This is a genomic window from Streptomyces sp. NPDC059679 (assembly GCF_042734105.1).
GTDB lineage: Bacteria > Actinomycetota > Actinomycetes > Streptomycetales > Streptomycetaceae > Streptomyces.
In genome coordinates this window covers 1-57512 of record NZ_JBHWES010000068.1, presented here as the reverse complement: position 1 = coordinate 57512, position 57512 = coordinate 1, and the positions used below count along the sequence as shown (strand labels likewise).

General features: G+C 69.0%; 48 protein-coding genes and 6 pseudogenes (1 of these 54 running past the window's edge). 24 read left to right on the top strand and 30 right to left on the bottom strand.

Translation table 11 applies throughout. The features are described from left to right. The 10 genes and pseudogenes from ACFV2X_RS44665 to ACFV2X_RS44620 all read right to left on the bottom strand — a co-directional run. Window positions 1–876: the 5' portion of an MSMEG_0565 family glycosyltransferase gene (locus ACFV2X_RS44665; RefSeq protein ID WP_385627503.1), read on the bottom strand. 231 nt of this gene lie to the left of the window's left edge; the window shows 876 of its 1107 coding nt (coding positions 1–876); its start codon is at window positions 874–876; its stop codon lies off the left edge, out of view. Beyond that, complete coding sequence (locus ACFV2X_RS44660) at window positions 873–1709, bottom strand: carbon-nitrogen hydrolase family protein (RefSeq protein WP_385627501.1); 837 nt, start codon at window positions 1707–1709, stop codon at window positions 873–875. Before ACFV2X_RS44660 ends, ACFV2X_RS44665 begins: the two co-directional genes overlap by 4 nt. Next, complete coding sequence (locus ACFV2X_RS44655) at window positions 1706–2557, bottom strand: carbon-nitrogen hydrolase family protein (protein WP_385627498.1); 852 nt, start codon at window positions 2555–2557, stop codon at window positions 1706–1708. The genes ACFV2X_RS44660 and ACFV2X_RS44655 overlap by 4 nt, the downstream gene beginning before the upstream one ends. Further along, entirely contained in the window at window positions 2554–3993 is a 1440-nt protein-coding gene (locus ACFV2X_RS44650) for an MSMEG_0567/sll0787 family protein (protein WP_385627495.1), read from the bottom strand. Before ACFV2X_RS44650 ends, ACFV2X_RS44655 begins: the two co-directional genes overlap by 4 nt. Continuing rightward, window positions 3990–5081, bottom strand: a complete 1092-nt coding sequence (locus ACFV2X_RS44645) for an MSMEG_0568 family radical SAM protein (protein ID WP_385627492.1) — start codon at window positions 5079–5081, stop codon at window positions 3990–3992. The genes ACFV2X_RS44650 and ACFV2X_RS44645 overlap by 4 nt, the downstream gene beginning before the upstream one ends. A 10-nt stretch (window positions 5082–5091) precedes the next feature. Next, a complete protein-coding gene (locus tag ACFV2X_RS44640) occupies window positions 5092–5622 on the bottom strand; it encodes an MSMEG_0572/Sll0783 family nitrogen starvation response protein (RefSeq protein WP_030049047.1) in 531 nt (176 codons plus the stop codon). A 39-nt stretch (window positions 5623–5661) separates the two neighbouring features. After that, window positions 5662–6477, bottom strand: a complete 816-nt coding sequence (locus tag ACFV2X_RS44635) for an amidohydrolase family protein (protein WP_385627489.1) — start codon at window positions 6475–6477, stop codon at window positions 5662–5664. 11 nt (window positions 6478–6488) lie between these two features. Continuing rightward, entirely contained in the window at window positions 6489–7787 is a 1299-nt protein-coding gene (locus tag ACFV2X_RS44630; protein WP_385627486.1) for an MSMEG_0569 family flavin-dependent oxidoreductase, read from the bottom strand. Between the two features lie 53 nt (window positions 7788–7840). Further along, window positions 7841–8146, bottom strand: coding sequence for an MSMEG_0570 family nitrogen starvation response protein (locus ACFV2X_RS44625; RefSeq protein WP_385627484.1), 306 nt, complete (start codon window positions 8144–8146; stop codon window positions 7841–7843). A 471-nt stretch (window positions 8147–8617) separates the two neighbouring features. Further along, window positions 8618–8821, bottom strand: a pseudogene (locus ACFV2X_RS44620) (transposase); the annotation flags it as partial. A 14-nt stretch (window positions 8822–8835) separates the two neighbouring features. Between ACFV2X_RS44620 and ACFV2X_RS44615 the strand changes: the two are divergent. The 3 genes from ACFV2X_RS44615 to ACFV2X_RS44605 all read left to right on the top strand — a co-directional run bounded on the left by ACFV2X_RS44615 (window position 8836) and on the right by ACFV2X_RS44605 (window position 11149). Then, window positions 8836–9138, top strand: coding sequence for a transposase (locus ACFV2X_RS44615; protein ID WP_385627520.1), 303 nt, complete (start codon window positions 8836–8838; stop codon window positions 9136–9138). 489 nt (window positions 9139–9627) lie between these two features. Continuing rightward, window positions 9628–10005, top strand: coding sequence for a hypothetical protein (locus ACFV2X_RS44610; protein WP_385627481.1), 378 nt, complete (start codon window positions 9628–9630; stop codon window positions 10003–10005). Window positions 10006–10135: 130 nt separating this feature from the next. After that, on the top strand, window positions 10136–11149 hold the full coding sequence (locus tag ACFV2X_RS44605; protein ID WP_385627480.1) for a transposase: 1014 nt from the start codon (window positions 10136–10138) through the stop codon (window positions 11147–11149). Window positions 11150–11284: 135 nt separating this feature from the next. Here the strand turns inward: ACFV2X_RS44605 and ACFV2X_RS44600 are convergent, their stop codons facing one another. From ACFV2X_RS44600 to ACFV2X_RS44590, 3 genes are all read right to left on the bottom strand, one after another. Beyond that, complete coding sequence (locus ACFV2X_RS44600) at window positions 11285–14107, bottom strand: glycoside hydrolase family 2 TIM barrel-domain containing protein (RefSeq protein WP_385627478.1); 2823 nt, start codon at window positions 14105–14107, stop codon at window positions 11285–11287. 1025 nt (window positions 14108–15132) lie between these two features. Then, entirely contained in the window at window positions 15133–15708 is a 576-nt protein-coding gene (locus ACFV2X_RS44595) for a transposase (protein ID WP_385627519.1), read from the bottom strand. Further along, window positions 15708–16112 (bottom strand): helix-turn-helix domain-containing protein, encoded by a 405-nt coding sequence (locus ACFV2X_RS44590; protein ID WP_385627475.1) that lies wholly within the window; start codon window positions 16110–16112, stop codon window positions 15708–15710. Before ACFV2X_RS44590 ends, ACFV2X_RS44595 begins: the two co-directional genes overlap by 1 nt. Before the next feature lie 978 nt (window positions 16113–17090). Here ACFV2X_RS44590 and ACFV2X_RS44585 point away from each other — a divergent pair. Then, window positions 17091–17993 (top strand): alpha/beta hydrolase family esterase, encoded by a 903-nt coding sequence (locus tag ACFV2X_RS44585; RefSeq protein WP_385627473.1) that lies wholly within the window; start codon window positions 17091–17093, stop codon window positions 17991–17993. A 453-nt stretch (window positions 17994–18446) separates the two neighbouring features. Here the strand turns inward: ACFV2X_RS44585 and ACFV2X_RS44580 are convergent. From ACFV2X_RS44580 to ACFV2X_RS44560, 5 genes and pseudogenes are all read right to left on the bottom strand, one after another. Further along, a pseudogene (locus ACFV2X_RS44580) lies at window positions 18447–18737 on the bottom strand (IS701 family transposase); the annotation flags it as partial. A gap of 150 nt (window positions 18738–18887) precedes the next feature. Next, a pseudogene (locus ACFV2X_RS44575) lies at window positions 18888–19160 on the bottom strand (FHA domain-containing protein); the annotation flags it as partial. Between the two features lie 840 nt (window positions 19161–20000). Next, window positions 20001–20672, bottom strand: a complete 672-nt coding sequence (locus tag ACFV2X_RS44570; protein WP_385627471.1) for a 3-oxoacid CoA-transferase subunit B — start codon at window positions 20670–20672, stop codon at window positions 20001–20003. Continuing rightward, window positions 20669–21364: a 3-oxoacid CoA-transferase subunit A gene (locus tag ACFV2X_RS44565; RefSeq protein ID WP_385627470.1), complete on the bottom strand. Its 696-nt coding sequence runs from the start codon at window positions 21362–21364 to the stop codon at window positions 20669–20671. Before ACFV2X_RS44565 ends, ACFV2X_RS44570 begins: the two co-directional genes overlap by 4 nt. Continuing rightward, a complete protein-coding gene (locus tag ACFV2X_RS44560) occupies window positions 21361–22566 on the bottom strand; it encodes a thiolase family protein (protein WP_385627467.1) in 1206 nt (401 codons plus the stop codon). The genes ACFV2X_RS44565 and ACFV2X_RS44560 overlap by 4 nt, the downstream gene beginning before the upstream one ends. Before the next feature lie 71 nt (window positions 22567–22637). On the opposite strand from ACFV2X_RS44560, the gene ACFV2X_RS44555 reads away from it, so the two are divergent. Together ACFV2X_RS44555 and ACFV2X_RS44550 are read left to right on the top strand one after the other, a co-directional pair. Continuing rightward, window positions 22638–23519, top strand: coding sequence for a LysR substrate-binding domain-containing protein (locus ACFV2X_RS44555; protein ID WP_385627465.1), 882 nt, complete (start codon window positions 22638–22640; stop codon window positions 23517–23519). Between the two features lie 176 nt (window positions 23520–23695). Then, a complete protein-coding gene (locus ACFV2X_RS44550) occupies window positions 23696–24118 on the top strand; it encodes an IclR family transcriptional regulator C-terminal domain-containing protein (RefSeq protein ID WP_385627462.1) in 423 nt (140 codons plus the stop codon). 651 nt (window positions 24119–24769) lie between these two features. On the opposite strand, the pseudogene ACFV2X_RS44545 reads toward ACFV2X_RS44550, so the two are convergent. Next, window positions 24770–25685, bottom strand: a pseudogene (locus ACFV2X_RS44545) (alpha/beta fold hydrolase). A 603-nt stretch (window positions 25686–26288) separates the two neighbouring features. Between ACFV2X_RS44545 and ACFV2X_RS44540 the strand changes: the two are divergent. The 8 genes from ACFV2X_RS44540 to ACFV2X_RS44505 all read left to right on the top strand — a co-directional run bounded on the left by ACFV2X_RS44540 (window position 26289) and on the right by ACFV2X_RS44505 (window position 34447). After that, complete coding sequence (locus ACFV2X_RS44540; RefSeq protein WP_385627459.1) at window positions 26289–27662, top strand: cation:dicarboxylate symporter family transporter; 1374 nt, start codon at window positions 26289–26291, stop codon at window positions 27660–27662. 37 nt (window positions 27663–27699) lie between these two features. Beyond that, on the top strand, window positions 27700–28593 hold the full coding sequence (locus ACFV2X_RS44535) for an alpha/beta fold hydrolase (RefSeq protein WP_385627458.1): 894 nt from the start codon (window positions 27700–27702) through the stop codon (window positions 28591–28593). Between the two features lie 46 nt (window positions 28594–28639). Further along, the gene (locus tag ACFV2X_RS44530; RefSeq protein ID WP_385627455.1) at window positions 28640–29212 is read left to right on the top strand and encodes a carboxymuconolactone decarboxylase family protein; all 573 of its coding nucleotides are present in this window, start codon (window positions 28640–28642) and stop codon (window positions 29210–29212) included. Next, complete coding sequence (locus ACFV2X_RS44525) at window positions 29209–30012, top strand: SDR family NAD(P)-dependent oxidoreductase (RefSeq protein ID WP_385627452.1); 804 nt, start codon at window positions 29209–29211, stop codon at window positions 30010–30012. Before ACFV2X_RS44530 ends, ACFV2X_RS44525 begins: the two co-directional genes overlap by 4 nt. 69 nt (window positions 30013–30081) lie before the next feature. After that, window positions 30082–30960: an amidohydrolase family protein gene (locus ACFV2X_RS44520; RefSeq protein ID WP_385627450.1), complete on the top strand. Its 879-nt coding sequence runs from the start codon at window positions 30082–30084 to the stop codon at window positions 30958–30960. An 80-nt stretch (window positions 30961–31040) separates the two neighbouring features. Then, entirely contained in the window at window positions 31041–31325 is a 285-nt protein-coding gene (locus ACFV2X_RS44515; protein WP_385627447.1) for a hypothetical protein, read from the top strand. Window positions 31326–31587: 262 nt separating this feature from the next. Then, a complete protein-coding gene (locus tag ACFV2X_RS44510; RefSeq protein ID WP_385627444.1) occupies window positions 31588–32568 on the top strand; it encodes a GAF domain-containing protein in 981 nt (326 codons plus the stop codon). Window positions 32569–32587: 19 nt separating this feature from the next. Continuing rightward, window positions 32588–34447, top strand: a complete 1860-nt coding sequence (locus ACFV2X_RS44505; protein ID WP_385627442.1) for a SpoIIE family protein phosphatase — start codon at window positions 32588–32590, stop codon at window positions 34445–34447. Here ACFV2X_RS44505 and ACFV2X_RS44500 read toward each other — a convergent pair. Next, the gene (locus ACFV2X_RS44500) at window positions 34393–34806 is read right to left on the bottom strand and encodes a MarR family winged helix-turn-helix transcriptional regulator (protein WP_385627439.1); all 414 of its coding nucleotides are present in this window, start codon (window positions 34804–34806) and stop codon (window positions 34393–34395) included. The genes ACFV2X_RS44505 and ACFV2X_RS44500 overlap by 55 nt on opposite strands. A gap of 230 nt (window positions 34807–35036) precedes the next feature. Beyond that, on the bottom strand, window positions 35037–37142 hold the full coding sequence (locus ACFV2X_RS44495; RefSeq protein WP_385627436.1) for an acetate--CoA ligase family protein: 2106 nt from the start codon (window positions 37140–37142) through the stop codon (window positions 35037–35039). Window positions 37143–37354: 212 nt separating this feature from the next. Between ACFV2X_RS44495 and ACFV2X_RS44490 the strand changes: the two genes are divergently transcribed. Then, a complete protein-coding gene (locus ACFV2X_RS44490) occupies window positions 37355–38251 on the top strand; it encodes an acyl-CoA thioesterase (protein ID WP_385627433.1) in 897 nt (298 codons plus the stop codon). A 72-nt stretch (window positions 38252–38323) separates the two neighbouring features. Here the strand turns inward: ACFV2X_RS44490 and ACFV2X_RS44485 are convergent, their stop codons facing one another. The 6 genes from ACFV2X_RS44485 to ACFV2X_RS44460 form a co-directional block, all read right to left on the bottom strand. Continuing rightward, the gene (locus ACFV2X_RS44485) at window positions 38324–40393 is read right to left on the bottom strand and encodes a 3-hydroxyacyl-CoA dehydrogenase NAD-binding domain-containing protein (RefSeq protein ID WP_385627430.1); all 2070 of its coding nucleotides are present in this window, start codon (window positions 40391–40393) and stop codon (window positions 38324–38326) included. A gap of 14 nt (window positions 40394–40407) precedes the next feature. Further along, window positions 40408–41550, bottom strand: a complete 1143-nt coding sequence (locus ACFV2X_RS44480) for an acyl-CoA dehydrogenase family protein (RefSeq protein WP_385627427.1) — start codon at window positions 41548–41550, stop codon at window positions 40408–40410. A 72-nt stretch (window positions 41551–41622) separates the two neighbouring features. Next, on the bottom strand, window positions 41623–42780 hold the full coding sequence (locus ACFV2X_RS44475; protein WP_385627425.1) for an ABC transporter substrate-binding protein: 1158 nt from the start codon (window positions 42778–42780) through the stop codon (window positions 41623–41625). Then, window positions 42773–44536, bottom strand: coding sequence for an ABC transporter permease (locus ACFV2X_RS44470; protein ID WP_385627422.1), 1764 nt, complete (start codon window positions 44534–44536; stop codon window positions 42773–42775). Before ACFV2X_RS44470 ends, ACFV2X_RS44475 begins: the two co-directional genes overlap by 8 nt. Then, entirely contained in the window at window positions 44533–45666 is a 1134-nt protein-coding gene (locus ACFV2X_RS44465; protein ID WP_385627421.1) for an ABC transporter ATP-binding protein, read from the bottom strand. Before ACFV2X_RS44465 ends, ACFV2X_RS44470 begins: the two co-directional genes overlap by 4 nt. A gap of 18 nt (window positions 45667–45684) precedes the next feature. Next, entirely contained in the window at window positions 45685–47091 is a 1407-nt protein-coding gene (locus tag ACFV2X_RS44460; protein ID WP_385627418.1) for an MmgE/PrpD family protein, read from the bottom strand. Between the two features lie 405 nt (window positions 47092–47496). Between ACFV2X_RS44460 and ACFV2X_RS44455 the strand changes: the two genes are divergently transcribed. The 3 genes and pseudogenes from ACFV2X_RS44455 to ACFV2X_RS44445 all read left to right on the top strand — a co-directional run. Next, a complete protein-coding gene (locus tag ACFV2X_RS44455; protein ID WP_385627417.1) occupies window positions 47497–48201 on the top strand; it encodes a GntR family transcriptional regulator in 705 nt (234 codons plus the stop codon). A 101-nt stretch (window positions 48202–48302) separates the two neighbouring features. Continuing rightward, window positions 48303–49079, top strand: a complete 777-nt coding sequence (locus ACFV2X_RS44450; protein ID WP_385627415.1) for an IclR family transcriptional regulator C-terminal domain-containing protein — start codon at window positions 48303–48305, stop codon at window positions 49077–49079. Window positions 49080–49251: 172 nt separating this feature from the next. Continuing rightward, a pseudogene (locus ACFV2X_RS44445) lies at window positions 49252–49416 on the top strand (integrase); the annotation flags it as partial. 22 nt (window positions 49417–49438) lie between these two features. Here the strand turns inward: ACFV2X_RS44445 and ACFV2X_RS44440 are convergent. Both ACFV2X_RS44440 and ACFV2X_RS44435 read right to left on the bottom strand, forming a co-directional pair. Beyond that, window positions 49439–50551: an integrase core domain-containing protein gene (locus ACFV2X_RS44440; RefSeq protein ID WP_385627517.1), complete on the bottom strand. Its 1113-nt coding sequence runs from the start codon at window positions 50549–50551 to the stop codon at window positions 49439–49441. Window positions 50552–50783: 232 nt separating this feature from the next. After that, a complete protein-coding gene (locus ACFV2X_RS44435; protein ID WP_385627514.1) occupies window positions 50784–51698 on the bottom strand; it encodes a LysR family transcriptional regulator in 915 nt (304 codons plus the stop codon). A 72-nt stretch (window positions 51699–51770) separates the two neighbouring features. Between ACFV2X_RS44435 and ACFV2X_RS44430 the strand changes: the two genes are divergently transcribed. Beyond that, complete coding sequence (locus tag ACFV2X_RS44430; RefSeq protein ID WP_385627413.1) at window positions 51771–52658, top strand: SDR family NAD(P)-dependent oxidoreductase; 888 nt, start codon at window positions 51771–51773, stop codon at window positions 52656–52658. Between the two features lie 68 nt (window positions 52659–52726). Beyond that, on the top strand, window positions 52727–53656 hold the full coding sequence (locus tag ACFV2X_RS44425) for an SDR family NAD(P)-dependent oxidoreductase (RefSeq protein WP_385627411.1): 930 nt from the start codon (window positions 52727–52729) through the stop codon (window positions 53654–53656). 68 nt (window positions 53657–53724) lie between these two features. Here the strand turns inward: ACFV2X_RS44425 and ACFV2X_RS44420 are convergent, their stop codons facing one another. Continuing rightward, window positions 53725–54267 carry a TetR/AcrR family transcriptional regulator gene (locus tag ACFV2X_RS44420; RefSeq protein WP_385627408.1) on the bottom strand — a complete coding sequence of 181 codons (543 nt, stop codon included), beginning with the start codon at window positions 54265–54267 and terminating at the stop codon, window positions 53725–53727. Window positions 54268–54343: 76 nt separating this feature from the next. On the opposite strand from ACFV2X_RS44420, the gene ACFV2X_RS44415 reads away from it, so the two are divergent. The 4 genes and pseudogenes from ACFV2X_RS44415 to ACFV2X_RS44400 form a co-directional block, all read left to right on the top strand. Beyond that, complete coding sequence (locus tag ACFV2X_RS44415; RefSeq protein WP_385627406.1) at window positions 54344–55393, top strand: aldo/keto reductase; 1050 nt, start codon at window positions 54344–54346, stop codon at window positions 55391–55393. A 208-nt stretch (window positions 55394–55601) separates the two neighbouring features. Next, on the top strand, window positions 55602–56102 hold the full coding sequence (locus tag ACFV2X_RS44410; protein ID WP_385627403.1) for a hypothetical protein: 501 nt from the start codon (window positions 55602–55604) through the stop codon (window positions 56100–56102). A 10-nt stretch (window positions 56103–56112) separates the two neighbouring features. Next, window positions 56113–57135 carry an SDR family oxidoreductase gene (locus tag ACFV2X_RS44405; protein WP_385627401.1) on the top strand — a complete coding sequence of 341 codons (1023 nt, stop codon included), beginning with the start codon at window positions 56113–56115 and terminating at the stop codon, window positions 57133–57135. A gap of 92 nt (window positions 57136–57227) precedes the next feature. Further along, window positions 57228–57338 (top strand): annotated as a pseudogene (locus ACFV2X_RS44400) (IS5/IS1182 family transposase); the annotation flags it as partial. Between the last annotated feature and the right edge of the window lie 174 nt (window positions 57339–57512).

Sequence of the window (57512 nt, the reverse complement as noted above, 5' to 3'; positions counted from 1 at the left end):
CGGAACTCCCGCGGCGAGTGCCTCCATCGCGGCGAGTCCGAAGCCTTCCTTGACGGACGGGAAGGCGAAAGCGGAGGCGGCGGCCACCAGTGACGGCAGGTCGTCCTCGGCGACCTGGCCCAACACGACCGGTTCCACGCGGAGTTCGGCTGCCCGCGCCTCCCAGCGGGCTCTGTAGTCGCGGTAGTCGAAGAGGGTCTCGCCGCCAGCGATCACGAGCCGTACGTCGGGATGGTCCCGGCACAGGAGGGCGTACGCCTCCAGCAGGTCCAGCGAGCCCTTGCGCGGTTCGATGCCGCCGACGGTGAGAATGTAACGGCCCAGACGGGCACGCCAGTTCGCGAGGGCAGCCGGATCGGTGATGGCGAAACGGCCGTAGGCCACTCCGTTGGGGATGACCGCTGCCTTGATGCCCCAGCCGTCGGCCAGTTCCGTGGCGACGGCCGCCGACACGCAGATGTGCGCATACGGCTCGATGATGGCCCGCTCGTGGCAAGCAGCGAGTTCGGGGGTGGTGAAGTGGTCGATGTGGTGGACCGTGCGGACGCAGCGGCCGCCCACTGCGTTGGCGCTGATGCAGTCCTGGGCGTGGACGACGTCGTACGCCACCACAAAGGGCTCGAAAGCCTTGCCCAGGAGGGCGATGGAGCGCAGGATCCGTTCGCCGACGGTCTCCTCCGGCGGGCCGTCCGGGAACGGCACGATCCGTAGCCGTACGGCGGCATCGACCGGCCGGAAGAAGCCCGCGTCTCCGCCGCGGCCCAGCGTCCACACCGTGACGTCCTGCCCGGCCTCGGCGAGCGCCTCAGCGAGGGCGAGGGTGTGGACGACACCGCCGCGCGGCTTGGTGGAGTAACTCAGCAGCGCGATCTTCACGACGGGTTCTCCCGGTAGGCATCGGGCCGGCGTTCGTCGAGATGGCGCAGGATGCGGCGGGCGCGGTCGATCTCCTTGGCGACGTCGATCTCGGCGACCGCGAGGCCGGCCTTGGCCCAGGTGCGGGCGAGGATGTCACCGCCCGGGCCGACCACCTTGGACTGGCCGAGGAACCGCATGCCGCCCATGGCGCCGGTCTGGTTGGAGGAGGCGAGGACGACCTGGTTCTCGGCGGCGCGGGCCTGGTCGTAGAGGTCGAAGAGCTTGGCCTGGCGGTCCTGGGCCATGCGCGGGGCGCGGTTGGTGATGGACGTGGGCCAGGCGGAGAGGCAGGCCAGGATCTCCGCGCCGTCCAGGGCCAGTGAGCGGGCCGACTCGGGGAAGGTCTTGTCGTAGTCGATGAGCATGCCGATCCGGCCCACTGGGGTCTCGAAGGCGTCGAAGCGGTCACCGGGCGCGTAGACAGCGACCTCGCCGGCCGGCAGATGGACCTTGCGGTGGTGGCCGAGGACACCGTCGCCGCTGACGCAGACCGCGGCGTTGTAGCGCTCGTCGCCGCCGTCCTCGCAGTAGCCGAGGCAGACCACCATCTCGGCGGCCAGGCGGGCGACTTGGAGGATCAGCGGATCGTCCGGCTTCAGGGCCGGCGGCAGGGCCTCGGGGTCGGGGTGGCGCAGGTCGGCGAGGTAGCCGCCGAGCGCGGCGTCGGGCAGGACCAGCAGACCGGCACCGGAGGCGCGCGCGTCGTCGATGAGTTTGGCTGTGCGGGCCAGGGCGAACTCCAGGTCACGGCCGAAGTGGGCGGCCGCGGCTGCGATCCGGATCGTGCTCATGCGGTGGCTGCTCCCGTGGAAAGGTCGTAGGTCTCGGGTCGCCGGTCGCGCAGGTGCCCCATCGACCGGCGGGCGGTTTCCAGAGCCTGTACGACGTCGAGTTCGGCGACGGCGACGCCTGCGGCGACACCGGTGTCGGCGAGGATCTCGCCACCGGGGTCGACGACCTTGGCGCTGCCGACGAAGCGTAGCGACCCGAACGTGCCCGCCTGGTTGGCCGACAGCCACACGATCTGGTTCTCCAGCGCGCGAGCCCGGTCGAACAGGTCGAAGCGGCGTTTCCAGCGATCCTCTCCGAGGCTGGCGGCGGCGTTCGTACGGGATCCCGGCCACGCTGAGACACAGACCCCGATCTCGGCTCCGTCGAGCGCGAGCGCGCGTGCGGACTCCGGGAACGCCTTGTCATAGCAGATCATCATGCCGATCCGGCCGACCGGGGTATCGAAGGCGTGGAAGCGGTCCCCAGAGGCGTAGCTGGCGTCCTCGCTCAGCGGCTGGTGGACCTTGCGGTGGTTGCCGAGAACGCCGTCGCCGGTGACGCAGACGACGCTGTTGTAGCGGGTGTCCCCGGCCGCTTCGCAGTATCCGGCGACGACCGTCATCTCCCCTGCCAGGGAGGCCAGCCGGCGGATCTCGGGGCCGTCGAGGGCGAGCGCGGGCGGGCCCTCGTCGAGTTCGGCGCAGTCGTCGAGGCTGAGCAGATACCCGCCGAGGCACGCCTCGGGCAGCGCCAGCAGGCGTACGCCCTCCTCCCGGGCCTCCTTGATCAGCCGTTCGGCGATCTCGAAGTCCTCCTCCAGGTCGCGGCCGAACTCGGCGGCGACGGCGGCCATGCGCAAGGTGGTCATGCGGTCCCCATCCCGGTCACGGTGGACATGACCGCTTCGGTGATCTCTCCGTCGGGCCAGCGCAGCCCGACGCCTTCTCCTTCGGTGAGCTCCCCGCAGACCGCACCCGTGGCGGGTCCGGCGGGCAGGGGCGGTGCGCCCGGTTCGTCGGCCGTGAGCATCGCGAAGCCCGGGAAGCAGGTGAACCAGTCGCCCACGGTCGCGGCCTCCGGCCGGGGCACGGCGGCCACGTCGAGCACCGCGCGGCAGCCGCTCGCCTCGGCGAGCATGCCGAGGGTGCCGGCGATGCCCGCCATCGACACGTCCTTGGCGGCGGCGGGCCGCGCTGCGGCCACCGCGCCGGTCATCGTGCGCAGCTCGTCCGTACGGCGGTGGCTGGTCGAGTCCCACTGGCGGCCCCGGTAGCCCGGGCGCCAGCTCCCGCCGAGGTCGGCGGTGAGCCGTACGGAGTGTCCGGGGCGTCCGCCGCCACCGGGCACCGGCCGGCCCGTGCGGCCGAGCGCGGTCACCGACAGGGCGGCCGGGACGCCGAGCTGTGTGTGCCCGCCGAGCACCGGGATGTCGTACGCCTGTGCCGCCCGGGTCAGTCCGGCCAGGACCCGGGCGGCGTGCGCGGCGTCGCGGGCGCCCACCGCGTCCAGCAGCCCGAGCGGTGCGGCGCCCATCGCCGCGAGGTCGTTGACGTTCACGAGGACCGCACACCAGCCCGCCCACTCGGGGTCCCGTTCGACCATGGACGGCACGATCGCGTCGCACGCCGCGATCATGTCGGTGCCGGGGACAGGGGCGCCGTCGTCACCGACGAAGCCCCGGGGAGATGCCAGCGCAGTGAGGAGCGGTCCGAGGGGGGACTTCGTGGCTGCCGCGAGGGCGGCGATGCGGCCGATCGGCCAGCGCATCAGAACGTGCGGCGCGCCCGCGACCGTCGTGTCCCGCACCCGCTGCCAGCCGAGGCGCCGGAACAGCACCTCATGGCGAGCCTGGACGGTCGCGTCGAATCGCAGGGCACCCTCCGCCTCCGCCCGGGCGCAGGCCGCCCGGACGAGCGCCGCGCCGATGCCGTGCGGTCCGCGGGGCCGGCGGGCGACGACCAGGCGCCCGCCCTGCCACCAGCCGAGGTCGGGGCCGTCGTCGACCGGGCAGAGGCGCACCCCGCCGACCACGATGTCCTCCGGGTCCTTCGCGACCAGGACGACAGTCCGGGGGTCGGTGTCGCGGTCGTCCAGGTCGTGATGAGCGAAGAGCCCCTGCTCCTGGACGAAGGCGGCATGGCGCAGCCCCCGATAGGCGGCCACGTCCGCCGTGCTGTCCGCCTCCTCGATGCGGAAGGCGGGCCGGCGGGCGAGCGTGCTGCGGTCGCCCAGCAGGGCCAGAATGTCCTGCGGACCGTCCACGGCCGGCACGGCCACGGAACCGTCGAGGTACACGGCGCTCACCCGCCCGCTGCCTGGAGCACACTGCACGCCCCGCAGGCCGCACAGCCGGCCTTCTGGTCGGCGCCGCTCATCCCGGCGGCGCGCAGCTTCGCGGCGACGCCCCCGGTGACGTACGTCAGGAGTTCCGCGCCGGGTGCCCTGACGCCTTCGCGAGCGGCGAGGGTGCCGCTCATCGGGCGGAAGGGGACGACGAACGGGTACACCCCCCGGTCGATCAGCCTGCCCGCCCCGGCGACGAGTTCGTCGGGATCCTCGCCCAGGCCGACGAGGAGGTAGGTGGAGACGCGGTTCGGTCCGAAGACGCGTACCGCCTCGTCCCACGCGGCCTCGTACTCGGCCAGCGGGACCGTCGACTTGCCAGGCATCCAGCGTCGGCGCACCTCGTCGTCGAGGGACTCGACGTGGATGCCGATCGCGGTCGCCCCGGCGTCGTGCAGGGCGCGGATCCAGGCGAGGTCGCCGGGCGGTTCGCACTGCACCTGGATCGGCAGACCGGGCACGGCTTTCAGCACCGCCCGGACCGACCGTACGAGGTTGCGGGCGCCGCGGTCGGGTCCGGTGGTGGTGCCTGTGGTCATCACCATCTGCTTCACGCCGTCGAGCCGTACCGCGGCCTCGGCGACCTCGGCGAGCTGCGCCGGGGTCTTGGCGGCCACGGTGGCGCCCGAGCGCAGGGATTCCTCGATGGTACAGAAGCGGCAGCGGTCGGACTCGGCGTAGCGGATGCAGGTCTGCACGACGGTGGTGGCCAGGACGTCGGAGCCGTGCAGGCGGGCGATCTGCTCGTAGCGGATGCCGTCGGCCGTGGTCAGGTCGTAGAACTTCGGCCGCAGGACGGGTGTGAAGGAGATTCCGGTGTCCTCGTCACCGAGCCACACCTTGCCGTCCCGCACGGAGTAGGGACTGTCGGGGTTGCGGGGGAGCGCGGCGCTGGCACCGTCGACGAGGACGTGTCCGTCGTCGCTGGGCCCCGCGCCGTCCGGCCGCCGCACGGGCGCGTCCGACGCGACGCCGCGCAGGGCGAGTTCGGCGCGGGTCATGATCCGCACATCCACCGCCGTACTGCTGTTACCGGTGCCAACGCTCACGACGTGCTCCCTACAGCTGGTAGGTGGAGTTGATGATGGCGCCCTTGCGCGCGTAGTGGATCAGCGCGTCCTGGACGTCCAGGGGGTGGGTGGGGATGACGCCCTCGATGAGGTCCTCCTCGCGGGCGCCGTGCAGGGACAGGCCGAAGCGGCAGCAGTAGACCTTGCCGCCCTCGGCGATGAACGTCTTGAGCTGGTTGTTGATGTTGTGCTCGCCGGGGAAGGCGGAGTTGCCGACGGTCGGGAAACCGCGGGTGGCGAGGCAGTTGAGCGAGCCCGGGCCGTAGAAGTAGATCGCGGTCTCGAAACCCTTGCGCAGCGCGCGGGTGGCCTGGAGGACGGCGACGAATGACACCGAGGACTCGTGGGCGATGCCGTGGACGAGGGTGAAGTAGGTCTCGCCGTCCTCGGCCTGGTAGTCGGGGAAGACCTTGGTGGAGCCGTAGATGCTGGTGCCCTCGGGGAGCGAGGGGTGCGGGATCTCGTCGAGGGACTTCTGCTCGACGTCGGAGAGCTCGGCGGTGACGACGGATTCGGACATGACTGTCTCCTTGTGCGTACGGGAGGGGAGCGGGGTCGGTCAGTCGTAGAGCGCGGCGAAGGTGTCCCGGAAGACCAGTTCGCCGAGTTCGCCGCCGCCGGTGGCTTCGGCGAGGCGGGCGTACTCGCCGGTGAAGTCGCCCCACGGCTGGTCGCTGGCGAAGAGCACCCGGTCGTGGCCGATGCCGCGGCGCTCGATCTCCTGGGCCAGCCAGCGGGGAGTGAAGCCGATGGCCCAGGAGAGATCGGTGTAGACGCGCTTGCCGGCGGTGATCCAGTCGAAGAACCGGGAGCCGACGAGCTTGATGTGGCCGCTCATCCCGCCGCCGAAGTGCACGAGATGGACGGGCACTTGGCTGGCGTACCAGTCGACGAGATGGCCGACCTCGTCGATGTCGGAGGCGGCGCCGGGAGAGGTGTGCACATGGACGACGAGGCCGTGCCGGGCGGCCTTGGCGAAGATGCGGTCCAGCTGGGGGCGGCAGGCGGGATCCGTGGGCCGGCCGCCCAGCAGAAAACTCAGCTTGAGGGCCTTGACCCCAGGCTCACCGGCCAACTTGAGGGCCACCTCCGTGCGTTGGGCGTCCTCCGGGCGCGGGGACACCCACAGCCCGGCACGGATCCGGTCATCGCTCTGCGCGGCCTCCAGCGCCAGTTCGTTGAAGGAGAAAGCGATCGCGGGATCCGGGACGCCGTAGTTGGGGATGACCAGGGCCCGTTCGGTGCCCTCCGCGTCCAGGTCGGCGATGAGCTGCCTGACCGTGGCGCGGGCGGTGGTGTCCGGGTTGACGGGTGGGCCGCCGTAGAAGGGATAGGCGGGCAGGACGCCGACGTGGCGGTGTGCGTCGTAGACCATGGTGTGGTTCCTCAGCCGATCGGGAGAGCGGAGGAAAGTTCGTTGGGGGCGCCGGTGAGCGTGCCGCACACATCGGCCAGGCGGCGCGAGGCATCGATGTGGCCGGCGAGGAACGCGGCGTCCCGACCCACCCCCTCGAAGCGGCCCGAGCCCCACGAGTACTGCCAGGGCAGACCGAGGAAATGCAGGCCGGGCATGCTGGTGACGCCGCGCCAGTGCATCGGGTAGCCGCGGCCGTCGAAGACGGGTGCCTCGATCCACCGGTGGTCGCGCCGGAAGCCGGTCGACCAGACCACGGAGGAGATGCCGACGGCCTCCAGGTCCAGTTCGCGCGGCTGCTCGCGCGGCTCCCACACCGGGACGTACCGGGGCTCGGTCGGGGCGTCGATGCCGTGCGCGGCGACGTGGGCGTCGATGGCGTCCTTGATGCCCTCGGCGACCGCATCGGCGTGGTCGAGGTTCACCTTCAGGTCGTCGGCGAACTCCAGGCCCGTACCGGTGATTCCGGTGAGCCGCCCGTACAACCGCATACCGTCGCGGGCGAAGGCGCGCAGGTCGATGTCGCGGCCGCCGTCACGCCCGGTGACGTAGTGGTTGACCCGCATGCGCACGGCGCCGGCGTCGTCGAACTCGTCGATGGACCTGGTGTAGTGGCCCATGTCGTCGAGCCAGGCCACGCAGTCGCGGCCGCGGTAGAAGCGGGCCACACGAGGAGCGCTGCCAACGGCCAGGTGCACCTGGCGCCCGGCGAGGTGGAGGTCCTCGGCGATCTGGCAGCCGGACTGGCCGGTGCCGACCACCAGGACGGCGCCCTCGGGGAGCTGGTCGGGGCTGCGGTAGCGGGAGGAGTGGACCTGGGTGATGCGATCGGGCAGGCGCTGGGCCATCGGCGGGACGAACGGCGTGTGGTAGGGGCCGGTGGCGACCACCACCTGGTGGGCGGTGAAGTCCCCGGCGGTGGTGGAGAGTTCGAACATCCCGCTCGGCGAGCGCCGCAGCCGGGTGACCGTCACACCCTCCACCAGTGGCGGCCGGAAGAAGGAGACATACTCCTCCAGGTACCGGACGATCTCGTCACGGACCATGAACCCGTCCGGATCGTCGCCCTGATACGGATAACCAGGCATCCTGCACTGCCAGTTGGGGGTCACCAGGCAGAAGGAGTCCCAGCGGCGCTCGCGCCACTCGTGCCCGACCCGGTGCGCCTCGATGACGACGTGCTCGACACCACGCTGACCGAGGCAGTAACTCATCGAGAGCCCCGCCTGACCGCCGCCGACCACGACCACCGGGACGGGGGTACCTCCCATGCCCTTCAGGCTGGAGGGGAGGGCGCCGGCCGGCCGTATCGCTGGAGCCGGGCTCACCGCGTGCTCCCGTCGGCGCCGGTCAGGGATTCGACCGTGACCTTGGCATCGCTGACGGCGGCGTACGCGGCGGCGGTCCGCTCGATCTGCGCGAGCTGCTCGGAGGCGCCGGTACAGAAGAAACCGAACTTCTCCTTCACGCGCTCCCCGGCGATACCGAGTGCCGTACGGCTGCGCTCGACGAAATCCCCAAGTGCGTACTGACCGCCGGGAACGAAATAATCCTCGACTACCGTGGAGGGGGAATAGCAGCGCTGCGTCACGCCATCGGGCCAGCGCACATGGAAATACATCTCGGGCATGACATCCTCCATGCCGGGCGGCGAGGCCTTGACACCTCGCCGCTGTCTGTGGAGACCAACTCCAGCCCCCGCAGATTTCCGAACGAAGACATCCGGAATAAAGGGGGGTTGCCAGAACCTCACGCCGGTTCGGGACACGATGACGCATTCTTGTTCCGGGGGACATGAAACGGAAATGCCGAGCCCATCAGCGTGCTCCACACAGTCCGGATCTCCCATCCGAGATCAGTTTTCCGTCATGTCAGCTGAATCAGTCGCATCAGTCGAGCCCCTGACCCCGACCGTCGTCGACACCGCCACCGCGCCGTGGGAGCAGTTCTCTGTCCCTCACGTTTCTCCTGATCGCCACCCCCGACACCGGCATGCAATGCATGAAGCCACCGCGCCGGCTTCACCAACCCCTGGCGCACCCACCCCTGCGCGCACGGCATCCACGTCCTCGACGGCACCCTGATGCCCCTTCAGGGCTACTTACTCGGGGTGGTGCTGCTCGCTGGGATGGGAAGGCGCTGGTCCGCCGGGGTTCGGGAGGGCTTGGAGCCGGTTCAGGGCATGGGTGAGCATGTCGGTCCAGGGCCAGTGTTTGGCGAGGCGGAGGTAGTGGCGGCGGCCGGTGGTGACGAGCTGGGCGGCGGCAGAAAACAGCCGCAGCCGCAGGCGGCGGGGTTCCCAGTGGACGACGGCGGGGGCTGATCGACTCGCGGTCCGCGAAAGGCACGTCCGCGGTCGAGGCCGCGACCAGCGGCTATGACAGTGAGAAGAAGATCGAGGGCCGCAAGCGGCACATCGTGGTGGACACCCTCGGCCTGGTCCTCGTGGTCATGGTCACCCCCGCCTCGACGGGGGATCGGGACGCCGCCCAGGACCTCCTGGCCCAGGCCGCGAGGCGGCATCACCGGCTCAGGCGCGTATGGGCGGACAGCGGATACACCGGCATGCTGGTGAGCTGGTGCCCAACGCAGCACTGTACCTGGGCGTACGAGCAGTCGTAATCGTCGTAGGACGTGGAGTGGCAGCCGGTTCAGCAGCGCTGCCAGGTAGGCCCGATCGCTGGGCGTGAACCGGATCTTTTCCTTGCCGAGTTGGCGTTCCAGCACGGTGATCTGGTGGCGCAGAGCGAGGATCTCCGCGTCCTTGCCCCGATCAGTCATCGACAGCAGGCGAAGCATCGCGAACGCGTTCGTCACACCCAGGTAAGCCAGTCGCAGCAGCACGGTCGATCATCGTGACGCGCTGAGAGCAGCTGCGCGAGAGCGCCAGCTCGAGCACCGCGGCCAGATTTAGGGAAACCCGATGTACCCGCCCCCACCAGGGCGGATGAGACTTCCGGCAAGGGCAGTCTTAAAAAAACGGAACTGCGCCCTCACCTGAAGAAGTGCTGGACCATCCCGCCACGGGCGAACGCGCAGTTCGCGGCCCAGATGGAAGACGTGCTGGCCGTCTATGCCCGGCCCCGTGACCCGGCGCGTCCGGTGGTGTGCATGGACGAGAAGCCCCACCAGCTCCTCGACCATGCCCGCGGCCCGCTCCTGCCCCGGCCTGGTCACGACGCCTGCCAAGACAGCGAGTACATCCGCTGCGGCACGTGCTCCATCTTCGTGTGGGCCGAGCCCTTACGCGGGTGGTGTCGGGTCCAGGCGCTGTCCCGGCGGACCTGGACAGACTGGGCCGGCCAGGTCAAACAGCTGCTGAGCGTGGACTACCCCGACGCCGAGACCGTCGTGCTGGTGATGGACAACCTCAACACCGAACTCTCCGCCGGGCACAACGCCACCAACACCGACCAGCGTCAGGTGGACTGGCAGTTCACCACCCACGACACACGCATCAAACTGCACCACCTCCATCCCAGAAATTAGCCGCGACAGTCTACTAGCGGTGGTTTGTTGACTTCGGGTCGGTTCAGCGGTATTTGACTGGGTGGGGGTGGTAGTGATGGTGACTGCCCGGCGGCCGTGTCCGCCTGCGCCGGGGCCGTTGGAAGGGTATGTGGCCCGGTTCGATGATCTGTTCTCCTCGCTGGCCCAGCGGCGGGGGTTTCGCGAGTACCTGACCGGCCTGTTGCTGCCGAGAGACCGCAACAAGACACTGACCTGCCTGGCCGGAGCGGAGCCGGTTGCCGGGGCCCAGCATCCGGCGGTGCAGCGGCTGCAGTTCTTCCTGTCGGAGTCGCGCTGGGACCACGAGCAGGTCAACGCCCGGCGCCTGGAGATGCTGCTGGCCGACCCGTCAACCGCACCACATGGTGGCGGGGTGCTGGTGATCGACGACTCCGGCGACCGGAAGGACGGCAGGGCCACCGCGCATGTGGGACGCCAGTGGCTGGGCCGGCTGGGCAAGACCGACAACGGCGTGGTCACCGTCACCACACTGCGGGCCGACGAGCGGCTGTACTATCCGCTGCACGCCGTGCCTTACACCCCCGCCCGCCACTTCCCCAAGGGCCGCAGCGATCCAGGCTTCGCCACGAAACTGCAGATCGCAGCCGTACTCGCCCGCCGGGCCACAGAGGCCGCAGTGGACTTCCGCGCGGTGGCGGCCGACTGCGCCTACGGCGACCAGGACGGTTTCCGCGGTGAACTGGCCGCAGCCGAGCTGCCGTTCGCGATGGCCCTCAAACGTCGCCGCGGCGTCTGGGCCTACGGGGATGAGGCATACACCCGGCAGGACGCCGCCCGCGACCTGTCCTGGCACGGTCCCGACCGGTCGGGCGATCCGCAACTGGATCGAGCAGAGCTACAAGCAGGTCAAGGACGAACTGGGCTGGGCCGACTTCCAGGTCCGCTCCGATGCCGCCATCCGCCGCCACCACACCCTGGTGAACTGCGCGTTCTCCTTCTGCTGGGACACCCGGGCCAACCAGCCCGCTCCACCAGACCCGCCGGCCGAGCCCTCCGGAGAAGCCTGCCCACCCGGGCGGCCAGAGAGGGGGCACACGCTTACCCCACCAGCCCCCTCCGCCCAGCTGGCCACGGGCACTGCGCACGGTCCGCAACTGGCTGACCCCGTCCATCGTGTTACGACGCTGGTGGCGGGCATGGTCCGACACGCCCCCGCCCACCGAACTCCAAGCCCTCATCGACACGGTCCTCAGAGGCCAACCACTCAACCCCTACTCCCCGGTTTAACAAACCACCGCTAGTGGGAGAACGAGAAGTACAGGGTTCGACCGTAGTCGCCCGTCGCCGTGGTGGGGCCGCCGCTGGGGCCGAGCGCGGCCGGCGCATCGAATTTGGTGCCGATCGCCGGGATGGCGTCGAGGAACGACAGATCTCCCTTCGGAAAGGGCGGCGCGGTATGGCGGGGGTCGGGTCCGAACCGGGGAGTGAAGAGGCGCAAGTAGAGGTCCTCGTCCTCGCAGACCACGGTGAGACGTCCGGCGGTGGTGTGCAGGGACGCCCAGCGGACGCCCGCGTGGTATCCCTTGAACTCCGGGTACACCCAGCCGTCGGCACCGGTCGCGGTGTCGTTGTACTGCTTCGTCCAGACGTCCGTCGCGACGCCGCGCAACCGGTTCTTCCACACCCTATGGGGTCCGTGGCCGAGCCATGTCACGCCGGTCACCTGCGATTCGGGATGGTCGAAGCCGACGCCGAAGAGGTCGTACTCGCCGGTGAGGTGGTAGCGGTAGTCCAACCGCAGCCAGCCGCTGGGGTGCAGCCGCCACCGGACGTGGCGCAGGACGCCGGAGTACTCGGCCTCCACCGTGTAGCCGTTGCCGTCAGGCCCGTGCGTCAGGCGGGCGAGGTCGGCCGTTCCGGTGGTGGGCAGCGGGCCGCGGGACAGCGCGAAGTCCCCCCCTCGGTGGGTGACGCCGGCCAGCATGCCCGTCGTGGCGTCAAGCGTGACCGTGGTGTGACGGGATGCCAGGGTGAGCCTGTCGTCCGCGAGCCGGCCGTGTACGGCTGGTCCCGGGCCCGTCCGTACCAGCCGTCGGGCCTGGCCGGCGGCGGACGTGATGGTCCATGTCCAGCGGCGGATCTCGCGGCCGTCGGCATCGGTGACGGTGAGGGCCACGGCGTCGGCGCGTCGCCAGTCGGACGGCAGGGGCAGGCGCAGCACTCCTTGCGCGTTGGGCTCGATGTCCGGAGCGGAGGCGGTGCCCTGGGCGCGCACGGTGTGGCCGTCCCGCCGCTGTGACGGGGCGTGGAAGTCCAGGAGTTGCCAAGTGAACTGGCAGCTAAGGGTGTTGCTGAAGGCGTAGTGGTTGGTGAGGCTGATCCGTCCGTCGAAGGCGTCCGGCAGGCCGGAGGTGAACCGCTCCGGCTCGGCGAGTTGTACGGGAGACCAGATGTCCTTGATCGTGTAGAAGCTGGCTTCCTTCTCGCGGAAGGGGCCGAGGATGCCGTCGGGTGCGGCGTTGCCTGCCACATCGATGGCGCCGTCGAGGTCGTCCCGCACGATGCCCTCGTCGATCAGTGACCACAGGAAGCCTCCTGCGGAGAGCCGTTCACGGCCCATCAGCTTCCAGTAGTCGTCGAGCCCCGCGCCGGCGCCGCCGTCGTAGAGGCCGTGGAGGAATTCGGTGGGCATGAAGACGTCGTCGCGTTCCTGGAGGATGCGGCGCGTGCTGTCGTACGTCTCGTAGTGGTCGGTGTTGATGCCGCCGAAGTTCGCCCAGGGGTGGAGAACGGTGCGCTGCTGGGGGTCGTGGCGGGCGTAGTCGTCGTCGAGGGCGGTGTTCCAGCCGCCTTCGTTGCCGTTGCACCAGAACAGGATCGACGGGTGGTTGACATCACGGGTGACCATCTCTGCGACGAGGGGCCTGCCTGCCGCTTCGTCATAGGACTTCTGCCAGCCGGCCAGTTCGTCGAGCACATACAGGCCGAGTTCGTCGGCGAGGTCGAGGAAGTGCGTGTCCGGCGGGTAGTGGGACATCCGGACCGCGTTCATGTTCATCTCCCGCATCAGGAGGATGTCCTTGCGGCTGATGCGCGCGCTGGTCGCCCGGCCGGATGTGGGCCAGATGGTGTGCCGGTTGGCTCCTTTGAGGAGGATCCTGACGCCGTTGACATACACGCCGTCGTTGGGGCGCACCTCGACGGTGCGGAAGCCGAATCTTTCGTCGACGCGGTGGACGGTGCGGCTGTCGCTGGCGCGGAGCGCGACCTCGACGCGGTAGAGGTGCGGGGTCTCCGCCGTCCACTGCCGGGGTGAGTCGAGGACGGTCCTGAGTGTCACCGTCGTGTCGCCGGGAGCGACGGCCGCGGTGAACGGGGCGCCGACCGGGCGCCCGGAGAGGTCGGTGACCCGGGCGACGAGACGGTCGGCGGAACCGGTGCCCGACAGATGGGCGTCGATCCGCAGTGTGCCGTCGGCGCGGGCGTCGACGGCGATGCGTTCGATGTGCTGGAGCGGGAATGCCTCGAGATGAACGGGGCGGTAGATGCCGCCGAAGTTCCAGTAGTCCCCCAGGCGTTCGGCCCGGTTGACGGAGTCGTCGGCGGACTCCTTGCTGACGGTCACCTCCAGGAGGTTGCCCTGACCCGGACGCAGCTTTCCGGTCACCTCGTGACGGAACCGGTAGAAGCCGCCGCGGTGGACGGGCCCGGCCGACTCGCCGTTGATCCACGCCTCGGTGTCGGTCATCGACCCTTCGAAGACGAGGAAGACGCGTCTGTCACGCCAGTGGGACGGGGGTGTGAAGGTGTGCCGGTAGCGGCCTTTCTCCTCCGGGCGCAGATTCCACCCGTAGTTGTACGTGCCGTATCCGTGGAACTCCCAGTTGGACGGAACCGGGATGCTGCCCCAAGTGCCGCTGCGACGCCCGCTTGTGCACAGGAAGTCCCAGTCGACCGAGTGGTCGGCGTCCTCTCCGGACAGATACAGGCGCTCGGTGCGCGTGGAGGCGTCCGTTCCGCCGGCCGTCCCGGCGGCTCGGGCCGAGCCCGCGGGAAGGCCTCCGGCGACGGCTGCGCCGACGGCGCCGAGGATCAGAACGCCACGACGTGACAATTGCATGATGTCTCCAGCCTTCAAGGAACCATCGGGGGAGGGAACGGCGGGAACGTGCGGGGTAGTCGGCGGACCGGTCCGCACACGGTTGTCGAAGCGCTTGCGTAAACAACACCGCAGATCAGAGCACACTCGCGGGAGCAACGATGACCTTAGGAGTCGAATGAATCGAACACAAGAGGGCGGCCGGAAGCGGCAGGCGCCTCCGGCTTTACGGCGGTGTACACGCCGCGCACCTTCCGGCCCTCACCGGCACGATTCAGTCGCTGAGCCCCTTTGCCGACGTCACGAGGCCACAGCGTCGCCTCAGCAGTTCCCGTACTGGACGGGAACGCAGACAGGCGCCGGCCGTGACGACCAAGCCCAACTCCCCGGCACCGTGCTGGACGGACGGACAGGAGCGAGACCGAGACGGTTCCCGCGTTCACTTGTCGATCCCTTGACAAAGGAGCCTGGACCAGGAGGTCGCGATGGCTGTGCCCCAGCCGCCCGGCTGCGGGGGCGATCAGGCCGCTGTTCGCGGTGGTGAAGCCCGCGATGCGCAGGGGCCGGTCCTGCCGCGACTTGCACTTTGCGATCTACCAGCAGTCCTCCCCGCTCGTCGTCCAGTACGTCGATGCACTGTCGGTCCGGTTCACCCCGACCCATGGATCTGGACGGCGTAACACGCGGCCGAACTCCAACACGACCACGACCTCATCCTCGACGAGGTCGTCCGGGGCCACGCCGCCGCGGCAGGCGAGCTGACGCCAGCCGACATCCAGGGCGGCGACCGCCCGCGGAACACGAGCCCGAGTTCCGGGCCGCAGGCGGCGATGTGCAGCGGGATTCCCCCAAGCTCTGACCGGTGGTGCGTGCCGACCGACACGGCACCCACCTACTTCCGTTCGATCATCCTGCGGCCACCGCATCACTGCACGGTCCGCGCCCTCGCCGCCATTCCGACCCAGGCGCCAGCCCTGTGGGTGCCCGGGAATTATGTCAACCGGGATGACCTCCTGGTTTGGATCTGTCAAAGCGGGACTTCGCAGTTAAGCGGTGCGGAGGTGTCCGCGGGCTCGGCGGGTCGTAACGCAGCGTGTCCGTAGGCGTTGGTTGTCGGCGTTGCGGAAGCCGAACGCGTTGCGGGCAACGAGCTTGATTACGCGGTTGATGCCTTCGCTCTTGGCGTTGCTGTGGCCCGTGTGGATGAACGCCTCGATCTCTGGCCACCAGCGGTCGACGGTGATGGCGAACTGCCGGACTTCGGGGATGTCGGAATCTGCGCACCGGGCTTGGCCATCCAGGCGGTCAGCAGAGTCTGGCCGATCTTCCCCTCGCCCAGCAGCGCGTTCCACATGGCGGCGAACTGCTCGTCGGTGAGGTCCTCCCGGTTGCGCAGGAGCCGACGTCTGGCTCGCATTCCGAGTCGGTGGCGCGTCCGCGTCGGCCGCGGACCTCGGCGGTGGTGCGGCGCCGGACCATGGACAGCATCTTGTTGGCGAGCTGGACGACGTTTCTCGCTCCCAACGCGGCCGTCCGCGTCGGATCTCGTCGATGCCCAGCACCTCCACGTCAGGCAGGGGCGCCTCGACGACCTCGCGGGCCTGGGCGCGGAAGGCGTCCATCACGGTCGCCAGGACAGGCGTAGGTCGCGGGCGGCCTGGATGACGGTGGAGCCGGCGTCCCGCACCCGGCGTGCGGCCCAGGCCCGCAGCCGGGTGGCGATCCGCGCACGGGCTGGTATCTGCGGGACCTGCTCGGTGAACGACCGGCGGGAGCGGACCTGTTCGCGGCAGCACCAGCGGCGCTTGTGCCAGCGGAACTCCAGCCCGGCCTCGCCGTACGGCAGGTCGCGGGGTCGGGTGGCCGCCGATCCCTTCACCGGGTGGCGAACCCCGCAGGCCGGGCAGGCCCGGGCCGCCTCATCGGCCGTGACCAGATGGACCCGGCGTCTGCCGTCGGCCAGCCGCTCGACCCGAACGACGGACACTCCGTCGAGGTCGAGCAGCAACGTCGCATCGTTCAGCAAGCCCGTGGCTCCTGCGTGGTCGTTTGCGTAGAGAACAGAAATGATCACTCAGGACACTGGCAGCTTGCGCTCAGGGCCGAGCTACCCGGCACGAGACCACGGAGCGTGGGGCCACGTCAGCGGCTCTGGCCGTGCACCGCTCAAGTTCGAAGACCGGGTGTCGTCTCGGCGGCACTGACGGGTTCGGTATGGACAGTGGCGGCGGCCAGCCGGGGCATGCAGTACACGAGTTCGTGCGCGATGCGGTGTGCCTGCTCGACGGTGAGCGTGCCGTCGACGGGTTCCGACGTGCCGCTTCACCTGCATGGACGTGGTTTTCGGCAAGCACAGCGTACCGGAGCAACATCGCGACCCGCTCATCGAGCCATGAGCCTGCCGATGAGGTCGTCGATGCGCTTGTCCACCAGGAGCGCAAGATCGCGGTGCGGCACCCGCTCGGCGGCGGACAGGGACGGGGAATTCACGCGACGATCCCTCGGTCAGGTCCAGCATTCAAGCGATTCGAGCACCTGGTGGCATGCGGCACCGGGTCTGTCAACGGCTTCGGCGCATGAGGATTTGATTCATCGAAATGTTTGTCGAACGGGAAGGTGCGCCGTTAGTCTCGCGGCTGTTCAAGCGCTTCGACACTATGAAGAAGGGCCGCCGCGGTGGGGCCAATGCTCTACGCCGGATCGCCGCAGCAAGGTGCAGACCAAGCGAGCAGCATGGCTCCCAACCGATACGCCACGGTCGCACAGCCCATGGGCAGCGCCACCTTCACGGTGACCCACGTGGGCTGCAACTTAAGATCCGACGCTGATCCGACCACACCGAGCAGGTATCGGCCGACAGCGCCGTCAGTAAACAGATCCGCACGTTGGAGGAAGCATGGGCAGACAACAACGTCGATTCGCGGTCGCGGCCGCCAGCCTGGCGGCCGCGATACACGTCGGCAGGACTGGAGGGTGGTTGAGGAAGGCAGCCACAGCGGCGGCCGTGGCCCTGAGCGTCATAGCGGGCAGCCTGGCGTTCGCATCACCGGCGTCCGCATCACCGGCGTCCGCGGCGACGTTGACTCAGGTCGACAACTTCGGCTATAACCCCACGAACCTCGAGATGTACGAGTACGTGCCGGCCAAGCTGCCCCGTCATCCGGCAGTGCTCGTGGCCGCGCACTGGTGCACCGGCTCCGGCCCTGACTTTTTCAAATACACTGATTTCGCGTCACTGGCCGACCAGTACGGATTTATCGTGATCTACCCCTCGATCACCGGTGACATCAAGTGCTGGGACGTCGCGTCGGACGCCGCGCTGAAGCACGACGGCTCCAGCGACCCGGCCGGCGTGATGTCCATGGTGCGGTGGGAGATCGCGAACCGCGGCGCCAACCAGCACCGGGTCTACATGACCGGCATCTCCTCTGGCGCGATGCTGACCAACGTCATGCTCGCCGACTACCCGGACGTGTTCAAAGCCGGATCGGCGTTCATGGGCGTGCCGTACCACTGCTTCTACACCGGCACCTTCCGCGGCTGGAACAGTGATTGCTCCACAGGCAACATCACCAAGACCCCGCAGGAGTGGGGCGACCTGGTCCGCGCCGCCTACCCCGGCTACACCGGGCCACGGCCGCGTATCCAACTGTGGCACGGCACCGAGGATTCCGCCCTCAGCCACCACAACCTCGGCGAAGAGATCAAACAGTGGACCAACGTCCTCGGTGTCAGCCAAACCCCGGTCTTCACCGACCAGCCCGAGTCGCTCTGGACAAGGACCCGCTACGGTAACGCCAGCACGAGACCACCGGTCGAGGCCAACAGCTTCCAGGGGTACGGCCACGAGTTGCCCAAACCCGGTATGGCACTGCTGGCCCTGAAGTTCATGGGTCTGGCACCCTAGGTCGATAGGTGCTTGTCACCGGGCGTGGGCTCAAACCGTTCGCTGGACGTGGCCGGAACCAACCAGTCCGACGGCAATTAACCTAACGTCTGGGGCTGTGACGGCGGTGCCAAGCCAACAGCGGGCACAACTAACGGCACCGCCGTCAGCATCTCGAACTGTAACGGTGGCAGCGACCGGAAATGGGTCCGGCAGGAGTCCCCGGTTCCGGGTGCGCGGGCTTGTCCCCGGCGTGCGTACACGCCGCAGGCCGGCGCACCGCTCTAGTACTGCAACGGTGTCTGTTCTGAGTGCTGGGCAGTTTTCAGGGGCTGTGTCCGCGTCGCTTGTAGTGACTGACTCGGGCTTGGTGCTGGCGTCGTCGGCGCCATGTCGACCAGTGCAGGATGTGGTCGATCGAGGTGGGGCGGCGGCCGGTGAGACGGGTGATCAGGCGTCGGATCTCGGCGAGGCTCAGCTGGATGAGCTGGGAGGATCCGTTTCTGCTTTCTCCGTGTCCAGCTGTCGGGCCCGCAGGACGGTGAGGCAGGCGTGGGCGGCCATGGCGAGGGTCATGTGGCGGTGCCGGCCTGGATAGCGGCGGACCTGGTAGTCGTCCAGGCCGCACTCCTGCTTCGCGGTCTGGAAGCACTCCTCCACCGCCCATCGGCTGCCCGCGATGCGGATCAGCTGATCCAGGGTGGTGTCGGCGGGACAGTAGGCGATGTAGTAGGAGATCTCCTCGGGCCTGTGTTTCCCGTGACGGCCTGCTGCACCGGCAAGGTCACCTCCGTACGAGGGGCCGTCGGCGCCGGGCTGAATGCACGGTCGAAGTCCAGGCGTCCATCCGCACTGCTCGTGGCGCGCTGGGCTCCCGACGAAAGGGCTGTCCAACGCAGCTCGTCGGAGCCCACCTGTGAACGTCCCATTGGTCGAGCCCCGGTCCACGACGACGACCCGACCGTCCGGCGAAACCTCCAGCCGGGCGTGCTCCCGGCGGGAGACATCCAGATCCCGCAGACACACCGCTGCCGCCGAATTCCTGGCCAGCGCATGGGTTCCCGGCCCCAACGCTACGGTCAGCCCGGCGTCCGGACCGGTCACCACGCGCAGCACACCCACCGTGTCGCACGACGGGGAACGGAACGCCAGCCCCGGCGGCCCCACACTGATCACCACTCCGGGCATCAGCGCGCTGTCTGCCGGGCTCGCGGCGCGATCCAGCGGGATCGCCCCGACGAAACACTGCCTGTCGCCAACCGCCACTGGTAACCCGTCCAGCAGTGCTCCCACACTGCTGTCCCGGACCGGCGTTCACCTCGACGTCCTGGCGTGTCGCCGCGCCGGTGTCCTGAATGATCATCCGGAAAAACATGCCCCGCCCCAAGATCGTCCTACGCCCTGGCCAAACTGTTGCGGTGCCGGGGCCCACCCCCGCCGCTTGGGCGCCTGGCACGGCAGTCGGCAACTTCTTCTGTGGGTCGGCGCGGCGATCGAACTGAGCGTGATTCACTTCGCACCGATCCCCGTCTTGTGTAGCCACAGCTTCTGGTCACTGCTGGAGCCGTAGCAGATGAAGGCGTTGCCGGGGGCGGGCGCCAGGCGGGGGACACCCAGATCTACCTTCGGGAAGTCCCTGAAAATGATCAGTGGTGATCTTGGTGTGGGCGACAGTCCGGGCTGTGGGAGAGAGAGGGCGCTCCGGCTGGAGGCGCGCTTGGGTTCCCGCCCATCGCAGACGTGGCGGTGTTGTCTGCGCTCCGCTCAATGTCCTGGACCGGCTGTCGACGGGCGTTTCCGCGTCAGCGCGCTGATCAAGGCGACGGGCGCTGGGAGGGCCAGGCCGTCGCCGACGCCATGGCGCGGCTGACTTCGGTCTCACCTCTCTCTGCACCGGCGCAGCGTCTGGATCGGTGACCTCGGCAGTGGACCATCCTGGCACGTTCTCTCAGAAGACCATCGTCGAGGCCCGCCCTCAAAAGACAGCCAACTGCACTCCTGACCGATCAGCAGCCTGCACCGGTCTTCCTAGAAGGTGTTATCGGACATCGTGATGCCGAGTCGTTCCGCGAGCACGTGGGAACTGACCCCGTACGTCTCTCGGATCCGTGCGCCCTCCGGGCCGACGTCGAAGACGCCGTGGTCTGTGTAGACGCGGCTGACGCAACCGAGGCCGGTGAGCGGGTAGGTGCACTGCGGCACGAGCTTGGGCTCGCCGGAGCGGGTGAAGAGGGTCATCATCACGTAGACGTCCTTGGCGCCGATGGCGAGGTCCATGGCGCCGCCGACGGCGGGGATGGCGTCGGGCTTGCCGGTGTGCCAGTTGGCGAGGTCGCCATTGAAGGCGACCTGGTACGCCCCGAGGACGCAGACGTCGAGGTGCCCGCCGCGCATCATCGCGAAGGAGTCGGCTTGGTGGAAGTACGCCGCGCCCGGCAGCTCGGTCACCGGGACCTTGCCGGCGTTGGTCAGGTCGGGGTCTACCGCGTCGCCCTCGGCCTTCGGACCCATGTTGAGCATGCCGTTCTCGGTGTGCAGTACTACCCCGGAGCCGGCCGGCAGATGGTCGGCGATCCTGGTCGGCTGCCCGATACCGAGGTTGACGAAGGCGCTGGCCGGGATGTCGCGTGCGATGACGGCGGCCAGCTCGTCCATCGAAAGCCGGTGGTCGGCGTACGTCTGAGGGCTTGGCGTGGTCATCGTGCCCCCTGCACGGTGTAGTGACGGGCCGTCGCCTGGACGACCCGGTCGACGTAGATGGACGGGGTGACGATGGCCTCGGGGTCGAGCTTCCCGGGCTCGACGACCTCGTCGACCTGGACGATGGTCGTCGTCGCGGCCGTGGCCATGACCGGTCCGAAGTTGCGGGCCGTCTTGCGGTACACGAGGTTGCCCATCCTGTCCGCGGCATGCGCGCCGATGAGGGCGTAGTCACCCTTGATCGGGTATTCCAGCAAGTACCTACGGCCGTCGATCTCGCGCTCCTCCTTGCCCTCGGCCAGCGGCGTGCCGACCGCGGTAGGGCAGTAGAAGGCGCCGATGCCCGCACCGGCCGCGCGCATCCGCTCGGCAAGGTTCCCCTGCGGCACCACCTCGAGTTCGATCTTCCCCGCGCGGTAGAGGTCGTCGAAGACCCAGGAGTCGGCCTGGCGCGGAAAGGAGCAGAGCACCTTGCGCACCCGGTCGGCGGCCAGTAGCGCGGCCAGGCCGACGTTGCCGTTGCCGGCGTTGTTGGACACGATGGTGAGGTCCTTGGCGCCCTGCCGGATGAGCGCGTCGATCAGGTCGAACGGCATCCCGGCCAGGCCGAAGCCGCCGACGAGGACGGTGGACCCGTCCTCGATCCCCGCGACCGCCGCGTCGGCATTCTCGACGATCTCCGCCCGGCTCACTGGGCGGCCTCCGTGACGCCGCAGTTCTCGAGTACGACGGCCAGTCCCTGGCCGACGCCGATGCAGATCGCGGCGACGCCGTAACGATGCCTCGTCTCGCGCAGCACCTTGGCCAGCGTGGCGAGGATGCGACCGCCCGAGGCGCCCAGCGGGTGGCCGATCGCGATGGCGCCGCCCTTCTGGTTGACGATGGCGGGGTCGATCTTCCACGCGTCGAGACAGGCGAGCGACTGCACGGCGAAGGCCTCGTTGAGCTCGACCGCGCCCACCTGGTCCCAGCCGATTCCGGCCCGGACCAGCGCACGGTTCGCGGCTTCGACCGGGGCGTAGCCGAAGGCCTGCGGCTCCAGCGCCATCACGCCGCGGCCTGCGATGCGGGCGATCGGATCGGCCCCGATCGTGGCCGCGGCCTTCTCGCTGCCCAGGAGCACTGCGGAGGCACCGTCGTTGAGCGGACTGGCGTTGCCCGCGGTGATGGTGCCGCCCTGCTCCGGTGTGCGGAAGACCGGCTTGAGCCCCGCCAGCACCTCCGGCGTGGATTCGGCCCGGATGCCCTCGTCGCGGGTCAGGCCGACGCCCTCGACCGGCACCACCAGGTCGTCGTAGAAGCCCGACTCCCATGCCTGGTAGGCAAGTTGGTGGGATCGGGCGGCGAACTCGTCCTGCCGCTCGCGGGAAATCCCGAAGCGCTCCTGGAGCTGCTCGTTGGCCTCGCCGAGGCTGACCGTCCACTCCTTCGGCATCCGCGGGTTGACCAGCCGCCAGCCGAGCGTGGTCGATACGGCGGTGACGTCGCCGGCCGGAAACGGTTTCGCCGACTTGGGCAGCACCCACGGCGCACGTGTCATCGACTCCACGCCGCCGGTCAACACCACCTCCGCATCGCCGGACTCGATCGTCCGGCCGGCCATCATCGCCGCCTCGAGGCTCGAGCCGCACAGCCGGTTGACCGTGGTGCCCGGCACGCTCACCGGAAGCCCGGCGAGCAGCGCCGCCATGCGGCCGACGTTGCGGTTCTCCTCGCCGGCGCCGTTGGCGTTGCCCCACACCACGTCGTCGATCGCGGCGGGGTCGAGATCCGGCACGCGAGTGAGCGCCGAGGTGATCGCGGCGGCGGCCAGGTCGTCCGGGCGGACACCAGCCAACGCGCCGTTGAAGCGTCCGAACGGCGTCCGCGTCGCGGCATAGATGAAAGCACTCATGGCAGCGACGCTAGCTCCGGACCACGATATTCTGAAGTATGTATATCCGAGCTGATTGATATGGACTGCATATGGATCTGCGGCATCTCCGGTACTTCGTGGCGGTGGCCGAGGAGCGCCACTTCGGTCGCGCGGCCGAGCGGCTCCACATGGCCCAGCCGCCGCTCTCCCAGCAGATCCGCCAGATGGAGAGGGAACTCGGCGTCGAGCTGCTGCACCGCACCACACGCCGCGTCGACCTCACCGAGGCCGGCCGGGCTTACGTGGAGCGGGCGCGGGCGATCCTCGCCGACGTCGACGAGGCCGCCCACCACGCACGGCTCGTCGCCGCGGGCTCGGTAGGCCACCTCGCGATCGGGTGCGTCGGCTCGGCCACGTACAGCCTCCTGCCCGCGCTCTCACGCCGGCTCACGCAGGAACTTCCCGGCGTCGACTTCTCCTTCCGCGGCGAGATGCTCGCACCCGACCAGGTCGAGGCGCTGCGCACCGGCGCCATCGACGTCGCGCTGCTACGTCCGCCTGCGGCCGACCTCTCTCTCACCATGCACACCCTGCGCCGGGACCGCCTCGTCGTCGCCGTACCCATCGACCACCCCCTCGCCCGCCGGAAACGGCTGCGCGCCACGGACCTCGGCGGAGCGGACCTGATCGTGCACTCCGCCGACCGCCGGTCCGTGATGTACGACCTCGTGCTGGGCCTCCTGCGAGACGCCGGTGTCGAGCCGCACATCCGCCACGAGGTCGGCGAGACCTCGACGCTGATTACACTCGTGGCCGGCGGGCTCGGGGTCGCGGTCGTTCCCGAACCGGTGACCGCGCTGGCACTCGACGGTGTCGCCTACCTGCCGCTCGCCGGGGCCCACGCACGCATGGAACTGGCCGTCGCCCACCGCGCCGACCGGTCCGAGCCGCACCTGGCGCGCACGGTGGGAATCATCCAGGCGGCCTTCTGAGACCAGCACAACGAAAGCGCGTTCTGGCCGCGGCGGGCGACAATGCGTCGGTACCGGGCGTCCAAGCGGGTGTCCTTCGTCCGTGCTGCGAATACCGGTCTGGCCGAGGGCGGCCTTGGGGAGTCAGCTGGCAACTTGGTCAACGTTGCGGCCTCCGGCCCCGTGCACCGGTCAGGGTGCAACGCGCCGTGCAGCGCGTGGGTGATGAGAGAGCGGATGGCCTCGGGTACGTCGTCGGCGGCGCCTTCCGCGCTCAGCCTGGCGGCGTCCCTCTCCGGGGCACATCGTGCTGGCCAACATCACCGCCACCGAACTCGACCGCTGTCTGTCCAGAGCGTACTCTCGCCCCTCACCGCACGCACCATCCGGACAGCCGACCAGCTCCGCGACGCCTGGACTCGGCCCGTAAACAGGGCTGGGCCATGGTCAATCAGGAACTGGAGAACGGGCTGCGCTCCATCGCCGCACCGGTGCGCGACGCCAACGGGCGGGTGAAAGCGACCATGGGTCTGTCCTCCCTCATCGCGACCACTGAGCACACTTTGTTCGCGAACCATCCCCTACCGCGACGAGTACCTCGACAGCAGTCCAGCAGCTAGATCGACGGCTTCCGGCACATCGGCCGCCCCGAGGCAGGCTTCAACAACGGAGCAGACCCCGCTCGCTGCGCCGAAGATGGCCTCTGGGACTGCATGGTCGCCAACCCCCTGGACCTGACAGGCGGCACGGGATCACCCAGCAACGCTGTAGCGATCAGGTAAAGATCCCCGCGGCGGCAGGGCCGCGATCAGGTGCGCGACAAGGAGCCAGTGCTCGACACGGTGGCCCCTCTCTACACCGGTCGAGAAGCGCGCTGTTGACGTCGTGCGCAGGAGGCCGGAGATCGCCCGGTTCACCGTGACTGCCCCGGCCCTCGGGGAGGACCGCGGAACCGACATCCTCGACACAGTTCCCTCGAGCCCGTGGGAATGCGACGACAGCGCGAGTGAGATTGCCGCCGGCGGCCCGTGACCGCCACCTGAGGTGGTGTCGACGAACTGCGACTTCGCTGACCATGAGACGACCGGGTAGCGTCGATGGTGCGCAGGGTTGCGATGCTCGCTCCAGTTGCTCCGGGCGAGGCTCGTCCAACTCGGTGTTCATGGCTGAAGCATGGATGACCGAACGGACCCACAGCGCCCAGGTGTTCGCCACGGGTCCGTCCGCGGTCGTCCGGTGGCAGGCAGGATCCCGCCTGCCGCCGACCCGGATCATCCTCGGCCGTCGGCGGGGGCGAGGACGATGTCGAAGCGGACCTGTGTCCAGGTGCCGTCGACGACCCTCCCGTCGGGTGTCGGCGTGCCCGCCGGTCGCTGGTCGAAGTTCTTGACGAGCGACTTCTTGACGCCGAAGACCGTGTCGGAGTCGAGCAGTTCGTCGCCCCGGACGAAGATGTGCGTGACCAGGGTTCGGCACTCGGGCGCCTCGACCATGAAGTGCAGGTGGGAGGCCCGCATCGGCGAGCGGCCGGTCGCCGCCAGCATCCTGCCCACGGGGCCGTCGTGCGGAATCGGGTACGGCGTCGGTGTGACGCCCCAGAAGCGGTAGCGCCCGTCGGCCTCCGTGAACAGGTGCGCACGGGCCCACCCGGTCGTCGTCGTACTGGACGTCGTAGAACCCGTCCTCGTCCGCCTCCCCAAGAAGTCCCCGTAGCCCTTGTCGAAGGATCTCGGGCCAGTACGCGGTATCCGCGGGGTTGGTCGCCGCGATCGCAGTTGCGGCAGGCGCCCACAGCGCCAGCGCCTTGACCTCGCTTTTCGCGGCGGCGAGCGAGGCGGTCAGCCCACCGAGGCTCATGCCCAGGAGGCAGAGCCGGGCGGGGTCGATCACATGGTGCCGTGCCAGCTCGTCGAGGACGGCGCTGACCTGCGCGACCTGGTCGGTGACGGTGATGTCGGCGAAGTCGCCATCGGACTCGCCGCAGGCGGCGAAGTCGAATCGGTAGGCGGCCACGCCATGCCGCGCGAGGCGTTCGGCGAGCCGCACGAACGTGTTGCCGAACTCGGTCCGGTTGCCGCCGAACCCGTGGCACATGACGACGGCCGGAACCGGTTGGCGCTGAGGGCCGGGGAGGTGGAGGATGCCGCGGAGGGTGCGGCCGGCGTGCTTGACGTCGAAGGGAATCACGCGCCGAACGTAACGACGGCCGGCGGCCCTCCGTCAGTGTGTTGCGTGCCACACGGCGCGAACGACCGGACGGCTCAGGAGCCACCGCGCCGTCGCAACCCAGCACCGCGTTCTCGTGTCGCAGCACAAGCAGTTCCGCGTCCTTGGCGGCATCCCGACGCAACAGCAATGCCGGGAACGCGAGCAGCTTCCGAGCGACCTGGTACACCAGAGAGACGAACACCCGGACAAGGTTCCAGCAGACCGTGATGGAACGCCAGACCCCCTCCGAGCAGCAGCGATGAGTTTCCGAACGGCGCACGACGCGGCACCCATCCACTTCCGCTCGACCATCCCGCGCCCACCACATCACCGCACCGGTCGGCGCCCTCATCGCCATTTTGGCCCGGGCGCGCCCCCTCCCTCCGCAGGCATGCCCACAGCGAGCTGGCGCCGTCCATCCTCGGCGCCCATCCGCATCCTTGCATGCGCCGAAGGCGCATTCGCGCTGATCACGGCCGGTCTTGAAGTTTCTTCCGACTGAACATTCGGGGTTGACATCCCCGCGGGAATCCCTGAAGGTCTGTACGTTCGACGCACGATTGTTCGCCTGTCGCACAGTCAATGGAGACGATGATGCCGCTGCGACCGCTGTTGCACAGCGCCTTTACGAAAAAGTTGTATGTGACCGTCCTTGTCGCGATTGCCCTCGGGGCCGCTCTCGGCCTTGCCGCGCCAGGGGTCGGGGCCTCGCTCGAACCGATCGGCACCGGATTCATCTCGCTGATCCAAATGCTCATTGCCCCCGTGGTGTTCTGCACGATCGTCACGGGCATCGCATCGGCCGGCGAGCTGACCGCGGTGGGACGCGTCGGCGTGAAGGCCCTGGTCTACTTCGAAGCCGTTACGACGATCGCGCTGATCGCAGGGCTGATCGTGATGGACGTCTTCGAGCCCGGTCGAGGACTCAACGCCGATCCGAGCACGCTTCACCTGTCGGGCTCGGCCAAGGAGTACCTCCAAGCCGGCGAGGATCAGCAGTGGTACAGCTTCCTGATCAACATCATCCCGCACAGCGTCGTCAGTGCGTTCACTGACGGAAACGTCCTCCAGGTGCTACTCATCGCGATTCTGTTCGCGATCTCGATCAAGGCACTCGGGCCCCGGGGCGAGCCGCTGGTCCGAGGCATCGCCCGGGTCGGCGACGCCGTCTTCGGTGTGGTCAAGCTCGTGATGTACCTGGCGCCGGTCGGCGCGTTCGGTGCCATGGCCTACACCACCGGCAAGTTCGGCATCTCAACGCTGACCAGTCTCAGCGGTGTCATCATCCTCTTCTGGGCCACCGGCATCGTCTTCAGCCTCCTGGTCTTCGGGCTCATCGCCCGGCTCTGCGGGCTGCGAATCCTCAAGATCTACCGACATTTCAAGGACGAGCTGCTGATCACCCTGGGGACCTCCAACTACGAAGTGGTGATGCCGCAGTTGATGGGCAAGCTGGAGAACCTCGGCGCGCCGAAGCGGATCGTCGGCCTCGTCGTTCCCTCCGGATACGCCTTCAACGGCGACGGCGTCTGTCTCTACCTCGGCTTCGCCTCGCTGTACATCTCACAGGCGTTCAACGTCGACCTGACGCTGTGGCAGCAGATTGGGCTGCTGGCCGTCTTCATGATCACCTCCAAGGGCAGCGCGGGTGTCGCTGGAGCCGGCTTCGTCATCCTCGCCGCCACCTTGTCGAGCACTGGCACGGTGCCCGTCGTCGGGATCATGCTGATCCTGGGCATCGACCGGTTCCTGTCGACCATGCGCGGCCTGGTCAGCCTCTCCGGACAGATCATGGGCAGCCTGATCGTCTCCCGCTGGGAGCGTGTCCTCGACATCGACCGTGCCCGTGCCGTCCTCGACGGCAAGCTGCCGGACGCCTCGGCGAAGAGCGGCGGGAACGCCTCAGTCGAACGCACACACGATGACGTTCCCACGCCTGCGGGCAATCCTTCATGACCCAGATCCCGTCCCGATCAAGAAAAGGGAAATCACTGTGAACCGGAGGAACCTCGTCCTTCTGACCATCGCATCGGCGACGACCGCGGCCTGCAGTGCCTCGACTGGGGTGACACCGGCGCGGACGAAGGTGCGCCGCACGGTCGTCACCCACGGCAAGGTCCGGATCGAGACGATCAGCCAGGGTGAGGGGCCGACCGTCGTCATCCTTCCCTCCCTGGGCCGCGGAGCAGAGGACTACGACAAGGTCGCGCCCCGTGTGGCAGCCGCCGGGTTCCGCGTACTGCGCCCCCAGCCTCGAGGCATCGGCCGCAGCGAGGGGCCGATGGAGGACCTGGACATGCACGATTTCGCGGCGGACGTTGCTGCGGTCCTGGACCACGAGAAGGCGGGACCGGCCGTGGTCGTGGGCCACGCCTGGGGCAGCCAGCCCGCCCGGATGTTGGCGGAGGACCGACCGGACCTGGTGTCCGGCCTGGTGATGGCCGCAGCGTCGGCCGGCAAGCTGCCCGCCGGCTCGAAGGAGAAGCCGTACAGCAGGAACCGCGAGGCGATCGACGGGTCCGGAGACCTGACGCTCCCCGAAAAACAGCGGCTCCGGTATCTGAAACAGGCCTTCTTCGCACCCGGCCATGACCCCCGGCCATGGCTGACGGGGTGGTATCCCAAGACGCACGATGCGCAGGCACACGCTCGCAATGTGACGCCCGTCGACGACTACTTCGCCGGCGGAGACGTTCCGATGCTCGATCTGCAGGCCGAGTTCGACGCTGTCGTGGTGCCCAACGTGTTCAAACCGATGCTGGGCGACCGGGTGACTGTCCAGGTCATCAAGAACGCCGGACACGCGCTCGCCCCTGAGCAGCCGGCGGCCATGAGCAAGGCTGTCGTGGCATTCGCCCGTCGCGTCCACGGTACGCAGACCTCCTGACCCAACTCCCCTTCAGCAGTCACCACGCGAAAGGAAAGTCTCACCCATGACACGCCTGGCCCCCCACAGCGGCGATAGTGACGTCACCGCCCGGATCCGTGAACGCCGAGGCGGGCGCCTCACCCCGCTGGACCTGATACTGCTGCACAGCCCGCCCGTGGCCGACGGCTGGAACAGCCTGCTGGGCGCGATCCGAACCCGCGCCGAACTCCCCGACGACCTCAGGGAATTGGCCATCCTGCGCGTCGCCGCGCTGAACGGGGCCGAATACGAGTGGAACGCGCATGAGCCGGTCGCGCACCGGGCCGGGCTGAGTCGCGAGCAGACCGAGGCCCTGCGCGTTGATGCCGACCCGGCGCGCACCCCGCTCAGCCCCGCGCAACACGCCGTCCTCGCCTACACCGACGCCATGACGCGGACCGTCGACGTCCCCGACGCCATCTTCGAGACGGTGCGCGCCCACTTCGACGACCGCCAGATCGTCGAGCTCACCGCGACAATCGGCACCTACAACCTGGTCTCCCGTTTCCTGGTCGCCCTCCATGTCGGCCGCGCGGGTACCACCCCCGACTCCACCTCAACTCCCGAATCAGCCGACAAGAACGGAGCAGCAGCATGAGTGGTCGCCTCGCAGGCAAGGTCGCGATCGTCACGGGCGCGGGAAGCGCCGGCCCCGGCTGGGGCAACGGGCGCGCCACGGCCGCGATCTTCGCCCGCGAGGGCGCAAAGGTCCTGGTCGTGGACCGCGACGCCGACCCGCTCGGGCCGACCCTGAAGATGATCAGCGACGAGGGCGGCACCGCGGTTGCGCACACATGCGACGTGACGGACTCTGCCGCGGTGGCGGGCATGGTCGAGGCGGCGCGTACCGCGTTCGGTCGGGTCGACATCCTGGTCAACAACGTCGGCGGCTCCCGCCACGGCGGGCCTGTCGAACTCGACGAACCGACCTGGCAGGCGCAGCTCGACACGAACCTCTCCAGCGTCTACTTGGGGTGCAAGCACGTCATCCCGGTCATGCGGGAGCAGGGCGACGGCGGCGCGATCGTGAACGTCGCGTCCACATCCGGGCTGCGCTGGACGGGTTCCGCGCAGGTCGGGTACGCCTCGGCGAAGGCGGGCGTCATCCAGTTGTCGAAGGTGGTGGCGGTGCAGCACGCCCCTGATCGCATCCGCGTGAACACGGTGGTGCCGGGCCAGCTGCATACGCCGATGGTGGAGGCCCGGCTTGCGGGGCAGCGCGCCGGCGGGGACGTGGACGCGCTGCTCGCCCAACGCCAGTCGCGTATCCCGCTGGGATTCATGGGTGACGGCCGGGACACCGCGCATGCCGCGCTGTTCCTCGCCTCCGACGAGGCGCGGTTTGTCACTGGTACGGAGCTGGTCGTCGACGGCGGTATGACCGCCCGCTGCGACTGAGATCGAGGCCGGCACCCGCAGGCAGTCCGTGCCGGAGTGCCACAGAACGACAACGATCAGGAACCGCCAATGAGTACACCGACCAACCCCGGACCGCATCCCAACCCCCATCCGCCGACGATCGCGCTGCCCGCCGATGCGTGCGACGCGCACTGCCACATTTTCGGGTCCACGGACCGATTCCCCTACGCCCCGGACCGCACCTTCACCCCTCCCGAGGCCCCGCTCTCCGACCTGCAAAAGCTCCATGACCTGTTGGGCTTCCGCCGGGCAGTGATCGTTCAATCGGCCGCGCACGGCGCCGACCACTCCTCGCTCGTGGCGGCGCTCGATGAGGGCGCGGGCCGCTACCGGGGCGTGGCCCTGGTCCGGCCGGATACCGGGCCGGCCGAGGTCGCCCGGCTGCACGAGGCCGGAGTGCGTGGCACTCGGCTGCACTTCGCCTCGCATCTGGGTCCCGCGCCCTCGCCCGAGGCGATCGCCACCGTCGTCGACCTGGTCCGCCCCTACGGGTGGCACATCGCACTGCACGTCACCGGGGACGGCCTCGCCGAGCACGAGGAAACGGTGCGCGCGCTGCCGCTACCGGTCGTCATCGACCACATGGGCCGTGTCGACCTGCGCCGGGGCATCAACTCCCCGTCGGTGAACGCGCTGCGACGGCTCCTCGACACCGGGCGGACGTGGGTCAAGCTGAGCGGCGCTGACCGGCTGGCCACCATGCCACCGGACATGAGCGATGCCGCGCAGCTGGCCGGGCTGCTTCTGCGCAGCGCACCGGAGCGCGTCGTCTGGGGAACCGACTTCCCCCACCCCAACACCCACGGCTTCGTCCCCGACGACGGTGATCTCGTCGACCTGCTCGCCGGCATCGCGCCCACTGACGCCGACCGCAAGCGGCTCCTCGTCGACAATCCATCGGAGTGCTTCGACTTCCCGCGCGCCTGATACGGCCGCCTGACTCCGTATCGCGGCCTGGGCACGCGCTCGCTCCGGCCGCGATAGGGCACCGGGACCAGGTAGATCGGGTGATCCGAGCAGATGCCACCGGCTTCACGCGAGCCACCGTCCGGCCGGTACTGGTCACCTTCACCCGACTCGGTTTCGCCACCCGGGAGGACCGCCTGTTCAGGCTGACCGCGAAGGTGATGCGCCTCGGTTATGGCTACATGTCCTCGTCCCTGTGGTGGGAACACAGCGTTGCGCTCACCTTCAACGTCGGTGCACGCCTGCCGGGCTATCCGATATCCCTCGGCCGGGTTCTGCTGGCCGCACTGCCGGACGCGGTCCGGGACGGCTGCGCAAGGCGCTGATGACTGTGCACAAGGACGGGGACGATACACACCGCTCGTCCTCACGCGTTGCCCTGGGGCCCGGCAGGGGCGCTGGACATCGTGGAGCGCGCGGCCACCCTGCTCGCCGAGGTCACAGGATCGGCCGTACGGGGAGTTCGCCGCGCGGCGCGGTTGTCCCCCCGTCCAGACGAGGGGGCACGCAGAGGATGCGAGCCTGAAAGCCAGCAAATCAATACAAGAAGTAGAACTGCATCGCACCGGTCAGAGTGCTGACGGGGAAGTGATCGAGGTGGTGTTCCGCTGGACGGACAGCGGCGGCCCGGAGGAATGGGCCGCGCTGGAGGCGGCGCACGAACAGTTTCTGAATGATCGCATACCGATGCGAGCGGTCAGGGACTGCATCCTGGCCTCTTGGCGCCGCAGCAGGTCACTCGGGGTGGAGGCTGAGGACCCCGGCTGGCTGTACAACGAGGACTTGGACACCCAGGGCCTGCTCACGGCCGCCGCCCAGCCCGTCCTGGACGAACTGGAGATACGCCTCGGCAGCCAGCGCGTCGCTCTGGCCATCTGCGACGGCCAGGGCATGGTCATCCAGCGGCGGGTACGGGACTCGGCTCTGGGGCGTCTCTTCCGGGAAGCCTTGCTGATCCCTGGTTTCGGCTTCCCCGAGCGGACCAGCGGCACCAATGGCATCGGCACTGCGCTCGCCGAGCGGCGGCCGGTCTATATCGCGGGGCCCGAGCATTTCGCCCACGCATTTGATTCATTCACGTGTGCCGCGGCCCCGGTGCGCGAGCCGCTCAGCGGGCGCATCGAGGGAGTACTGGACATCACGAGCCTGCGCACGGACGCCGCTCCTCCCATGCTGGATTACGTCCGCGCGGCTGCTACAGCGATCGAGCGCCGGCTGCTGGAGCGTTCGACTCGGCGGGAGAGAGTTGCTCCTGGAGTTCGCCCGGGCGAGCAGACGTACTTCCAGGCGATTGCGCGGCACCGGACCGCCCTGGGACATGCTCGACAGCCGGGACCGGGCCATCTTGTCGGAGACAGCCGCCGAGTTGATCGCGGAGGGCAGCCCGGCCGTGAGAGAGGTATCGATTTCGTCCGGCGGAACGGTGATTCTGCTCTGCCGACGCATGCCCGATGCTATTGGGGCCTCGCGTGCGGCGGGGGCGGGCGACACCGAGGACACCGGCTTCATCGTGCAGGCCAGCGTTCTGGACAGGGACCACCGACAGCCCGCCACAGTAGCCAGCGATGACCCCGACCGGACCAGAAACATGACGGTTCCGCCGTCGTCCTCCGCCGCGATCGCGCGGTCCTTCCCGCTCCGCGGTTCGCCGGCCGAGGCCCGCACGATCGCTCCCCGCCCCGCCGGCACCTTCCCGCACCACGATGTGGCGGAGGGCCCCGGGTCCGGCGGTGATGACGGCGGCTGGCTGGTTGCCGTCGGGGAACCGGCCATCGGCCGGCTGGCCGTGCTCGCGCGGCGTCGGCTGGCGCTGCTCTGCGATATCGGTGTGAGCGTCGGCACCACACTGGACGTGCGCCGCACCGCCGAGGAACTGGTGAAGGTGGCCGTTCCGGAGTTCGCCGACTTCTGCGCGGTCGACCTCGCAGAGGGTGTACCGGAGGGCGAGGCCCCCGGCCCCGGAACCACACCCGTGCTGCGGCGTACCGCCTCTTCCGATGCCCTGGGGCACGGCCTCTGGTACCCCGTCGGGGACACCGTCGTATACGCACCCGCGACGCCACAGGCACGCTGCCTCGCCGGGGGACGGGCCGTGCACGAGCCGATGCTCAGTGAGGCGCACGGCTGGCGGACCCAGGACCCCGAACGCTGTGCGGCACTGCTCGATCAGGGAGCGCGCTCGCTGGTCGCCGCTCCCCTGCGGGCCCGGGACACCGTACTCGGTGTGGTCACGTTCGTCCGGACCGATCAGTCCCCCGCCTTCGAGGACGACGACATGACACTCGCCGAGGAGCTCGTCGGCCGAGCCGCCCTGTGCATCGACAACGCCCGCCGGTACACCCGCGAGCACGCCACCGCACTCGCCCTGCAACGCAGCCTGCTGCCCCGGGGCCTGCCACGCCAGAACGCCGTGGACGCCGCGTACCGCTACCTGCCGGCCCGGTCGGGCGTGGGCGGGGACTGGTACGACGTCATCCCGCTGTCCGGTTGCCGGGTCGCCCTGGTCGTGGGCGACGTGACCGGCCATGGTGTGCATGCCGCCGCCACCATGGGCCGGCTGCGTACCGCGGTGCACAACTTCGCCGCCCTGGACCTCCCCATCGAGGACCTGCTGACCGGGCTCGACGACCTGGCCTGCCGACTGGACGACGAGGAGGGCCACGAGCGCGTGATCGGCGCTTCCTGCCTGTACGCCGTGTACGATCCGGTGACCCGGCGTTGCACCATGGCACGGGCCGGCCACCCCGAACCCGCCCTGGTGAGTCCGGACGGCTCCGTCAGGTTCCTGCGTCTGCCCCCGGGGCCACCGCTGGGTCTGGGCGGCATTCCGTTCGAGACGACCGAGATCGAACTGGCAGCCGGCAGCAGGCTGGTGTTCTTCACCGACGGTCTCGTCGAGCGTCGCGGCCGCGACCTCGACGACGGCCTGAAACTGCTCCGGCACGCCCTGCTGGGCTCCGGCTCGGGCTCGTCGCCGGAGGAGACCTGTGACGCCGTTCTGGAGGCGCTGCTGTCCGGGAGGCTCGACGACGACGTGGCTGTGCTGGTCGCCGATCTCCAAGGGCTGGACAGTCAGCAGGTGGCCGTTTGGGGAGTTCCATCGGCCCCCTCCCAGGTTTCCGCTGTCCGTGATGCCATCACCCGACGGCTCTGCGACTGGGATCTGGAGGAACTGGCGTTCAGCACCGAACTGATCGTGAGTGAGCTGGTCACCAACGCGATCCGCTACGGCTGCGAGCCCGTCCAGGTACGCCTGTTGCGTGACGAAGGACTTGTCTGCGAGGTGTCCGACGGCAGCAGTACCTCCCCGCGCATGCGCCGTGCCCGTCACACCGACGAGGGTGGCCGAGGCCTGTTCCTCGTCGCCCAGCTCTGCCACCGCTGGGGGACGCGCTACACCGACGTCGGAAAAGTGATCTGGACCGAGCAGTCCATCCCCGTCGGCTGAACGATCACGGTGGTTCCCCGTCGGGGGCCACCGTGTACGCAGGTGTGATCGGCTGCGCCGAGGTGGTCGTGGATCCACCGGCGTTCGTCATGGGCCTGGAAGGCCGAGGTGATGGCCTCCTGGCCGGCGTCCGTGAGACGGAGCTGGAGCGCGCGTCCGTCATACGCGGCACGCTCCTTGCCCACCAGACCGCCCCTCTCCACCGTGTTCACCAGCGCCGATACCGCGGCCCTGCTCATGCCGGCCAACCTCATCGCGAGCGGGTCCACACGGCACACTTCCCGGCCGACCCGCTCCACCGCGTGTTCGATGAACGACCAGAAGTGCAGATGATCTGCGTCGGTCTGTTCCTGGGGCACACGCCGAGTGCAGGCGGGGCGGCCCGAGGAGCGGACAAGAGGTTGCTTTGCTCCCAGGGCTTCCCGAACGCCCCGCCAGGCGCGACCTCGGTCATCGAGTCCTGGTACAGAGAAACCACACCGGTCCCCGACCGCCACGAGCGACCTGCCAGGTCTCCCATCCTTGGCCGCCGCGGCGGCGCTGCCGGGATCACCGTGGAGCGGAAGAACCCCACGGCGATCCGTCGGTCTCACGGCGTGGCCGCCCGGCGCCGGACAAGAGCGTCCAGAGCTGTGACTCCCGCACCGGCGCGACCGACGGCGATCGGATTCACCTCGGCTTCGAGCACATCGGGGTGGTCGGTGGCGAGGTGCGATATGCCGACGATCACGCGGGCGAGCGCCTGGACGTCGCCGGCCGGCGCGCCCCGGTATCCCTTGAGGACCGACAGTCCCTTGACCTCGTGGATCATGTCGAGAGCCGTCTCGTGTGTCACGGGCGCCAGCCTGACGGCGGAGTCGGCGAACAGTTCCGCCAGCACACCGCCGGTGGACAGCACCACGATGGGGCCGACGTCGGGGCTCAGCCGGTAGCCGACGAGTGCCTCGGCGAGACCGGGGTCCATCATCCGCTGCACCAGGACGCGGTCGACACCGATCTTGGGATCGTAGGCGGCAACATCGGTGACGATGGCGCGGGCGGCGGCCCGTACGCCCTCGGCGTCACGCACACCCAGGACCACACCGCCGGCCTCGCTCTTGTGCGGCAGCTCGGCCGAGAGGGCCTTCACCACCACTGGATACTCGAAGGGAAGGTCGATCGGGCCGTCCAGATCCGCCACGGCGAGCGCAACCGCGGGTGCCGTCACGACCCCTTGCCCATCGAGGAGGGCGGCAGACGCCTGTTCGTCCAGGACCATCGCCTCGGCCCTGGTGCCCTGGGCGAACCGCGTGTGCTCGCCGATGGTGGCCGGTCGGCGGGTGAATGCCGCAGCGACGACGTCGGCGCACGACTCCGGGGTCCGGAAGGCCGGCACCCCGGACTGGTTGAGCAACTCCGCGGCTTCGGGGGCCTCGGGAAGGGCGAACGCCACCAGTGGCACCTTGTGATCGCCGCGCTCGGCGATCGCGTGCACCGCCAGTTCGGGGTTGAGCCGTGCCGAGGACCCGATGACGAAAACGATCAGGTCGAACTCGCCGCTGTCCTGCATCACCCGCAGCGCATTGGTCACGATGTCGTGCTTCGCCCCGGCCAGCCCCAGGTCCGCGATCAGGCTGTGCGGAACGGCCGCACCCGCCTCCGCCATACGGTCCAGGAGTTCGGAGCTGGGGCCCACGACGGTCATGCCCCGCAACGCGAGCTGATCGACCATGACCGCCGCTCCGCCACCAGTGGTGGTGACCACGCCGATCCGCGGAGTGCCGCGTTCTGCGGAGGCCGGGATCCGCCGCAGCAGCGCGGGGGCCTCTACGAGGGACTCGAAGTGTGAGACCCGGCTGAAGCCGCACGCAGCGAAGAACGCCTCCGACTCGCTGTCCTCGCCCGCGAGCGCGCCTGTGTGGGAGACCGTCAGGGCTGCGGCTTCCTGTGACCTGCCGAGTTTGTACACGGCGACGGGCTTGCCCGCTTTGTGGGCCGCGGCCGCGAAGGAGGCGAGGTCCTCCGCGTGACGCAGCGACTCCAGGAAGAGCGCGTATGAGGTGATGCCCGGATCGTCGAGAGTGGCTTCGCAGATACTGCCCAGCGAGAGGTCGGCTTCGCCTCCGGTGGAGACGAGTCCGGCGAACCCGATGCCGCGGCCACGCGCACGGCTCACCAGCGCACCGATGACGCTGCCCGACTGCGAGGCGACGAAGATGCCGCCCTGCGGGGTGTCCGGCTCGCCGAAGGCCGCGTTCCCGGTGAGCATCACTCCGTTGCGCGGGTTGATCACACCGAGGCTGCTCGGCCCGACCAGTCGCACCTCCCCCTCGGCGGCCTTCGCCCGGAGCCGGTCTTCGCGTTCGCGACCCGCCTCTCCCTCTTCGGCGAAGCCCGAGGAGAGCACCGTGGCGATCCGCACACCGAGCCGGGCGCACTCGCCGACCACCTCGATGGCCGTCTCAGCGCCGGTCATGATGTAGACGTGCTCCGGGGCCTCGGGCAGGGCGGAAAGGCTCGGCCAGGCCTTCACCCCCTGGACGCTGTCCCGGCGGGGATTGATGAAGTACGTCCTCCCGGTGTAGCCCGCGTGCGCGAGGAACCGCTGCGGCCGTCCGGTGGTCTTGGCCGCATTGTCGGACGCTCCCACGATGGCGACACTGCGCGGGCTCAAGAGAGCCTGAGCAAGCGCGTGCTGGGAGGCTGGGTTCTGCATGGCCGTCATCTCCTGAAGGTGACCGCGCCGGTGGCGCGGTGGCGCCGACTCGAAGGTGCCGTGTGGACGCCTGGTCGTCCTGGATGAGGTGACGAGGGCGCTGACATCGCCACCCCTCGGCGCGATAGTTCCATACTCTATAGAATGTTGTCTACAGACCCCTGGCGCCATCCCCTTTGAGACGGGGGGCAGCACGTGAAGGAGTGCCACACATGGAACTGACGCAGGGAGACGAGTCCTCGCGGGAAGCGGTGATCAATACCGATCCGCTCGTGGAGCGTCTCGCGCTGATACCGGCGGGCGGGGACGCCTTCACCGGTTTCCCACCACGCGGTTTCGACCAACGCGTCTTCGGGGGGCACCTGCTGGCGCAGGCGTTGCTCGCGGCCGCCAGGACCGTTGAGGCCACTCGTGTCGCGAATTCGCTGCACACGTTCTTCCTGCGCTCGGGGCAGCCGGATCGGGAGATCCGGTACGCGGTGTCCCGGGTGCGCGACGGCCGTTCCTTCTCGGTGCGTTCGGTGCACGCCGAACAGGACGGTCGCACGCTGTTGGCGTTCAACGTGACGTTTGCCGAGCCCCGGGGCGACGGCGGCGTCCGCGGGCTGCCGATGCCGTCAGTCCCCGAGCCCGAGACACTGGCTCCGCTGCACGAGCGGAGCGAGAACAAGCACTGTCCCGACGGCTTCAACTGGCGCAGCCGTCGGGACTGGTGGACCGGTTCCCGTCCGCTGGACGTGAGGTACGTCGACGATGAGTTCCTGGACGATCCCTCGATGCGGTGTTTCTGGTTCCGAGTCGCTCCCGTCGTCGATGCCGACCAGAACGTCCAGCGTTCGGTCCTGGCCTTTGCCTCGGACCGTTCCCTTCTTCCCGCGATTCACAAGGCCCGCGGCGAACTGGACCGACCGGGGCACCGCAAGGTGGCCAGCGTCGACCACGCGATGTGGTTTCACGCGGATGTGCGGGCGGGTGACTGGCTGCTCTACGTCCAGGACAGCCCGTTCAGCTCGTCGGGGCTGGGACTGGCGCGAGGACTGATTCACCGGCAGGACGGCGCTCTCGCCGCGTCGGTGGTGCAGCAGGGGGTGATCTCCGGCCACCGCTGACGCCACAGCGGCACGCCGATGGCGGACCGTGAACCCGCGGTCCGCCATCAACCGGCGCGGCGCACTCCGCCCTCAGCCGGCGGTGAGAAGCGACAAGCGCCCTGGGCGGAAGCCCCACCCGGTCGCCTCGCCGAGCCGCTTCTGGCTCCGGTCCAGTACCGCCGGGTCCTGGCCGCGCGCCCAGAAGGTGATGCCGCCCTCGTGATCCGGGAAGCCGTAGGCGAGCGTCAGCATGAGGTCGATGTCTGTGGCGCGGTCGGCAATGCCGTCGGCCAGGAGCAGAGCAGCTTCGTTGGCCATCGCCATCAGCGCCCGGTCCACGATCTCGGGACCGGTGAACGTTCGCGGCTCGATGCCCTTGGACCGCCGGGACCGGTCGATCAGTTCGGCCACCCGGCTGTCCGGTACGGGTGTCCTCGATCCGGGCTCGTAGTGGTACCAGCCGTTGCCGGTCTTCTGTCCCAGCCGGCCCAGCTCACAGAGTTGGTCCGCGATGTCCGGGTATCGCTCGCGCGGGTCCCGGTCGGCCGCTCTGCGTTGCCGCATCCGCCAGGCGATGTCGAGACCCGACATGTCGGAGACAGCGAACGGTCCCATCGCGAAGCCGAAGTCCTCCAGCACCCGGTCGACCTGCTCGGGCGCCGCTCCTTCCTCCACCATCAGCTCGCACTGTCGGCGGTAGGCGTTGTATATCCGGTTTCCGATGAAGCCGTCGCACACGCCTGCGATGATCGGCAGCTTCCGCAGGGCGTGGGCGATCGTCAGTGCCATGTCCATGGTCCGGTCCGACGAACGCGCGCCGCGCACGACCTCGAGGACCGCAGACCGGTGTGCCGGGTTGAAGAAGTGCAGACCCACGAGGCGGGAGGGCTCCTCCAGCGCGGACGCCAGGACGTCGACGTCGAGGTAGGAGGTGTTCGTCGCGATGGTGGTGTCCGGAGCCGTGATGTTCTCCAGTTGCCTGAGGACATCCGTCTTCACGTCGGTGTCCTCGTACACCGCCTCGATGACCAGGTCGGCCGCCGCGAGATCCCGCAACCCTGAGCCGGCCGAAAGCAGGCCAAGCCGTCTGCCGGCCTCATCGGACGAGAGACGCCCGGAGGACGTCATTCGCTCGTAGGTGCCGCGCAGCGCGTCAACAGCACGATCCGCCGCCTCGGGGGCCTGGTCGACCACGGTGGCCGCGATGCCGGCCTCCACGAGGGCGCGGGCGATCCCGGCCCCCATGGTCCCTGCCCCGACCACACCGACGTGGCCGACTTCGGCGTTCCCGCTGGGCCGGTTCGCCTTCCGCACCGCGGTGCGGGCGAAGAACAGGTGGCGCACCGCGGCCGCCTCCGTCCCGGTGCGCAACCGGTTGAACGCGGCACGTTCGTGGGCGAGGGCGCGCCCGACGGGTACGGCGGTCCCGGTGAGGACCGCGCCCACGGCGGCCACGACGGCCGGGCGAGCCGCACCACGGGCAAGCGCCGCGCGGGCAGCCTCCTCGACTGCTCCGGGCGGGTCCGTGCGTACCGGCAGGGCGCGCAGCACCCGCTTGCCGCCCAGTTTCCGGGCGAACCTGATCGCCTCGTCACGCAGCGATGACATCACCACCTCGTCGACCAGCCCCTCGTCGTGCGCCAGCTCGACCGGGATCCGGGCGCCGGAGGTGACCAGTTCGAGGGTCCGGGCGGGGGTGACCAGCCGTTGGGTGCGCTGGGTCCCGCCGGCACCGGGAATCATCCCGAGGGTCACCTCGGGAAATCCGACCGTCCCTCCTGCCAGGGCGATCCGGCCATCGCACCCGAGCGCGAGTTCGAACCCGCCGCCCAGCGTGGCACCCGCCAGTGCCGCCACCACGGGTTTGGGACACTGTTCGATCGCGGCAATCACCGCGGGGAGTTGCGGTTCCGGCAAGGGCCCGGAGAACTCCCGCAGGTCCGAGCCGGAGATGAAGTGGCGCTGGGCCCCGATCAGTACGACGGCCGTGATCATGTCGTCGCGGCCGGCCGCCTCGATGCCGGCGAGCAGACCGGCCCGCACCTCAGCAGTACTGGCGTTGACAGGAGGGTGGTCGATGATCAGCAGCGCCACGTCCTGTTCGGTGGTGAGGGTGATGGGGCCCCATCGCCGCCCGGCCCCGGTGTTCTCCACAGTCATGGTCTCCTCACCGCTCACCCGCGCTGGCTGAAGCGCCGGCCGAAGATTTCCTCGGCGATCCGGTTCTTCAGGATCTCGGTCGACCCCCCGGCGATCATCCATCCGCGGGTGCGCCGCATGCAGTACTCGACGAGGGTGTCGGTGCTGTATCCCATCGCGCCCATGGCCTGCATCGCCTCGTTGGCCGCGCGGAAGCCCGCCTCGTTCGCGGCGAGTTTGGCGACCGATGTCTCATAGGCCGAGGGCAGCCCGTCCTCGGCGTTGCGGACGGCCCGGTCGAGCAGTGCTCCGGCCGCGTCCAGGGCGACCGCCACCTCGGCGAACTTCCACTGGAGTCCCTGGAACTCGTTGAGGGTGCGCCCGAATTGGGTCCTTCGGCTGACGTGGTCCTTGGCGATCGTGAAGGCCAGACGGCCCAGGGCCAGGGCGCGGGAGGCGTTGCCGATGCGCTCGACGTTGAAGCCGCTCATCTGTTTCTTGAATCCGCCGGGGCCCAGGAGGATGTTCTCCTTCGGGATGCGGCAGTTGTCGAAGTACAGCTGCGCCCAGGTCTCGCCGCTCATGTACGACGAGGGGGATCCGAGGGTGAAGCCCTCGGTGCCGCGCTCGATGAGGACCGATCCGATGTTGGAGGTGCCCGGGCCGAACCGGACGTAGACCAGGAACAGGGTGGCGTCGACGCTGTGGGTCGACCAGATCTTGGTGCCGTTGACGACGATCGAATCGCCGTCCTCGGTGGCGGTGGTCTTCAGCTCGGTGGCAGCCGAGCCGGCTTCCGGTTCGCTCATGCCCAAGGAGAGCAGCGCGCGTCCGGCGAGCAGATCGGGCAGGTACTTCTGCTTCTGTCGGCTCGTTCCGAATTCGGCGAACGTCCTGATCGCGCCGAAGTTTCCGGCCTGGAGGATGTCAGCGCTCTTTGGGCAGACCTGCGCGATCTCCTGGATCACAGCCACGGCGTTCGCCAGCCCGGCTCCTTGCCCGCCGTCTTCGGCCGAGATGGTCAGGCCCAGCAGTCCCTGGTCGGCCAGCAGCTGGGCGATGTCCCAGGAGTACCGGGGGTCGTGGGCGCGCTCCAGCGCGCCGTCGGCCAGGTGGCGGCGGGCGAAGGATCGGACGGAGTCGACGAGATCCTGACGTTCGGTCGTCGTGTCTGGCATGCGTATGCGGTTCCTTGTGTCTCTTGTGGAGGTGTGCGATGGCGGATCGGCGGCCACGGCGGATCAGCGCGCTCATCCGATGAAGTCGAACGCCTTCTTCCAGACCTTGGCGTCGGCGTCCGCGTGCTGCGCGAACCCCTTCTCGGTCAGCAGGTGGAAGCGGGGCGAGTCGGCCTGGGGCAGTTGGTATTCACCGGACTTGACCGGCTTGATATCGGTGCGGGCCGGAACGAATCCCTGGGCCGCGGCAAAGCTCTGGCCTTCCTTGGACATCTGCCAGTTCGCGAACACCCGGGCGGCAGGACTTCTGACTCCCGCGGCGGTCAGCCCCAGGGGACCTGCCGAGGCGGAGATCCCCTTCTCCGGGATGACGAGCTTGATCGGCGCGCCCGCCAACTGGGCGGCGAAGGCGTTGTTGAAGCTGAGGGAGGCCACGGAGATCTCGCCGCGGGCGAGCGCGTCGACCTCAGTGGAGGTCGAGTCGAAGATACGCGCGTTCTGCCGTCCCTGCGCCATGAGGAACTCGGGTCCGAAGCTCTCGATCTGGAAGCGGGCCAGAGCATTCAGGGTCCCGCCCGTGGTGATGGCCACGACACCGAGCTTGTCGCGGTACCGGGAGGCGGTCAGATCCTCCCACCGCGTGGGGGGATGGTCCGTGACGAGGGCCGAGTTGTAGCCCAGCGCGTTGACGAAGTAGTACCCGGTCCAGAACCGATCGTTGGTCACCGCTTTCTGCCTGCGCAGCTTGGTGTGGAACGGGGTGCGGTACGGGACGTAGACACCCGCCTTCGCGAGCTGCTGGGCGATGCGGGGGTCGGTGATGCGGATGGCCTCGGCCGACAGTTTGCCGGCGCCGTTTTCCGACAGGACACGTTCGGCGAGCTTGTTCGTGGGCAGCCGGGTCAGTTCGACCTTGATGCCCGTGTCCTGCTCGAACCGGGCGACGGCGAGGTCCTCGGCCTCCTTGCCGGTTCCCGAATAGAGGATGACCGTGTCCTTCTTCGCCGCCTCGTACAGCTTCCGGTCCGCCACCAGCTCGCCGTCGATGCGCAGACCGTTCGACCGGTCGATGGCCGGAGGGGGCAGCAGCTCCCGGGCTTCCTTGGATTTGGTGGCCGACAGGTCACCGCAGGCCGTCGCCGAGGCCATGACCGACAGAGCCAGTACGGCCGTGGTGAGGTAGCGGGCCCGGCCGCGGTGTCCGCGGCGCCGTGGGATTCGATTACGCACCGAGGCCCCCGTTTCGTGCGCCGAGACGGCGCGGAAGGTAGCTCAGGACGAACATGATCAGGCAGTAGACGAGTGCGGTGGCCGACGCTTCCCGCAGCGCTCCGCCGTTCTCGAACTGGTCGTAGATGGCGATCGACAGGGTCTCGGTGTCGGTGGTGTAGAGGAAGAGGGGAACGGTCAGCTCCCTCATGCTGAGCATGAGGAGCAGGAGGAACGTCGAGGAGACGGCGGTCCGCAGCAGCGGCAGCGTGACGAAGGAGATCGCCCGTGACCGTCGGGCGCCCAGCATCACCGCGCTGTCCTCGAGGTCCCGGTCGGTGGCCTGGATCGCCGCGGCGATGCCGCGGAAGCCCTGGGGCATCTGTACCGCGATGAAACCGAGGATCAGCACCCACAGGGTCCCGTAGACGGACACCGGCATCACCAGCCAGGTCCACAGCAGTCCGATGCCGAGCACCACGGCGGGAATGGCCAGCGGGATCATCGACAGCGCTTCCAGTGCGCCTCGCGCCCAGGAGTTGGTGCGGTACACCACATATCCTGCGAGGAAGGCCAGGACCGTTCCGCCCAGCGCCGCCAGCACCGAGACGAACACGCTGTTGGTGGCGGCCTTGGCGAACACATCGGAGGACACGGCGTCGGCGAAGGACGTGATGTTCAGTGCCCCCGGCTCGGTGAGGCTGTCGAAAGAGCTCATGTACGGCGAGGTACGAATGGCCGAGAGGAACAGCCCCAGGAGGGGGCCCACGATGGCCAGCAGGAAGTAGAGCAGCGCCGCGGCCAGGGCAGGCGCCTTGTACCGGCCCAGCGACAGTGTGCGCGCCTTGACCCCCTTACCAGACACGGTGGTGTACGAGCGCTTGGCGAGGATACGCCGCTGGAAGAGTGTGACGGTCACGACGACGGCGACCAGCACGACCGCGACGGCCGCCGCTTCGTTTCCGCGCGAGGGCGCGGCGTTCATCAGCTTGTAGATGAAGGTCGGCAGGGTGTTGATGTTGCCGGGGGTGGCCAGCATCTGTGCGACCGGGAAGTTCTCGAAGACGAGGACGAAGATCAGCAGACCCGATCCGAGGATCGCCGGAAGCGCCAGGGGCACCGTCACCGACCGGATCGTCCTCCAGACCGACCCGCCATGAACCCCCGCCGCGTCCTCCAGGTCCGGATTCATCAGCGACATCGCGCTGTGGATCATCAGGAAGGCGTACGGCGCGTAGTACATCGCCATCACCATGACGATGCCGGGTACCGAGTAGATGTCGACGGGGCCGGTCAGGCCGAGGTCGCGGAAGCCGATGTTGATCAGCCCTGCCCCGGGACTGCCGAGGATGGACCAGGCCAGTGCCCCGACATAGGAGGGCAGGAAGAGCGGCATGAGGCCGATCAGGAAGACGAAGCCCTTGCACGGGATGTCGGTCCGTGCGGTCAGGAAGGCGAGGAACCCGCCGATCAGCAGCGCCAGCACCGTCGCGGACACGGCGATCAGCAACGAGTCGGCCATCGCTTCGAGCACCCCCGCCTCGGTGAGTATCCGGAAGTTGTCGAAGGTCAGGTCGAAACCGATGCTGCCAGGCCGTGGCACGTCCTCGCTCACCGCGGCGAGCAGGATGAAACCCGCCGGTACCAGGACGAGGAACCCCACAATCACCAGCAGCGGAAGGCTGAGGAGCCTGGCGCGGCGGCCCGCCTTTTGCGGGCGCCGCCGCTTGGCCGGTTCGACGGTGGCCGGCTCGGAATCGAGGAGAGTCGCGCTCATGCCGCCATCACCGACTCCGCCAGTTCCGGAACCGTGTTGGGGACTACCTTCACCCGTTCCGGGTCGATACGGACCATGACGCGCGCGCCGTGGGAGAGGTGCCCCGTCGCCGGCGGGGGGCAGATGGCCTCGATGCGCAGCCCCGAGTCGGTGGTGACCTTGCACCGTATGGATGAGCCCTGGAAGACCGCGACGTCGACGGTGCCCGCGAAGGAGTTCGTCGTCCCGTCCCGGTCCGCTGATGCCGCAGGGGCCGACGGGGCAAGGCCGACCTGGACGTCCTCGGGCCGGATGCAGACGCTGGACGGGCCGTCCGGCGGGGACGTGGCGGCACGCAGGGTCACGGAGTGGTCGGTCAGCTCGACGTGTCGCGAGGAGGCCGAGGGCTTGACCGGGTAGATGTTCGTCACGCCGAGGAACGAGGCGATCGAGGCGCTGGCGGGGGCCTGGTAGATCTCTTCGGGCGTGCCCAGTTGGGTGACCCGTCCCTCCTGCATGATCGCGATCTGGTCGGCCAGGGCGAGCGCCTCCTGCTGGTCATGGGTGACATACAGACTGGTCAGGCCGCGCTCGACCTGGATGCGCCGGAGTTCGACGCGCAGGTCGTCACGGAGCCGCGCGTCCAGGTTCGACAGCGGTTCGTCGAGCAACAGCACACCGGGGGCCATCGCCATCGAACGGGCCAGGGCGACCCGCTGCATCTGACCGCCGCTGAGCATGCTGGCGCCCCGGTCGGCGAGATGCGCCAGTCCCACGACCTCGAGGACCGCCAATACCTCACGGCGGCGGTCGCCCTTGGCAACGCCCTTCATCTTCAGGGGGAACGCGACGTTCTCGAGCACCGTCTTGTGCGGCCACACGGCGTACGACTGGAAGACCATCCCCACATTGCGCCGGAAGGCGGGAACGGCCTTGCCGCGTGCGGCGTCGAAGACCGCCTTGTCACCGATCGAGATCGATCCCCGGGTGGGCGACTCCAGCCCTGCGATGCACCGCATGGTGCTGGTCTTGCCGCATCCGGACTGCCCGAGGAGTACGACGGACTGCCCGTCCTCAATGGTGAGGTCCAGATTTCTGATGGCCACGAAGTCGCCGTAGACGAGCTCCAGGCCACGCACGTCAACCTTCATGAGTGGGCTCCTCTCCGCTCACGCCGACAGCGCGCTGTGGCGGCCGGCCTCGCGGCGTACCGCGCGGTCGAGTCCGTCGAGGAAGTCCAGATCGCGGAAGTTCCACGCCGCCGCGATGAGTTCCTGGCAACCGGCCGCACCGATGACCGGTTCGACGAGCCCCCTGGCCTTTCCCTCGAGGGCCTCGTCCGACAACGGGTTCGCCGGTTCTCCGTAGGGATGCTGAACTCGGTGACGCAGCCGGGTACCGTCGCTCAGCGTGACCGTGACATCGGCCGGCCGGCCGGTCTTGGGATAGGCGGCGTCGGCCGTCGCGTCGAGTTCGACGGTGACCTTGCCCATCAGGGCAGCCACCTCGTCATCATGTCGCGACTTCACGTCGAAGTCGGTCAGGGTGACCGAACCGCGGAGCAGCGCCACCGCCACCGTGAAAGGAAGGCTGAGCTGCGCCTGGAGCACGGTGTCGAGGACCGTCCCGGCGTGATTGGTGGCGATCTTGAACGTTCCGACGTGGATCCGATCGATCTGTGCGGGGTCGATCGCGTGCTCCTTCCGGAGCGCCAGCACGGCGTCGATCGCGCCATGGAGGTGGCGGCAGCACGGATACGGCTTGACGTAGGTGTTCAGGAGCACCCACCGCTCCCCCAGCCCGTCCCGCACCGTCTCGGGAAACCAGTCCGTGCCCTCGGCGCCGGCGAACGCGGCGAAGTAGCCGTCCCGTCCTTCCAGCACCGTCGTCGGCCCGGTCAGTCCCGCGAGCGCCAGATCAGCGCTGACGATTCCGTCGCGGGCGGCCTTTCCGGGATGCAGCCGCTTGACCTCGGCGGAACCGCTGAGGAACTCGAACAGGCCACTGGCGTGCGAGGCGGCGATGCCCAGAGCATTGGCCACGCCGCTCGCGTCCAGATCCAGCAGCACGCTCACGGCGGCGGCCGCCCCCAGCACGCCGGCGATGGCAGTGTTGTGGAAGTGGTTGTTCCGCGTCGCCGGGTGTCCGGCGGCGGCGATACGGCAGGACAGTTCCATTCCGATGGCCGCGGCGACGAGAACCCGCTCGGCTTCGATCCGGCGCTCCTGAGCAACCGCGAAGACGGCGGGGAGGATGACCGACGTCGGGTGCATGCTCCCAGGGGTGTAGCCCTCGTCGGCTTCTATCCCGTGGCCGTTCGTCCCATTGATGAGCGCCGCCCCCAGGGCTGATATGCGGCCGTGCCCGATGGCGGTGGCGACATCACCGGGATACGTCCGTCCGGCGTGAGCCGCGACCGATGCCGAGACCGGCCCCACGGAACTCGCGACGACTCCGGCCAGGTGGTCAAGGATCATCCGCCGCACATGACGGTGCAGAGCGTCAGGCAACGCGGTGTGCTGCTGCGCGACGACCCATTCCGCGACATCCCAGGTCAGCCCTACTTGCTTGGTCATTCGGACTCCAGACTCTCGACGCTGAGAGGGGGGCATTCTCGGAGGCGACGTGAGCCACGCCACTGTCCCGCTCCCCGCAGTCGCGGACATTACATAGTCTATAGAGTGTTGTCTAGAGTCTTCGATGCCCACTGACGGGCGGTCGGTTCACGGTGCGCCTGCCGGCCCGAATACGCTGATGAGTGGCACAGGCCGACCGAAGTACGGCGAAAGCCCGAGGACGCGGAGCGATGGCGCGGTCGGCGCAGGGAACGCCGACGCAGGGGCCACATCGGGACGTGGTTGGCCCCTACCTTGAGGCGTGAGTTACCGCCTTACTCCCCTGCGCTTGCTCTACACGCTGTACATTATTGAGTACAGAATAACGAGCGCCGGCCCAGGCCGGCCACGATACAGAGGAGCGCGATGGTTCGGGATGACGGCGGCTCCGCGCCCCCGCTGAGCAGGACTGCCTATGTCGCCGAGCGCATCCGCGACGAAGTCACCCGCGGCATCATCCGCCCTGGGGAACTAATCAAGCAGACGGAGCTGGCGAAGCGTTACGGCGTGAGCCCGACGCCGGTACGCGAGGCGCTGCGGCTACTCGAGGCCGACGGGGTGATCACCTACTCCCCGCACAAGGGCGCCTCCGTCCGGCAGATGACTCCCGACACGGCGCGCGACCTCTACCGTCTACGGGCCGCTGCCGAGAGCACGGCCGCCACGATGGCGGTGGAACGCATGACCCCCGCGGGGCTGGACCTGATCCGCGAGCACCACCGCGTCCTCGCGGAGTCGCAGCGCGGCGGCAAGGCGACGGCCGCGGAGCTGTCCGTGCTCAACCGCGCCTTCCACTTCGCCATCTATGAGCAGTCATCCCCTCTCGTCGTCCAGTACGTCGACGCACTGTGGGTGCGGTTCACGCCCTCGGCCACGATCTGGACGGCGGAACACGCCGCAGAACTGCAGCACGACCACGACCTCATTCTCGACGCGGTGGTCCGGGGCGACGCGACGGCGGCAGGCGAGCTGACCGCCGCGCACATCCGTCGCGCGGCCGTCATCCGCGAACGCGAACCCGCCCTCCGTGCGGCAGGGAGCGACGACCATCAGGATTTCCAGCCTCAGTGAGGTGCGGAACACAACCGCACCGTCACCAGGCACGGGGAGCGCTCCGAGTGCTGAGGTAGCGTGGCCGCATCGATCTTCGATTCGGACGGGGAGGCCCACGAGTGTCGAGGCAGGATCCCGACGTCATCGACTCGGTGGAGAAGGCGTTCCGACTGCTGCAGTCTTTCTCGGCACAGTGCCCGCGGATGACGGTCAGCGAAGCCGCTGAGGCCACCGGTCTGACCCGGGCGACCGCGCGACGGCTGCTGCTCACCTTCGAGCGGCTCGGGTTCGCACAGAGCGACGGCCGCAGCTTCCGGCTCACCCCCCGAGTGCTGCGCTTCGGCTTCGGCTATCTGTCTGCACTTCCTTACTGGGAGAGCGCACAGCCGCATATGCGGGCGCTGGCGGACGAGCTGCGCGAATCCTGCTCGATGGCCACCCTGGACGGAGCGGAGATCGTCTATGTGGCGCGGGTGCCCGCGCCACGCAGCATGACGATCACCTTGAGCACAGGTTCACGGCTGCCCGCCTATGCGACCTCCATGGGCAGGGTGCTGTTGGCCGCACTTCCCGAGTCGGAGCTGGCATCGGGTCTCCCCGAAGGAGCGCTGCCACGGCTCACCGCCTGTACGATCACCGACCCCAAGGAATTCGCGGCCGAATTGGCGCGGGTGCGTGCCCAGGGTTACGCCGTCGTGGACGGCGAGCGTGAGGAAGGGGTGCGGTCGGCCGCGGCTCCGGTTCGGGGCAGCGAGGGGCAGGTGCTCGCGGCGATCAATGTCTCGGCCAACGCGGCTCGGGTCTCCCTGAGGGAGCTGCGCTCGCGGTTCGTACCGCGGGTCATCGAGACGGCCGAGGCCATCTCGGCCGATCTGCGCTTCGCCAGCATGCCCTGATCCTTGAGGGAGAGGGCCCAGTCGAAGTCGAAGAGCCTCGTCGGGCTGTCGACAAGGAGGCGCGGACGCGGGGAGGGGTCGGGTGCGATCGGCACATCCTGTGGGGCTTGGTTATTCATCGCTGCTGGTCAAACGCCCCACCCAGCGTGCAGAGAGCTGCGACCAGAATGGGATGATCGTGTCGCTCCTGTACCAGGTGACTCGACGCCTCCTCGCCGTCCCGACGGTGCTTCTACGGCGGGACACCTCGAAGGAGGCCGAACTTCTCGTCCTGCGCCATGAAAACGCCGTGCTACGACGCCAACTACAAGGACGAGTACGGTTCGAACCCGCGGACCTGAAGGGTGTCAATATTCGAATTAGGCTGCTGAGCTGCACGTTTGCTGTGGATGATGAGGCGGTCGGGGTGGCGTGGTGTGGTACTCGTTGAGCAGTCCGCCGAGTACCTGGCGGCGCCTGACCGCGGCAGCTGTCAGGGGGATGACGTTCGGGTCGTCGTCGGGCGCTCGTAGGTCGAGGCCGCGGTGGGCTCGTCCGGCGTTGCAGTGCTCCGCATACGTGGTGAGGACCGTGCGCAGATGTCGTTCACCAGTGATGAGGAGTCGGTCGGTGCATTCGGCGCGGGCTGTGCGTATCCATCGTTCGGCGAACGCGTTTGACCGTGGGCTCTGCGGCGGGGTCGGGATGACAACTGTACTGTTGCCGGCGAAGACGGCGTCGAACGCGGCGGTGAACTTGCTGTCCCGGTCACGGATGAGGACCCGGAAACACCCAGCCCTCTCCTCGAGGTCCATGAGCAGATTGCGGGCGAGTTGGGTGACCCATGCCCCGGTGGGACGTGCGGTGACACCCAGGACATGAACGCGCCGGGTCTTGATCTCCATGACGAAGAACACGTAGAGACGTCTTAGGAAGACGGTCTCCACGTGCATGAAATCGCAAGCAAGCAGCGTGTGGGCCTGGGCTCGCAGGAAGGAACGCCAGGTCTGCTGGCTTGCTCGCTGCGGTGCGGGCGGCAGACCGGAGCGGCGCAGAACGCGCCGGATCGTGGCGGCGGCAACCCGATGGCCAAGCCGTCGAAGCTCACCTTGGATCCTGACGTATCCCCAGGTCGGGTTCTCTCTCGCCAGGCGCTGGATGAGCGCGACTGTCGCTTCCGGCAACGGCGGACGACCGGATCCGACCGCCGCCGGGCGCCACTTCCAGTGCACCAGACGGCGGTGCCAGGCCAGCAGGGTGCCCGGGGTAACCAGCCGATGGCGGCGTAAGACGGATGGCAGGTGCCGTGCGAGAGCGGAGAGCACGGCACGATCAGCCCATGAAAGCCGCGGCCGCTCGACCTGTCGACGCAGCACAGCGACCTCATGACGAAGGGCAAGGATCTCGGCGTTGTTCGCGGCGGTCGAGCGGCCCAGCAAAAGCAGGCAGCCCAGCAGGCGGCAGAAGATCAGGTAGAGAAGTCGCAGACCCACGATCACTGATCATGCCCATACTTGGGCGATCGCAAAGCCCCAGGTCAACCACCGTACGCCAATAAAGACACCCTTCAGGCGTGCACTGCCGGAATCAGCGGCGCGTTGCTCCCGGGTACGCGGCCGAACGCGGCGCGGACTGCGGTGAAAGGGCGTTTCGAGCTTCGCCCATGCTGGCAGCCCTGCGCTCCGGGAACTGCACGGCTGGCACGGCCGCGCCCGGTAGGCGCTGTCAGGTGACAGCGCGGGCGGCGGCGCGGAGGGCAGCCGCTACGCGGTTGACGGACTGCGTGGGACGGCGGCCGAGGCTGGCCAGGAGCAGTCGCCGTTGTTCCTGAGGGCCGCCGCGTACGGGGAGGATGCGGACGCCTTCGGGTGCGGCCGGGGCCAGGGCGGCGGGCACGGTGGTCAGCCCCGAACCAGCGGCGACGAGGTGAAGTTTGGCGCACCAGTCCCGGACGGTGTGTGCGATCTCGGGTCGTTCGTCTAGACCCGGCCATACGCCCATCAAACGGTCCTCGCCGGAGGAAGGGCTCGCGATCCAGCGCTGTCCCCGGAGGTCGGCCACGTCGACGAAGTCGCCGCGGGCGAGCGGATGGGTGGCGGGTACCGCCAGGCGCAGGGCGCGTTCGGTGAGTGTCTCCAACACGAGCGGGGGTGTCTCGGTGTCCGGCGGGCGGAAGGGTGGCGCCGAGCCGAGCAGGACCAGGTCCAGGCTGCCGGCGCGCAGGGCGCGTACCAGGACGGGGGTGGTGCCCTCGCGGCTGACGACCCGCAGGCTGGGGTCGGTGTGGCTGAGCTCGGTGAGGGCCCTGGGGAGGAGGACGGCTCCTGCGCTGGGGATCCATCCCAATCGGACGGTACCGGCCGCGGCGGGCAGGCCGGACAGTTCCCTGGCGGTCGCCTCGATCTCGTCGATCACGACCGTCGCGTGGCGCAGGACGGTGCGGCCGGCCGCGGTCAGCCGTACTCCTTCGCGCCGACGCTGCAGCAGTTGCGTGCCCGCGGCCCGTTCGATCGCTGCCACCTGCCGGGACACGGCGGACTGGGTGTAGCCCAGTGAGGTGGCTGCCGCGGTGAAGGTCCCGTGCTCGGCGACGGCGCGAAAGACGCGCAGCGCGGTGAGGGAGACGTCCTCGAAGTTCATGACGATCACGCATACCACATGTTCCGAACTCTCGTTGGACGCATGGTGCGCGGCGCTTCTAGCGTGGCAGGCATGACCGCTTCTCGCATCGCTCTTGTCACCGGCGCCAACCAAGGGTTGGGCCGCGCCCTGGCCGAGGGACTGGCGGCCCGCATGAACGAGGGCGATCTCGTCCTGCTCACCGGCCGCAACCGACAACGGGTGGGGGAGGCCGCCCATGAGGTCGGCCGGTTGCCCGGCACTCGTGCCCGCGTCGAGGGCCGTGTCCTGGACGTCACCGACACCGATGCCATCGCCCGTCTCGCCGGGGAGCTCGGGGCACGGCAGGGCGGGGTCGACGTCGTCGTGTCCAACGCAGTCGCCCGCCTTCTGCCCGAGGAGTCCCAGGCCGAGCGGGCCGATGAGTTCATCGACGTTTCGAACACCGCCACCCACGCGGTCCTGCGCGCCTTCGGCCCCGTCCTGCGTCCGGGCGGCCGGCTCCTGGTCGTGGCCAGCAGCCTGGGCACGCTCGGTCATCTCGATACCCGGCTTCACCACCTCTTCGACGATGCGAGCCTCGACCAGGTCGAGTACGCCGTGGAGTCCTGGCGTAGCGCCGTCCGCAACAGGACGGCGCGGGAGGCGGGCTGGCCCCTGTGGCTGAACGTGCCGTCCAAGGTGGCTCAGGTCGCCGCCGTCCGCGCCGTCGCCGCCGAGCGCCGCGCACGCGACCTCGCCGGCGGCACCCTGATCGCGGCCGTGTGCCCGGGCATGGTCGACACTGGCACCTCGCGGCCCTGGTTCAGCGACCACAGCCGGGCCCAGACACCCGCTAGGGCCGCCGAAGCCGTGCTCGACCTGGTCTTCGCCGAGCACGTGGACCCCGCCTTGTACGGCGAACTGGTGCGGTTCGGAAAGGTCCTGCCCTGGCACGACGGCACACCCCCCGTGGAACAGGACCGGATGCTCACCTCCTGAACACGCCGAGTCGTCGCGCCGGCTTCGAAGACACAGCCGGCTCAGAGAACACAGCAGGGAGTTCGCTCGTGAACCTCATCACCACCCCCTTCGATTTCTCCAGCACGACGGACGAGGTGACGCGGGGTGTCGACCTCACCGGCCGTCGCGCGGTGATCACCGGTGCCTCGTCGGGGCTCGGCGCCGAGACGGCCCGGGCTCTGGCCGCCACAGGCGCGGAAGTCACCCTCGCCGTGCGGGACGTCGCCTCCGGCGAACACGTCGCCAAGGACATCAGCGCCTCCACCGGACGTCACGCCGTGCACGTGGCGCACCTGGACCTGTCCGATCCCGCGTCCGTCACCGCCTTCACCGCCGCCTGGCGCGGCCCGCTGCACGTCCTGGTGAACAACGCGGGCGTCATGGCCTGCCCCGAGCAGTACACCGAGCAGGGCTGGGAATGGCAGTTCGCCACCAACCACCTGGGGCACTTCGCCCTCGCCACCGGCCTGCACAGGGCATTGGCCGCCGACGGCAACGCGCGTGTGGTCGTGGTGAGTTCCTCCGGTCACCAGCGCTCCCCGATCGTGTGGGACGACGTCAACTTCGCCTTCCGCCCCTATGATCCGTGGCTTGCCTACGGCCAGTCCAAGACCGCGAACGTCCTCTTCGCAGTCGAAGCGACCCGCCGCTGGGCCGGGGACAACATCACCGCCAACGCGTGCATGCCCGGCGCCATCCACACGAACCTGCAACGGCACACCGCCGGACGCGGCAGCGGGCTGGTCCCCGACCATCTGATCAAGACGGTCGAGCAGGGAGCGGCGACGTCCGTCCTGCTCGCCGCCTCACCGCTCCTCGACGGCGCGGGCGGCCGCTACTTCGTCGACTGCAACGAGAGCGACGTCGTCGACCGCCGCACCGGCACCTTGCACGGGGTCGCCCGCTACGCCGTCGACCCGGACAACGCCGGGCGCCTGTGGGACCTGTCGCGGGAACTCCTCGCACAGGCCCGCTAGGCATCTCTGCCGGATACGACCGCCAGCCACCGGCGGCACACGGTCCTCAGCCGGTCTTCGACTGGCCTTCAGAGCTGCGACTGTGCGCGCAGCCCGTCGAGGATGAGCGCGAGCATCCGGGGAGCGCGGTCCTCGGGGACGGCGGCGGCACGCCAGAGCGCGCCGGTGAGCTGGAGGAAGTCAGCGGGGTCCGCGTCCGCGCGGATGCTTCCGTCCTTCTTGCCGGCGTCGAGGAGCTCGGTGATCGCGGTGATGACCGGGCCGTAGCTCTGGTCGCTCATCGCCTGGTGCGCGCTGGGGCTGAGGGCCTCGCCCAAGCCGTGCTTCCTGCGCATGGCCTCGACCAGGTCGAGCGTCCAGGCGCGCAGCGCGTCCAGGGGCGGCAGCTCGGCGAGCAGGTCGGGCACGGTGCCGGTGATGCGGGTGACCTCGTCCTGATAGACGGCCAGGACCAGCGCCTCGCGGGTGGGGAAGTTGCGGTACAGCGTGCCAGGGCCGACGCCGGCGTGCTGGGCGATCTGGTTCATCGACGTGGCGCCGTCCTCGCCCAGCACCTCGCGGGCGGCAGCGAGGATGCGTGCCCTGTTCTCACGGGCGTCGGATCGGACCACGAGATCTCCCCTTGCTAAGTGGAGAGCTCTCCACTACGTTATTCGGAGAGCTCTCCACTTACTTTAGAGGGGCACCATGCACTACATCAAGCTCGGCACCACCGGCCTGGACGTGTCACCGATCGCCGTCGGCGCCATGACCTACGGCGAACCCGACCGCGGGCACCCCGTCTGGTCGAAGGGCGAGGAGGAGGCTCGCCCGCTCATCAAGCACGCCCTGGAGGCGGGCATCAACTTCTTCGACACCGCGAACTTGTACTCCAACGGCTCCAGCGAGGAGATCCTCGGCCGCGCACTGAAGGACTACGCCGACCGCGACGCCGTGGTCATCGCCACGAAACTGCGCCACCCGATGCGCCCGGGTCCGAACGGACGCGGACTGTCACGCAAGGCGATCATGACCGAGGTCGACCACTCCCTGCGCCGCCTCGGCACGGACTACATCGACCTCTACCAGATCCACCGCAACGACCACTCCACCCCCTGGGAGGAGACACTCCAGGCCCTCAGCGACCTCGTGCAGGCCGGCAAGGTCCGCTACCTCGGCGCCTCCTCCATGCACGCCTGGGAATTCGCCAAGGCCCTCCACCTGCAGAAGCGTCACGGCTGGGCGCGGTTCGTGTCGATGCAGAACCACTACAACCTCCTCGCCCGCGAAGAGGAACGGGAAATGATCCCGCTGTGCCTGGACGAAGGCGTCGGCACCCTCATCTGGTCCCCCCTGGCCCGCGGCCGCCTGGCCCGGGCCTGGGACGACGCCCGCTCCACCCAGCGCGCCGAAACCGACGCGGCCTACGCCGATCTGCTCTACTCACCCGCGCAGGAAGCGTCCAACAAGGCGATCACCGACGCGGTCGGCCAGGTGGCGGACGCTCACGGTGTGAGCCGCGCCCAGATCGCGCTCGTCTGGCTGCGCCGCCAGCCGGTGGTCACCGCGCCCCTGCTCGGCGCCGGCTCCATCCGCCAGATCGACCAGGCCGTGGCCTCCCTCGACATCGACCTCACCGACGACGAGGTGCGCGCCCTTGAAGCCCCGTACACCCCGCGCCACGACTGGCAGGGCGTCTCCGACGAAGCCGAGCTGGAGGCCATCCGCCGACGCATCCCCGGAATGGCGCTGTCATGAACCCCATCGTCCGCTCCGGCCCGGCCGCCCGCGCCGGAGCCCTCCTCATCCTGCTCGGCCCGCTCGTGTCCTGACTGGCCGAGCTCGTCACCGCCGCATGGCAGGACCCGCCGTACTCGCCCTTCCACAACTGGGTCAGTCACCTCGGCCTGACCGGCCCGCCCCAGACCGCGTTCGGGCAAGTCGCTGATCACCCCTCGGCGCCGTCATGAACACCGGCTGGGTGGTCTACGGCATCCTCCTGGCCGTCGGCGCGTTCCTCGTGTTCGACCTGCGCAAGGGCATCCACCCGACCATCATCGTGATACTCGCCGTCCTGGCCGGCGCCGGAGTCGGCCTCGTCGGCATCTTCCAAGGCTCCAACACCAACGTCGACAACGGCCTGATCGCCCTCCACACGCTCGGCGCGCAGACCGTCATGCTCGCCGGCAACGTCATGGCGATCGCCACCGGAGCCAACGGCGCCCGCATCGGCCTCAGCCGCCGCCACTCGACCGCGAGCATCGCCCTGGGCACCGCGGGTCTGATCGCCTTCCCGCTCTTCATGGCCGACGCCCTCACCGGCTGGATGTGGAACATCGGCCTGCTCGAACGCGCCGTTATCTACCCGATCATGATCAGTCACGCCCTCCTCGCCAGCAGCATCGCCGCCCGACGACTGCCCGTGACACCCCCACCCACCTCCCTTCCCATCCACGCCACCAGCTGAGGAGACACCCATGACACCCGTACTGGTCACCGGAGGGACCGGATTCATCGGAAGCTGGTGCATCCTCGCCCTGCTCGACGCCGGCCACACCGTCCGCACCACCGTCCGCGACCCACAGCGCGAACCGGCCTTGCGCTCCTGGCTGCACGAGGCCGCCGTCTTCGACGACGACCGGCTCACCGTCGTACGCGCCGACCTCCAGCACTCCGACGGCTGGGACGCCGCCGCAGCCGACTGCGAGCACGTCCTCCACGTCGCTTCACCCACCCTGCGTCACACCCCCGCAAGCGACGACGACCTGGTCGTCCCGGCCCGCGAAGGGGTCCTGCGCGTCCTGCGCGCCGCCCGTGACGCAGGCGTCCGCCGTACCGTGCTGACCAGCGCCTTCGGCGCCGTCGGCATCGGACACCCCCCACGCTCCACCCCGTTCACCGAGGAGGACTGGACCGACATCGACGCCGATATCCCGCCCTACCAGCGTTCCAAGACCCTCGCCGAGCGTGCCGCCTGGCAGTTCATCCGGGAGGAAGGCGGCGGTATGGAACTGACCGCCGTACACCCCGTGGGCGTCTTCGGCCCCCTCCTCGGCCCCGACGACCCGCCCTCCCTGCGCCTGGTCCGCAGGATGCTGGAGGGACGCTTCCCCGCCTGCCCGCCCTTCGGCATGGGCTACGTCGACGTCCGCGACGTCGCCGACCTGCACGTGCGCGCCATGACCGACCCCGCAGCCGCCGGCGAACGCTTCCTCGCCGTCGCTGGCCACAGCCTGCGCGTCATCGACATCGCCCGCATCCTGCACAACCGTCTGGGCGAACGCGCCGCCAAGGCCCCGACCCGCGAACTGCCCGTCTGGCTCACCCGGGCCCTGGCCACCGTCAACCCCGAACTACGCCTACTCAAGCACCAGCTGGGCCGCGACCTCGACGCCACCGGTGCGAAAGCGGAGAAGCTCCTCGGCTGGAAGGCACGTCCGATCGAGGACACGATCGCGGACACCGCCGAAAGCCTGCTCGCCCACGGCATCGGCGCATAACCTCGTCGGCTGCCTCATCGCACAGAACGGTCTCGACGCGAAGCGGCGCAGTTGGCCCTGAACCGGGCCCGCAAAGTGTTGGCGATGCTGGCCTGTTCGTGGTGCGACGCCATGAACTGACCGATGAATCGTGGGCGGCGATCGACCCGTTGCTGGCCCTGCCTCGGATGGGCAGGCCAGTGCGAGACCCCCGTGGCTGCGTGAGGGCCGCGTGATGAACAAGCGCGCGACGGCGCGCCCAGTGAAGGCTGTGCCGCTCGAAAAGTCATCGCTGCATGTCACGCTGCATATCTGTACTCGTTGATGAGGCCGCCGAGGGTCGGGGTGCGCAGGACTTTGCCGGTGCTGAGGCCATGCGCCGCGGCGGGTTGTTCGTG

Bases quoted from the DNA above. Each gene is read 5' to 3' on its own strand.
- ACFV2X_RS44660 (WP_385627501.1), bottom strand. From the start codon at position 1,709: ATGAGCACGATCCGGATCGCAGCCGCGGCCGCCCACTTCGGCCGTGAC.
- ACFV2X_RS44655 (WP_385627498.1), bottom strand. From the start codon at position 2,557: ATGACCACCTTGCGCATGGCCGCCGTCGCCGCCGAGTTCGGCCGCGAC.
- ACFV2X_RS44640 (WP_030049047.1), bottom strand. From the start codon at position 5,622: ATGTCCGAATCCGTCGTCACCGCCGAGCTCTCCGACGTCGAGCAGAAG.
- ACFV2X_RS44635 (WP_385627489.1), bottom strand. From the start codon at position 6,477: ATGGTCTACGACGCACACCGCCACGTCGGCGTCCTGCCCGCCTATCCC.
- ACFV2X_RS44630 (WP_385627486.1), bottom strand. From the start codon at position 7,787: ATGGGAGGTACCCCCGTCCCGGTGGTCGTGGTCGGCGGCGGTCAGGCG.
- ACFV2X_RS44625 (WP_385627484.1), bottom strand. From the start codon at position 8,146: ATGCCCGAGATGTATTTCCATGTGCGCTGGCCCGATGGCGTGACGCAG.
- ACFV2X_RS44610 (WP_385627481.1), top strand. From the start codon at position 9,628: ATGGACGAGAAGCCCCACCAGCTCCTCGACCATGCCCGCGGCCCGCTC.
- ACFV2X_RS44600 (WP_385627478.1), bottom strand. From the start codon at position 14,107: ATGCAATTGTCACGTCGTGGCGTTCTGATCCTCGGCGCCGTCGGCGCA.
- ACFV2X_RS44595 (WP_385627519.1), bottom strand. From the start codon at position 15,708: ATGGACGCCTTCCGCGCCCAGGCCCGCGAGGTCGTCGAGGCGCCCCTG.
- ACFV2X_RS44570 (WP_385627471.1), bottom strand. From the start codon at position 20,672: ATGACCACGCCAAGCCCTCAGACGTACGCCGACCACCGGCTTTCGATG.
- ACFV2X_RS44560 (WP_385627467.1), bottom strand. From the start codon at position 22,566: ATGAGTGCTTTCATCTATGCCGCGACGCGGACGCCGTTCGGACGCTTC.
- ACFV2X_RS44555 (WP_385627465.1), top strand. From the start codon at position 22,638: ATGGATCTGCGGCATCTCCGGTACTTCGTGGCGGTGGCCGAGGAGCGC.
- ACFV2X_RS44540 (WP_385627459.1), top strand. From the start codon at position 26,289: ATGGAGACGATGATGCCGCTGCGACCGCTGTTGCACAGCGCCTTTACG.
- ACFV2X_RS44530 (WP_385627455.1), top strand. From the start codon at position 28,640: ATGACACGCCTGGCCCCCCACAGCGGCGATAGTGACGTCACCGCCCGG.
- ACFV2X_RS44525 (WP_385627452.1), top strand. From the start codon at position 29,209: ATGAGTGGTCGCCTCGCAGGCAAGGTCGCGATCGTCACGGGCGCGGGA.
- ACFV2X_RS44520 (WP_385627450.1), top strand. From the start codon at position 30,082: ATGAGTACACCGACCAACCCCGGACCGCATCCCAACCCCCATCCGCCG.
- ACFV2X_RS44505 (WP_385627442.1), top strand. From the start codon at position 32,588: ATGACGGTTCCGCCGTCGTCCTCCGCCGCGATCGCGCGGTCCTTCCCG.
- ACFV2X_RS44495 (WP_385627436.1), bottom strand. From the start codon at position 37,142: ATGCAGAACCCAGCCTCCCAGCACGCGCTTGCTCAGGCTCTCTTGAGC.
- ACFV2X_RS44490 (WP_385627433.1), top strand. From the start codon at position 37,355: ATGGAACTGACGCAGGGAGACGAGTCCTCGCGGGAAGCGGTGATCAAT.
- ACFV2X_RS44485 (WP_385627430.1), bottom strand. From the start codon at position 40,393: ATGACTGTGGAGAACACCGGGGCCGGGCGGCGATGGGGCCCCATCACC.
- ACFV2X_RS44480 (WP_385627427.1), bottom strand. From the start codon at position 41,550: ATGCCAGACACGACGACCGAACGTCAGGATCTCGTCGACTCCGTCCGA.
- ACFV2X_RS44470 (WP_385627422.1), bottom strand. From the start codon at position 44,536: ATGAGCGCGACTCTCCTCGATTCCGAGCCGGCCACCGTCGAACCGGCC.
- ACFV2X_RS44465 (WP_385627421.1), bottom strand. From the start codon at position 45,666: ATGAAGGTTGACGTGCGTGGCCTGGAGCTCGTCTACGGCGACTTCGTG.
- ACFV2X_RS44460 (WP_385627418.1), bottom strand. From the start codon at position 47,091: ATGACCAAGCAAGTAGGGCTGACCTGGGATGTCGCGGAATGGGTCGTC.
- ACFV2X_RS44455 (WP_385627417.1), top strand. From the start codon at position 47,497: ATGGTTCGGGATGACGGCGGCTCCGCGCCCCCGCTGAGCAGGACTGCC.
- ACFV2X_RS44435 (WP_385627514.1), bottom strand. From the start codon at position 51,698: ATGAACTTCGAGGACGTCTCCCTCACCGCGCTGCGCGTCTTTCGCGCC.
- ACFV2X_RS44430 (WP_385627413.1), top strand. From the start codon at position 51,771: ATGACCGCTTCTCGCATCGCTCTTGTCACCGGCGCCAACCAAGGGTTG.
- ACFV2X_RS44415 (WP_385627406.1), top strand. From the start codon at position 54,344: ATGCACTACATCAAGCTCGGCACCACCGGCCTGGACGTGTCACCGATC.
- ACFV2X_RS44410 (WP_385627403.1), top strand. From the start codon at position 55,602: ATGAACACCGGCTGGGTGGTCTACGGCATCCTCCTGGCCGTCGGCGCG.
- ACFV2X_RS44405 (WP_385627401.1), top strand. From the start codon at position 56,113: ATGACACCCGTACTGGTCACCGGAGGGACCGGATTCATCGGAAGCTGG.